49 protein-coding genes and 4 pseudogenes (1 of these 53 running past the window's edge) are annotated in these 57,671 nt (G+C 69.2%); 23 read left to right on the top strand and 30 right to left on the bottom strand.

All coding sequences use genetic code 11. The features are described from left to right. Nucleotides 1-146: 146 nt before the first annotated feature. Nucleotides 147-1,412 (bottom strand): transposase, encoded by a 1,266-nt coding sequence (locus ALI22I_RS04640; protein ID WP_202970668.1) that lies wholly within the window; start codon nt 1,410-1,412, stop codon nt 147-149. A 225-nt stretch (nt 1,413-1,637) separates the two neighbouring features. Here ALI22I_RS04640 and ALI22I_RS04645 point away from each other — a divergent pair, with 225 nt between their 5' ends. Continuing rightward, nucleotides 1,638-2,690 carry a hypothetical protein gene (locus ALI22I_RS04645; protein ID WP_143531959.1) on the top strand — a complete coding sequence of 351 codons (1,053 nt, stop codon included), beginning with the start codon at nt 1,638-1,640 and terminating at the stop codon, nt 2,688-2,690. Nucleotides 2,691-3,025: 335 nt separating this feature from the next. On the opposite strand, the gene ALI22I_RS50400 is transcribed toward ALI22I_RS04645, so the two are convergent. The 4 genes from ALI22I_RS50400 to ALI22I_RS04655 form a co-directional block, all read right to left on the bottom strand. Beyond that, on the bottom strand, nt 3,026-3,175 hold the full coding sequence (locus tag ALI22I_RS50400; RefSeq protein ID WP_179118091.1) for a hypothetical protein: 150 nt from the start codon (nt 3,173-3,175) through the stop codon (nt 3,026-3,028). A 15-nt stretch (nt 3,176-3,190) separates the two neighbouring features. Continuing rightward, nucleotides 3,191-3,331: a hypothetical protein gene (locus ALI22I_RS50405; protein ID WP_179118092.1), complete on the bottom strand. Its 141-nt coding sequence runs from the start codon at nt 3,329-3,331 to the stop codon at nt 3,191-3,193. Between the two features lie 55 nt (nt 3,332-3,386). After that, nucleotides 3,387-4,292 (bottom strand): class I SAM-dependent methyltransferase, encoded by a 906-nt coding sequence (locus tag ALI22I_RS04650; protein WP_202970670.1) that lies wholly within the window; start codon nt 4,290-4,292, stop codon nt 3,387-3,389. Nucleotides 4,293-4,612: 320 nt separating this feature from the next. After that, the gene (locus ALI22I_RS04655; RefSeq protein ID WP_077004305.1) at nt 4,613-5,179 is read right to left on the bottom strand and encodes a DUF402 domain-containing protein; all 567 of its coding nucleotides are present in this window, start codon (nt 5,177-5,179) and stop codon (nt 4,613-4,615) included. Nucleotides 5,180-5,645: 466 nt separating this feature from the next. Between ALI22I_RS04655 and ALI22I_RS04660 the strand changes: the two genes are divergently transcribed. Next, nucleotides 5,646-5,885 (top strand): hypothetical protein, encoded by a 240-nt coding sequence (locus tag ALI22I_RS04660; protein ID WP_179118093.1) that lies wholly within the window; start codon nt 5,646-5,648, stop codon nt 5,883-5,885. 566 nt (nt 5,886-6,451) lie between these two features. Next, nucleotides 6,452-6,568 (top strand): annotated as a pseudogene (locus tag ALI22I_RS55330) (hypothetical protein); the annotation flags it as partial. Nucleotides 6,569-6,572: 4 nt separating this feature from the next. On the opposite strand, the gene ALI22I_RS53035 reads toward ALI22I_RS55330, so the two are convergent. Then, nucleotides 6,573-6,986, bottom strand: coding sequence for a hypothetical protein (locus tag ALI22I_RS53035; RefSeq protein ID WP_083751416.1), 414 nt, complete (start codon nt 6,984-6,986; stop codon nt 6,573-6,575). Between the two features lie 439 nt (nt 6,987-7,425). Here ALI22I_RS53035 and ALI22I_RS04670 point away from each other — a divergent pair, with 439 nt between their 5' ends. The 4 genes and pseudogenes from ALI22I_RS04670 to ALI22I_RS04680 form a co-directional block, all read left to right on the top strand. Further along, nucleotides 7,426-10,575: a S8 family serine peptidase gene (locus ALI22I_RS04670; protein WP_238598099.1), complete on the top strand. Its 3,150-nt coding sequence runs from the start codon at nt 7,426-7,428 to the stop codon at nt 10,573-10,575. 380 nt (nt 10,576-10,955) lie between these two features. Next, entirely contained in the window at nt 10,956-11,195 is a 240-nt protein-coding gene (locus ALI22I_RS48605; RefSeq protein ID WP_143531962.1) for a hypothetical protein, read from the top strand. A 17-nt stretch (nt 11,196-11,212) separates the two neighbouring features. Then, on the top strand, nt 11,213-12,469 hold the full coding sequence (locus ALI22I_RS04675) for an MFS transporter (protein WP_238598102.1): 1,257 nt from the start codon (nt 11,213-11,215) through the stop codon (nt 12,467-12,469). 591 nt (nt 12,470-13,060) lie between these two features. Continuing rightward, nucleotides 13,061-13,429 (top strand): annotated as a pseudogene (locus tag ALI22I_RS04680) (DUF5995 family protein); the annotation flags it as partial. 41 nt (nt 13,430-13,470) lie between these two features. Here the strand turns inward: ALI22I_RS04680 and ALI22I_RS04685 are convergent. The 6 genes from ALI22I_RS04685 to ALI22I_RS04710 all read right to left on the bottom strand — a co-directional run bounded on the left by ALI22I_RS04685 (nt 13,471) and on the right by ALI22I_RS04710 (nt 20,568). Beyond that, nucleotides 13,471-14,526, bottom strand: a complete 1,056-nt coding sequence (locus ALI22I_RS04685; RefSeq protein ID WP_077004310.1) for a sugar phosphate isomerase/epimerase family protein — start codon at nt 14,524-14,526, stop codon at nt 13,471-13,473. 69 nt (nt 14,527-14,595) lie between these two features. Next, the gene (iolE, locus tag ALI22I_RS04690) at nt 14,596-15,519 is read right to left on the bottom strand and encodes a myo-inosose-2 dehydratase (protein ID WP_077004311.1); all 924 of its coding nucleotides are present in this window, start codon (nt 15,517-15,519) and stop codon (nt 14,596-14,598) included. Further along, on the bottom strand, nt 15,516-16,025 hold the full coding sequence (locus tag ALI22I_RS04695; protein WP_077004312.1) for a hypothetical protein: 510 nt from the start codon (nt 16,023-16,025) through the stop codon (nt 15,516-15,518). The genes iolE and ALI22I_RS04695 overlap by 4 nt, the downstream gene beginning before the upstream one ends. Beyond that, complete coding sequence (locus ALI22I_RS04700; protein ID WP_077004313.1) at nt 16,022-17,134, bottom strand: ferritin-like domain-containing protein; 1,113 nt, start codon at nt 17,132-17,134, stop codon at nt 16,022-16,024. The genes ALI22I_RS04695 and ALI22I_RS04700 overlap by 4 nt, the downstream gene beginning before the upstream one ends. Then, nucleotides 17,131-19,056, bottom strand: a complete 1,926-nt coding sequence (locus tag ALI22I_RS04705; protein ID WP_083751418.1) for a GMC family oxidoreductase — start codon at nt 19,054-19,056, stop codon at nt 17,131-17,133. The genes ALI22I_RS04700 and ALI22I_RS04705 overlap by 4 nt, the downstream gene beginning before the upstream one ends. 81 nt (nt 19,057-19,137) lie before the next feature. After that, the gene (locus ALI22I_RS04710; protein WP_202970672.1) at nt 19,138-20,568 is read right to left on the bottom strand and encodes a glycoside hydrolase family 15 protein; all 1,431 of its coding nucleotides are present in this window, start codon (nt 20,566-20,568) and stop codon (nt 19,138-19,140) included. Between the two features lie 511 nt (nt 20,569-21,079). Between ALI22I_RS04710 and ALI22I_RS04715 the strand changes: the two genes are divergently transcribed. Continuing rightward, nucleotides 21,080-21,313 (top strand): hypothetical protein, encoded by a 234-nt coding sequence (locus tag ALI22I_RS04715; protein ID WP_143531963.1) that lies wholly within the window; start codon nt 21,080-21,082, stop codon nt 21,311-21,313. Nucleotides 21,314-21,368: 55 nt separating this feature from the next. Here the strand turns inward: ALI22I_RS04715 and ALI22I_RS47305 are convergent, their stop codons facing one another. From ALI22I_RS47305 to ALI22I_RS53040, 4 genes are all read right to left on the bottom strand, one after another. After that, the gene (locus ALI22I_RS47305) at nt 21,369-22,547 is read right to left on the bottom strand and encodes an FAD-binding oxidoreductase (RefSeq protein WP_238598110.1); all 1,179 of its coding nucleotides are present in this window, start codon (nt 22,545-22,547) and stop codon (nt 21,369-21,371) included. After that, complete coding sequence (locus ALI22I_RS52020) at nt 22,484-23,035, bottom strand: integrase core domain-containing protein (protein ID WP_077004357.1); 552 nt, start codon at nt 23,033-23,035, stop codon at nt 22,484-22,486. The genes ALI22I_RS47305 and ALI22I_RS52020 overlap by 64 nt, the downstream gene beginning before the upstream one ends. A 997-nt stretch (nt 23,036-24,032) precedes the next feature. Further along, complete coding sequence (gene bglS / locus ALI22I_RS04740) at nt 24,033-24,788, bottom strand: beta-glucanase (RefSeq protein WP_077004315.1); 756 nt, start codon at nt 24,786-24,788, stop codon at nt 24,033-24,035. Between the two features lie 502 nt (nt 24,789-25,290). Then, on the bottom strand, nt 25,291-26,361 hold the full coding sequence (locus ALI22I_RS53040; RefSeq protein ID WP_077004316.1) for an integrase core domain-containing protein: 1,071 nt from the start codon (nt 26,359-26,361) through the stop codon (nt 25,291-25,293). A 309-nt stretch (nt 26,362-26,670) separates the two neighbouring features. Between ALI22I_RS53040 and ALI22I_RS04750 the strand changes: the two genes are divergently transcribed. Then, the gene (locus tag ALI22I_RS04750) at nt 26,671-27,339 is read left to right on the top strand and encodes an HAD family hydrolase (RefSeq protein WP_077004317.1); all 669 of its coding nucleotides are present in this window, start codon (nt 26,671-26,673) and stop codon (nt 27,337-27,339) included. A 1-nt stretch (nt 27,340) separates the two neighbouring features. Here ALI22I_RS04750 and ALI22I_RS54435 read toward each other — a convergent pair whose 3' ends face one another. The 5 genes from ALI22I_RS54435 to ALI22I_RS04775 all read right to left on the bottom strand — a co-directional run bounded on the left by ALI22I_RS54435 (nt 27,341) and on the right by ALI22I_RS04775 (nt 33,261). After that, entirely contained in the window at nt 27,341-28,330 is a 990-nt protein-coding gene (locus tag ALI22I_RS54435; RefSeq protein ID WP_077004318.1) for an alcohol dehydrogenase catalytic domain-containing protein, read from the bottom strand. Then, nucleotides 28,331-29,599, bottom strand: coding sequence for an aspartate aminotransferase family protein (locus ALI22I_RS04760; protein WP_077004319.1), 1,269 nt, complete (start codon nt 29,597-29,599; stop codon nt 28,331-28,333). It lies immediately after the preceding gene. After that, a complete protein-coding gene (locus ALI22I_RS04765; RefSeq protein WP_077004320.1) occupies nt 29,599-31,026 on the bottom strand; it encodes a trehalose-6-phosphate synthase in 1,428 nt (475 codons plus the stop codon). Before ALI22I_RS04765 ends, ALI22I_RS04760 begins: the two co-directional genes overlap by 1 nt. Then, a complete protein-coding gene (locus ALI22I_RS04770) occupies nt 31,023-31,937 on the bottom strand; it encodes an SDR family oxidoreductase (protein WP_238598103.1) in 915 nt (304 codons plus the stop codon). The genes ALI22I_RS04765 and ALI22I_RS04770 overlap by 4 nt, the downstream gene beginning before the upstream one ends. Nucleotides 31,938-32,097: 160 nt before the next feature. Then, nucleotides 32,098-33,261 carry an MFS transporter gene (locus tag ALI22I_RS04775; protein WP_143531964.1) on the bottom strand — a complete coding sequence of 388 codons (1,164 nt, stop codon included), beginning with the start codon at nt 33,259-33,261 and terminating at the stop codon, nt 32,098-32,100. A gap of 113 nt (nt 33,262-33,374) precedes the next feature. On the opposite strand from ALI22I_RS04775, the gene aroB reads away from it, so the two are divergent. From aroB to ALI22I_RS55335, 8 genes and pseudogenes are all read left to right on the top strand, one after another. Next, complete coding sequence (gene aroB / locus ALI22I_RS04780) at nt 33,375-34,532, top strand: 3-dehydroquinate synthase (RefSeq protein ID WP_077004322.1); 1,158 nt, start codon at nt 33,375-33,377, stop codon at nt 34,530-34,532. Next, nucleotides 34,529-36,667, top strand: a complete 2,139-nt coding sequence (locus ALI22I_RS47315) for a TIM barrel protein (RefSeq protein WP_083751421.1) — start codon at nt 34,529-34,531, stop codon at nt 36,665-36,667. The genes aroB and ALI22I_RS47315 overlap by 4 nt, the downstream gene beginning before the upstream one ends. A gap of 13 nt (nt 36,668-36,680) precedes the next feature. Then, the gene (locus tag ALI22I_RS04795) at nt 36,681-37,796 is read left to right on the top strand and encodes a sugar phosphate nucleotidyltransferase (RefSeq protein ID WP_238598104.1); all 1,116 of its coding nucleotides are present in this window, start codon (nt 36,681-36,683) and stop codon (nt 37,794-37,796) included. 183 nt (nt 37,797-37,979) lie between these two features. Further along, on the top strand, nt 37,980-39,074 hold the full coding sequence (locus ALI22I_RS04800; protein ID WP_202970674.1) for a glycoside hydrolase family 43 protein: 1,095 nt from the start codon (nt 37,980-37,982) through the stop codon (nt 39,072-39,074). 17 nt (nt 39,075-39,091) lie between these two features. Beyond that, a complete protein-coding gene (locus ALI22I_RS48615; RefSeq protein ID WP_143531965.1) occupies nt 39,092-39,283 on the top strand; it encodes a hypothetical protein in 192 nt (63 codons plus the stop codon). 21 nt (nt 39,284-39,304) lie between these two features. Next, nucleotides 39,305-39,880 (top strand): MGH1-like glycoside hydrolase domain-containing protein, encoded by a 576-nt coding sequence (locus tag ALI22I_RS47320; protein ID WP_083751422.1) that lies wholly within the window; start codon nt 39,305-39,307, stop codon nt 39,878-39,880. Continuing rightward, nucleotides 39,880-40,461, top strand: a pseudogene (locus ALI22I_RS04805) (discoidin domain-containing protein); the annotation flags it as partial. The gene ALI22I_RS47320 and the pseudogene ALI22I_RS04805, both read left to right, overlap by 1 nt. A gap of 104 nt (nt 40,462-40,565) precedes the next feature. Further along, on the top strand, nt 40,566-40,715 hold the full coding sequence (locus ALI22I_RS55335) for an RICIN domain-containing protein (RefSeq protein WP_443216893.1): 150 nt from the start codon (nt 40,566-40,568) through the stop codon (nt 40,713-40,715). Here the strand turns inward: ALI22I_RS55335 and ALI22I_RS04810 are convergent. The 6 genes and pseudogenes from ALI22I_RS04810 to ALI22I_RS55340 form a co-directional block, all read right to left on the bottom strand. Continuing rightward, nucleotides 40,712-41,710: a TerC/Alx family metal homeostasis membrane protein gene (locus tag ALI22I_RS04810; RefSeq protein WP_077004323.1), complete on the bottom strand. Its 999-nt coding sequence runs from the start codon at nt 41,708-41,710 to the stop codon at nt 40,712-40,714. The two genes, ALI22I_RS55335 and ALI22I_RS04810, sit on opposite strands and share 4 nt — an antisense overlap. 1,175 nt (nt 41,711-42,885) lie before the next feature. Then, entirely contained in the window at nt 42,886-44,004 is a 1,119-nt protein-coding gene (locus ALI22I_RS55015; RefSeq protein WP_083751423.1) for a lytic polysaccharide monooxygenase, read from the bottom strand. A 259-nt stretch (nt 44,005-44,263) separates the two neighbouring features. Further along, on the bottom strand, nt 44,264-45,802 hold the full coding sequence (locus tag ALI22I_RS04820; protein WP_143531966.1) for a cellulase family glycosylhydrolase: 1,539 nt from the start codon (nt 45,800-45,802) through the stop codon (nt 44,264-44,266). A 348-nt stretch (nt 45,803-46,150) separates the two neighbouring features. Further along, the gene (locus ALI22I_RS04825; protein ID WP_077004325.1) at nt 46,151-48,595 is read right to left on the bottom strand and encodes a glycoside hydrolase family 2 protein; all 2,445 of its coding nucleotides are present in this window, start codon (nt 48,593-48,595) and stop codon (nt 46,151-46,153) included. Nucleotides 48,596-49,015: 420 nt separating this feature from the next. After that, nucleotides 49,016-50,401, bottom strand: coding sequence for an ROK family transcriptional regulator (locus ALI22I_RS50410; RefSeq protein WP_179118095.1), 1,386 nt, complete (start codon nt 50,399-50,401; stop codon nt 49,016-49,018). 408 nt (nt 50,402-50,809) lie between these two features. Further along, nucleotides 50,810-50,866 (bottom strand): annotated as a pseudogene (locus ALI22I_RS55340) (hypothetical protein); the annotation flags it as partial. 68 nt (nt 50,867-50,934) lie between these two features. Here ALI22I_RS55340 and ALI22I_RS04840 point away from each other — a divergent pair. After that, on the top strand, nt 50,935-51,174 hold the full coding sequence (locus tag ALI22I_RS04840; RefSeq protein ID WP_202970684.1) for a hypothetical protein: 240 nt from the start codon (nt 50,935-50,937) through the stop codon (nt 51,172-51,174). Between the two features lie 15 nt (nt 51,175-51,189). Beyond that, on the top strand, nt 51,190-51,684 hold the full coding sequence (locus tag ALI22I_RS50415) for a hypothetical protein (protein ID WP_179118096.1): 495 nt from the start codon (nt 51,190-51,192) through the stop codon (nt 51,682-51,684). Here ALI22I_RS50415 and ALI22I_RS04850 read toward each other — a convergent pair. Then, nucleotides 51,645-52,814 carry an ROK family transcriptional regulator gene (locus ALI22I_RS04850; protein ID WP_077004327.1) on the bottom strand — a complete coding sequence of 390 codons (1,170 nt, stop codon included), beginning with the start codon at nt 52,812-52,814 and terminating at the stop codon, nt 51,645-51,647. The two genes, ALI22I_RS50415 and ALI22I_RS04850, sit on opposite strands and share 40 nt — an antisense overlap. A 238-nt stretch (nt 52,815-53,052) precedes the next feature. Continuing rightward, a complete protein-coding gene (locus ALI22I_RS04855) occupies nt 53,053-53,424 on the bottom strand; it encodes a hypothetical protein (RefSeq protein WP_179118097.1) in 372 nt (123 codons plus the stop codon). Nucleotides 53,425-53,821: 397 nt separating this feature from the next. Between ALI22I_RS04855 and ALI22I_RS50420 the strand changes: the two genes are divergently transcribed. Genes ALI22I_RS50420 through ALI22I_RS04865 form a run of 3 tightly spaced genes read left to right on the top strand, consistent with a single transcriptional unit; the run spans nt 53,822 to nt 55,259 of the window. Further along, entirely contained in the window at nt 53,822-53,977 is a 156-nt protein-coding gene (locus tag ALI22I_RS50420) for a hypothetical protein (RefSeq protein WP_179118098.1), read from the top strand. After that, complete coding sequence (locus tag ALI22I_RS04860; RefSeq protein ID WP_077004328.1) at nt 53,968-54,642, top strand: hypothetical protein; 675 nt, start codon at nt 53,968-53,970, stop codon at nt 54,640-54,642. Before ALI22I_RS50420 ends, ALI22I_RS04860 begins: the two co-directional genes overlap by 10 nt. After that, entirely contained in the window at nt 54,639-55,259 is a 621-nt protein-coding gene (locus tag ALI22I_RS04865) for a Fic family protein (RefSeq protein WP_077004329.1), read from the top strand. Before ALI22I_RS04860 ends, ALI22I_RS04865 begins: the two co-directional genes overlap by 4 nt. 32 nt (nt 55,260-55,291) lie before the next feature. Here ALI22I_RS04865 and ALI22I_RS55345 read toward each other — a convergent pair whose 3' ends face one another. Further along, nucleotides 55,292-55,549 carry an integrase core domain-containing protein gene (locus ALI22I_RS55345; RefSeq protein ID WP_143531967.1) on the bottom strand — a complete coding sequence of 86 codons (258 nt, stop codon included), beginning with the start codon at nt 55,547-55,549 and terminating at the stop codon, nt 55,292-55,294. A 344-nt stretch (nt 55,550-55,893) separates the two neighbouring features. Here ALI22I_RS55345 and ALI22I_RS04875 point away from each other — a divergent pair, with 344 nt between their 5' ends. Continuing rightward, nucleotides 55,894-57,671: the 5' portion of a hypothetical protein gene (locus tag ALI22I_RS04875; RefSeq protein WP_077004330.1), read on the top strand. It continues 388 nt past the right edge of the window; only the first 1,778 of its 2,166 coding nucleotides appear in the window; its start codon is at nt 55,894-55,896; its stop codon lies beyond the right edge, outside the window.

Raw genomic sequence — 57,671 nt, forward strand, 5'->3', positions numbered from 1 at the left:
CGTACCAATTCTACGCGGGCGAGTTGAAGCGCTGATTAAATCAGGTTACCGACCAGTGTTCCGCGGTGGACACTCAAATCAAGATTGATGCCAGTACATGAAAGGCCCGATGTTGTCCATCGCGTATGGCGCGTTACCGGCTTGGTTCAGGCGGGCCTGGCCCTCCAGTACGGCGAGGAGTGGACGAGGGTGCCGGCTTTCGGCCTGTGCTCGCTGCGTTTGGCTGCGCGTCGGCCATCGGGAGAGAGTGATCGGCTCTGTTGCGGGTCATGACGTTGGTGACGGCTGACAGGGCCTGAACGAGGGGACGGATCTTTCGGCGGCAGGATGAGAAATGCGGCCCCACGCGTCCGCCGAGCAGAAAGACCCATTCGTGCTCCACCGTAACGCTCCGCTGTCCGTCTGGTGTGGACGCCGGGCGGGACCTCGGCGTCCGGGCTGGTGGCCGGCATGGTGGCCACGTCCGTGATCACGTTGGGACTGTCACCCGAGCAGGTCTCGGTCACGTGCGCGAGGAACCCCTGCCAGCGGGTGACCTGTCCCCGACGCGCGTAGCGGGCCGTCGGGTCGTAGGGCGAGACGATCCGGTTCGCAGAAGGCGGCAGACCGCTGCCCTCGTCATCCTCGCGCCAACGCAGGCGGCCCGTGGAGTCCACGTGGTAGTTCTGCATCAGTACCTGGCGCAGGGCCTGCACCTGAGGCCCGTCCAGCAGGCCGGGATGGTGGTGGCTGAGGTGTTCGAGCAAGTGGCGGGCGTCCGTACCGGCGGTGTTGATCCTGGTCTTGGGCCGGGTCGGATTCTTGCCCAGGCGCACCGGTCGACCGTAGCGACGGCCCCAGTGCTCGTCGACCAGACCGTCGAGCGCATGGTCGGCGGTGCGGGCGAGTTCCTCCAGGGCCGCACGCACGGCCTCGGTGACCAACTCCAGGCGGGTCAGGTCGCGCACGGCGGCCAGGACGTGGGTGGAGTCGGTGCGCTGGGCGGTGCGCTCGCGGACCAGGCCGGCGTCCTTCAGGCGGGCCAGGGCGACATCGAGGAGGCGGTCCGCCCGGCCGGCCCGCAGGAGGCGGTCGCGGAAGTCACCGAGCACGCTGTGGTGGAAGCCGGGATCGTCGAGCTCCAGACCGAGCGCGTACTTGAAGTCGATACGGCAGCGCACGGCCTCGGCGGCCTCGCGGTCGGACAGGCCCAGCAGGAACTGCAACACGCTCACCGTGGCCAACTGGGCGGGCGAGAGCCCGGGGCGTCCGTTACGCGAGTAACAGTCGGCGAAGTCCTCGTCCCTCCACAGACCCCTGAGGCGGTCACGCACCCACATCGCCGTCGTACCACCGGGATTACTGGCTCGCGCCATCCGCGCGGTGAGCTCCGGGACCTCCACCGCGGACCGGCAACCAACCGGTAAGGACATCTGACCACCTCGGAGCGCGATATGACTTCACCGACCCATAAGCCTCGCTGTTACCGATCAGTCACCCTCCGCGACACGCTGGCTGTTTCAAGATCACTGACAGAGTCAAGCTAAGCTCAAGGCCGACGTGTCGCCATGGGCGGGACGGAAGCTGCCTAGCGGCACACGTGACTGTCGCGGGCCACCGCGTCTGTGAGGGCGGGTCCTCGGGGGAAGGGGCGCCTAGTGCCGGAAGAGACACCATCCGAGCGTCCTGGTGACTCTGGCGCTGATGAGCCGCTTTTAGCGGATCTTCCTGGCGCGGCCAGGAAGCTCAAAGACAAACTGCACTCGCTGGGCGCACTCGACAGCGCGATCCGCCAGGAAATCCTTAACGGTGACAACGCCGCCGCACAGCAGCTCTCCCGGATCGCGCGTATGCATGCGGTGGATGCCTTGGGGGTGATGCTGGAATGCGTGGCGCTGCCGGTGGCCGAACGCAGTCGGTTCTCCGTCAACGCCATCCGGCAGGCCGAGCAGTTCCTCGAAATCGAGCCGGACACCTTCGCCTCGTTCTTCGCCGTGGACATCGAGCCCGACAACCGGGAGAGGAAGAAGGCGCTGCGGGAACTGCTCGTCGAGGTTCGCGACAGCATCCAGGACGCTCCGGTCGATGCGATGTCCCCCACGAGACCGCTGTTCTGGGTGCCAGCGGTTCTCCGGATCGGCTCCGCTGTCCTCGTCGCCACGGTCGTGGGAGCCCCGCTGGCTGCGCTCGCCGTCGGTGAGTCCGTCGTCGTGGAAGTCACCAAGGCCGGGATCACCGTGACGGCGTGCGCCATAGCCGCCGAGTTGACCAACCGCGTGCTGGAACGATGGCTCACGCCTCCGGGACCCGCCGAGCCGATCGCGTCCTACAACTCGCACGATCACCCGAGACCACCTCACGAGCCGAACGACGATGGCGTCCACGACCTGAACTCACGGACTCCCGACGAGTTGGTGACGGAAGGGCCGGCGTCGCCAGCGTTCGACGAGCCGAGTGTGTTGCTGTCCGAGGACCTGGTGGTGAAAAGCCCGGACTGGCTGGACCTCAACGACCTGAGCCCATCGGTGCTCGACGAGCTGCTCCTTGAGGATCTGGAGCAACCAACAGTCGACGATCTGGCAGAACGGCAAGTCGAGCTGTTCGAGCCAGTCGACGAGGAGGGCCTGCAGCCCGATCCGCCAGCTCCGGTCGACCTCGACGAACCACTACGTTCGAAAATCGACGATCCTTACGACGACTTCGACCTTTGATCACCCGGCAAACCACCGCCGGCCCTGCCGGGCGTTGACACCTTCACGCAGGGCCTACGCGTCGGAGCAGAACTGCGCGTCACACAGCCACGCGTGCCACACCGTGCGCCAGGGAACGCACGCTCATCAGCGTAAGTCGTTTTGTGTCAAGGGGTTGGTCAGTGATCGGGGTTCGTCGTCATTCCCTGCATAGCGGCATGGTTGGTCCCGGCAGCGTGTAATCGGGTTGGGTGACGACGGGTGGGGCTGCCCGTGATGAGCGTCGAGATCACCGAGGGGTGTCTCCATGCCGCGTGGGGCTCGCCCCTGCCCTGCTCGTGGCGCGGTTGCGCGGTTCAGGCCGCGGTGAGCGCGGCGGCCGGTGTGGCGCCGTGGGTGGCGATGTCCGGGTCCCAGCTCCGACCTGTGGTGATGACGGCGTGCAGGTGCCGCAGGATCGCGGCGGCGATGACGGCCTGGGCCTGGGTGAGTGTGAGCTTGTCCACGGCGCGGATGCTGGATCAACCCCGGCGGGCGCGGCCCGGCGTGGACCACGGCCAGGGTGCGGCGCTGGAGGTCGGCCTCCAGCGCCGCCCGGGCGCGGCCTGGCTGGTGGTGGTCGGCAGCGCCATCACCTCGTCCAGCCCCATGTCCGCGCGCACCGCGCCCGCCCGTTGCGCGTTGGCCGGACGTCCCGGCCAGGACCGGGGCGACGGGTCACCGGGCGAGGGGCTTGTCCAGCACCAGCGCCGAGTAGCGGCAGGCGGCGCCCCAGACGAGGTGCGCGCGCACGCTCTCGTCCACGCGCCGCCAGTCGTCACGGGTCAGTTCGCGCAGTCCCGGCCAGCGCAGCCGCAACGCCCGGCGACCGGCCTCGGTGGACGTGACGCGCAGCGCCGGGCGGGCGAGCCGCATCGGGAGTCCGAGCACCGGACGCGTCCAGTCGTGCACGGCCCGGACGGTGAAACCGGCGTCGGCGGCCTTCCCGGTGTACCGGGCCAGGGGCTCGATCTGCTCGAAGTGCCACGCGGTCCGGACCACGCGGTCCGGGTCCACGGCGTCGATCGTGGTCGGGTCCGGGTCCCGCCAGGTGAAGTCGACCAGCACCAGCCGCCCGCCCGGCCGCAGCAGCCGGAAGCACTCGGCCAGGAACGCCCGCCGTCCGTCCGGCCCGAAGTGGAAGGCGGCCTCCAGGCAGTGCACCCGGTCGAACGTGCCGTCACCCAGCTCCACGCCGTCCGCGCTCGGCGGCGGCGTGGTGGCGTCGGCGACCGCGAACCGGGTGTTCGGCCTGCTCCCGAACCGTCGGCGGGCCTCGGCGACCTGCTCGGGCTGCACGTCCAGCCCCACCGCGTCGCAGCCGCGTTCGCCCAGCAGCGCGGTGGACAGGCCGCGCCCGCAGCACGCGTCGAGCACCCGGTGCCCCGGCTGTGCGTCCAGCAGCGCCAGCGACCGTCGCAGCAACCTGCGCTGGAACCACCCCACCCCGCCCACGAGCAGCGGCAACGTCGGCACGGTGAAGTGGCCGACGTTGACCAGGTCACCCCAGCCGACGTGCCGCAGCACGTGGAACAGCACGTTGGCGTCGCTGTAGGAGTCGGCGATGTGCCGCTCGTCGGTCATGGCGATGCGCTCCCTCCGGGGGTAACCCGTTTGACGGACATCCTGTCCACCGTTCGGGGTGAACCTCACTGCGTCAACCCGGCAGCCCGCATCTGACCTCTCCAGGGCGCCACACCGGCAAGCGACCCGATGGCCTGTTCCGGCTGTGTGCCCGCAGCCGCAAGACAGGTCCGAACAACCCGGCAGCCTGATGTCCGGACGTACTCGGCGGACCGCTGCCCTGTCCGGCCGAACCTTGCGGTGTCCGGACCTACATTGCGGTACTCGGGCACCTCAACCAGCAGGCCAACCACATTGGATGCGTGCGATTGGGCTGATGATCAGCCTGGTGCGGTGACGATCGGCCCCAGCGGGCTGGGGAGCGCCGCCAGGTCGCGCAGCCGCCGGGGTGGGAAGTCGGTCCACGTCTCGCTGGGGTCGCGGGCGGCGTGCAGGTGCCGGTCGAGGAAGCGTTGCCAGCGCCGCAGTCCGTCGACGGCGGTGGCGATGTCGAGTTGCCCTGCTTCGATCGCGTCGGCGAACTCGTCGAGATCGAGCAATCGCTGGTGGCGTCCGTCGGTGGGTACCAGGACGTCGGCGTAGAGGTCTCGTACGGTGATCGAGTCCTGTGTGGTCGAGACGTGCACGAGGTCCACGTACCAGGTGGTCGGTCCGGTCTGGGCGCGGTCGGTTCCGCGGGTGGACCGCCAGGCGGGAATGGACATGCTCACACCGAGGTCGAGCAGCACGAACACGCGTTCCAGCAGTGTGCCTCCAGGCCACGGCTCGAAGCTGTCCGGCAGTTGGAACTCGTAGGCGAGCGTGTCACCGAGGCGGATGCCGGGCAGCGGGCCGAACAACGGTGCCGGATCGCCGTGAGCGCCTCGCCAGACCTCAACCTGTTCCATGAACCATTCGTACCCGACGCGGCGGAAGCATGCGGCGGTTCCCTCCGGACGCGCACATCGTGGTCGACAACGTTGTCGGCAAGCCCATCGCTGGCCGCCCGATGTCGGATGTGCCGTGGCACCCGGATAGTCGGTGAGGTTCTCGGCTGCGGGCGCGCCCAGGACGGTGGTCACCTCAGTGCGCACCTCGTCGCAGGTCAGCGTGACCCGCTGATCGGCTGATCGGCTGTCCCCGCCCGTAGCCCACTCCAGCTCCGTGCTGTCACTGCCGGACCCTGGATGTGTAGTGGTCCGCTGCCGCACCGGCACCCGATACGACAGCGGATGTACGCAGGTCCGATGCCACGTCGGCTACCCAAACCCCTGAAGGTGTCACTCGATCGGGTGGTCACGACGGGTGGTACGGGCTTGGTGCGGAATCCTTGCTGGCGTGGATGTCGGAGTGGATTCCGGACCGGAATGCGACGTGTGTGACGATACCGGGTCGATCACCTGGCAGCAGCCCGTGCGCGATGCCGACGGGCTTGTGGTGTTGACGGAGATGAGCCATCCCTGTGTGCGGGGCTGTTCGGGGTGGCGGAAGATGCCCGCCGCCGAACAGGGCACCGTCGTGGACGACCCCGACGCGGCCCCGCTGCGGACGTCGAACGTGGCGCGGGCCAACCTGCACCACCGGACGGACTGGTCCCAGCCCCGACGGCTCTGAGCATCGGCGGCCCCTCAGGACGAACGCGCCGACCGTCGACCGAGCGGGCGGGGCGAGACGCCGTGATGCTCCCGCTCCGTTGGCCGCTGTCGCCGACGTCCAGGCCCGCACCGAGGTTCGGCTGACCGAGGAGCAGCAGGCCGTGTGGCGGTGCTCATCGGTGACACTTCCGCGTTGGCCCGCGCCCCTCCGACGGCGACAAGTCCGAAACCGTCGGCGGTTGCTCACGGGACACGGCCCACAGGGCGGCGCTCTACCTCACCGAGGACGAGTCGGAGCTGTTGTGTCCGTCCCCGGCTGCGGCATGGCGTGCTCCTCGTCTGGACTGTGTGACCACGATGCCCAGCAGCAGCGCAACCAGCAGGCAGGTCCCCGCCGTCCACCACGCCCCAGGACTTGACCCGCCCAGTGCGCCGCTTCGAGCACGGCCACCACGACGTTCGTCACCCTCGGCAGCCGTGACCCCGACCGCCGACAGCACCATCACCGTCTCGTGTTCGGCGGCTCCGCCCGGAGCTCCATGCGTCGCCGGTACCGGATGCAGGGTGGAAGTGGTCAAGGTCCCCATGGTTGCTGTCCCGGAGGCCGGGACACTCCATGACGAGGTCGGGACTTGGAAGGCAGTTGTCGACGCTGACACCGGCCAGATCCTCGGCGCGGCACTGCTGGGGTGCAACGCCGGCGGGGTCATCTCCGCCCTGCATATGGCAATGCTCGGCGGGCTGTGCTGCCAGCAGTTCCGCAGCCGCCGATGCCGCTCGGCCAGCGCGGAGGCATGCGCGCGCACCGCCTCGTCGTGCACCCGGTGCACCTCGGCGGGACACCCGCACCCCGAACGTCGTCCCACCACCAGAACAGTTCCTCGACCAGACGCTTCGTGGGCGTCCTCAGCACGTCCGCGGTGTAGTCGAGGGACCCCGGCGTCACCACCGGCGGCGGCAGCGCCAACCCCCGGTCGTCACCCAGGTGGATCTGCGCGGCCAGTCCGCACAGGTCCACCGGAGCGATACCGATCTCGATCGCCTGCCGCAGCACGCGGAACGGGCTGCGCGCGTACAGGTCGGGCCGGGCGATCCGCTGCAGGTGCGCGACGGCGCTCATCCCCTCACAGTGCCACTCCGGCCACGTCGCGCGACCCCCGTGGCAGGAACGTGCCCCCAGACCGGCTCAGCCGATCACGTCCGGCTCGCGCCGCACGCGGTCGGCGGCGTCGGGGGGGCAGAGAGCGGGCGGCGGTGCGGTCCTGCGGGCGCCCCCTCGGCGAGCAACGCCCGTTGGGCTACCCGGCCGCCCGCACGCACCACGTTGGGCCGCTGAATCCGCTCCTCCGACTGGATAGCGTCGAAGTGTCGGGGGCGACTTCACTTCGGTACTCCGCATGTCGTTGCGCCTCCCGGTAGTGCGTTTCCACAGCGCGCTCAACCAGATTCGGGAGGTATCTGCGTTGAATCCGAGGTCACGAAAGCGTGGGATCGCTTGGGGGGCGGCGTTACTGGCGGTCGGTCTGGCCGCCGGCACCGCGACAGCGACCGCGTCACCCGTGTCACCACCGAGCCGCGTCGGCGGCGAACGGCACACCGTCACCCTGATCACCGGTGACCGGGTCGTCGTCGCCGGGCAGTCGCTGCTCTCCGTCACACCGGGTCGGGACCGCGACGGCATCACGTTCTACCGGTTCCTGCGTGACGGCCGGCTGCACGTCATCCCGCGCGACGCGGCCCGACCGCTCGCCGAGGGCAAGCTGGACCTGCGCCTGTTCGACGTCACCGGGCTCGTGGACGCGGGCTACGACGACGCGAAGCGCGACACCGTGCCGCTGATCATCACCGGCGACCAGCCGCAAGCCGGCGGCGTCCAGGTCACCCGAGCGCTGCCCACCATCGGCTCGGTGGCCGCGCGGACCGCGAAATCCGAGACGGCAGGCACCTACCAGGCCCTGGTGAACGACCCGGGCGTCAAGAAGATCTGGTTGGACGGCATCCGCAAGCCCAGCCTGGACCGCTCCGTGGCGCAGATCGGCACGCCGACCGCCTGGCAGGCCGGATACACCGGCAAGGGCGTCAAGGTCGCCGTGCTCGACAGCGGCGTCGACCAGACGCACCCCGACCTGGCGGGCCGCGAAGTCCTCGAACGCAACTTCAGCGAGGACCCCGACACCAGTGATCTGGTCGGCCACGGCACGCACGTCGCCGCCACGGTCGCCAGCGCCGGGGTGAAGTACCGGGGTGTGGCGCCGGACGCGCAGATCCTCGACGGCAAGGTCTGCTCGTTGGACTGCGCGGAGTCCTGGATCGTCGACGGCATGCAGTGGGCCGCCGACCAGGGCGCGGACGTGATCAACATGAGTCTGGGCGGCACGGACACCCCGGAGGTCGACCCGCTGGAGCAGGCCATCGAGACGCTGTCGGCCCGGACGGGCACGCTGTTCGTGGTCGCGGCGGGCAACTCCGGCGCGCCGGAGACGTTGAGCTCGCCGGCCAGCGCGGACGCGGCGCTCGCCGTCGGCGCGGTCAACCGGGACGACAGCATCGCGGACTTCTCCAGCCGCGGGCCGCGCGTCGGCGACGGCGCGCCCAGACCGGACATCACCGCGCCCGGCGTGGACATCGTCGCGGCCAAGTCCAGCACCGGTCGGATCGGCACCCCGGTGGGTGACAAGTACGTGGCGGTGTCCGGCACGTCCATGGCCACTCCGCACGTCGCGGGCGCGGCGGCGTTGATCGCTCAACAGCACCCGGACTGGAACGGCGCGCAGATCAAGGCCACGCTCATGGCGTCGGCCAAGAACAACCCGGCCCTGACGGCGTTCGACCAGGGCACCGGCCGCGTCGACCTGACCAAGGCCATCACCACCACGGTCACCGCCGACCCGCCGTCGCTCGCGCTCGGCCTGCACAAGTGGCCGCACGACGACGACACCCCGAGCGGCAAGGAGTTCGCGATCCGCAACGCGGGCGCCGCGCCGGTCACGCTCGACCTCACCATCGACGCCAAGGGCCCCGGCAGCGCGCCCGTGCCGGCCGGCGTGTTCACCGTCAGCCCCGCCACGGTCACCGTGCCCGCAGGTGGTGAGGCCAAGGCCACCGTCACTGCCGACCCCAGGGCCGCGACCGCGGACGGCGCGTACAGCGGCACGGTCGTCGCGTCCGGCGGCGACGTGCGGCTGCGCGTGCCGGTGGGCCTGAACCGCGAGGTCGAGAGCTACGACGTCACGTTCGAGTTCGTGGACGCGGCGGGTCGGCCCGCGGTCGACTACTTCGCGCTCGTCATCGGTCTGGACGACGGCAGGTCCGTGATCCTGAGCGGTGACGTCGGCAAGGCCACCACCCGGCTGCCCATCGGCGAGTACATGGTCGTGACCGAGGTGCTGACCGACGGGACGAAGAGCGCCGTGCTGCCGATGCCGAGCCTGCGCGTCGGCCGCGACACCACCTCGGTCGTGGCGGACGCCCGGAAGGCGAAACCGATCTCCATCACCTTCCCGGACCCGAAGGCCGAACCCGCGTTCGGTGACCTGCTGCTCGGCCGCAGCCGCAACGGCACGCTCGTGGCCGGCATCGGCGGGCTGTACGCGGGCAGCTTCGGCAACGTCTCCATCGGGCACCTCGGCCCCGAGCTGCCCGCCGAGGACTTCTCCATGATGGTGAACACGCACGCCACCGGCACACCGGTCGGCACGACCCCGGTGACCTACCGGTTCGCGTGGGCGGAACACGGCAAGGTGCCCACCGGCTTCGTCCGCGCGCCCGCCAAGCGCGAGCTCGCCGAGGTGCGGTCGGAGTTCGCCCCCGGGCCTGACGGCAAGCGGTACGCCTTCGCCGGCTACCCGATGCTGGCCTTCCCGTCCGGCGGCGGCCTGGGCGGTTTCAGCCTGGACACCGCGGTGACCGCGCCGGGTCGGTCCCTCGACTACACCACCGCCGCGCCCGACGTGCGGTGGGCGTGGTCGCTCGGGCAGTTCCGGGGCGAAGCGATCGAGGCCCAGCTCGACACACCGATGCGCACACACCAGCCGGGGCGCACGTACCGGGAGCGGTTCAACCGCCCGGTGTTCGGCCCGGGGCTGCCCGCGAGCCCGTACCCGTACCTGAGCAGGACCGGTGACCTGGTCGACTTCTTCGTGCCCCTGTTCGGCGACCGGGACGGCCACCTCGGCAGGTCGGTGACGTCGTCGGCGCGGACGAGGTTGCTGCGCAACGGAACCGTGGTCGGCGAGACGGCCGAGCCGGCCGGCGGCCAGTTCGCCGTGCCACCCGGCGCGGCCGAGTTCCGCGTCGAGACCGAGACCGTGCGCGCGCCGGGTGTCTCGGAGTTCTCCACGGCGGTCAGCGGCGCGTGGACGTTCCGCTCGGACACCGTGCCGGGTGACCGGTACGCGCCGCTGCCGCTGACCGCGGTCCGGTTCACCCCGGCACTCGACGCGAACGGCGCCGCGCCCGCGGGCCGGGTGCTGCGGGTGCCGCTCGTGGTCGAACAGCAGCAGGGCGCGGCCAACGGCCGGGTCGACCGGGTCCGGGTCGAGGTGTCCTTCGACGACGGCAAGACGTGGTCGACGGTGCCGGTGATCGGGCGCACCGCGTTCGTGCGCAACCCCGCCACCACCGGATACGCCTCGCTGCGCGTCAAGGGCTCCGACCGCAACGGCAACACGTTCGAGCAGACCGTGATCCGCGCCTACAAGATCGGCTGAACGGGAAGGGGGCATTCGCGCACGCGAGTGCCCCCTTTCGGATGGCTTCGAAGTCGTTGAGGGCTTCGACTATTCGGGCTCACGGCGCCGCCGCGAGTCAGCGGTGCCTTCCGAGTGCGCGTTCTGTCACCGCGCACGACCCGATTCGGTAGGTGTCTGTGTTGACCGCGAGATTACGACGAGTCGCCTTGGCCGTGGCCGGCTCGTCGCTACCACGGCCACGGGGGTGGCCAGCGCGACGCCGGACCCGGCGCGCCGCGACGCCGTCGGATCGACCCTCATCCTGATCACGGGCGACCGTGTAGGTGCCAGAACTCTGCGCTGGGTCGCTGAGCTGCGGTGATCGTGCACCATGGACCGCAGGGGCATGATCGTGAAGCGTGGCGTTGCGACACGCAGGTCAGAGCATCAATACAGACTTCTGGCACCTCACACGGTCGCGACCGTGGTGGGCTGATCTCGCCCAGGGAGGAGTGGAGACCTACTCGATCGACTGTGAGCACGAGGAGATGATGAACGTGGAACCGGTTTTGAGCATCGGCAAAATCGTCTCGGACGTGTTCGCGCGGTACGGTTCGGTGCGGGAATCCGTGCTGGAGTCTTCTGTTGTGAAAGTCTAGCCGGAGGAATTCTCGAAGTGTCCACGAAGGAATCTGGCGACGCCAAGGTGAGGCTGGGAAGCCGCTTCCACAGACTCTTCGGCGCCACGTTTGTGTCGGCCATCGGCACCGGCATGCACGCCGCCGCGTTGCCCCTGCTGGCCCTGCAGAGCACCAGCAGCCCGATGGCGTTGAGCTTCGTCGTCATGGCCGCCGAGATTCCCTGGGTGCTGCTCTCGCTACACGCCGGTGTCGTGGTGGACCGGCTGGACCGCCGACGGGTGATGGTGTGGGCGGACCTGGGCCGGTTCGCCGTCCTGGTCGGTCTCGCGGTGCTGATCCTGACCGCGCAGGTGAACCTGCTGTGGCTGGTGGTCGCGGCGTTCCTGCTGGGCGTCGGCCAGGTCTTCTTCGACCTCGCCGCCCAGTCGGCCATTCCCGACTTCGTGTCGCGGGATCCGCGGAGCCTGGCAACGGCGAACGGGCGGATCGTCGCGGCGGAGAGCAACGGTGAGGACTTCGTGGGGCCTCCGGTCGGCTCCGCGCTGTTCGGCGTGTGGAACTTCCTGCCGTTCGCCGGCAACGCTCTCTCGTTCGCCGCCAGCGGCCTGTTGATCTTCTCGATCCGGACGGACGCCAAGCCGAAGGAGACGTCCGACGCTCCGCGCAAGAGCGTGCGGAGCGAAATCGTCGAGGGCATTCGGTGGTTGTTCGGGAACCGGACCCTGCGGGCGCTGGCCACGGTTTCCTGCCTCGGCAACGTCGCCGCCACCGCTCAGTTCGCGATGCTCGCGCTGCTGGCCAAGGAGGTCCTCGGACTTCCGGATTTCGGTTTCGGTCTGTTGCTGACGGCCACCGCGGTCGGCGCGACGGCCGGGGGACTGGCCGCCGCGGCCGCCAGCAAGCGATTCGGCCCAGGCACAGTGATGCTCGCGGGCAAAGCCGGCGTGGGCGCGGCCATTCTGGTTCTGGGACTTGTCGCCAATTCGTGGGTTGCGGCCGCGATGATGATGGTGACCGGTGCGTTGATGACCGCGGAGAAAGTCGTTGTGAGCACATTGCGCCAGCGGATCGTGCCCGACGAACTCTTGGGGAGGGTGCTCTCGTCGAGTAGGCTGGTGGTAATGGCTGGGGGGCCGGTCGGTGCGGCACTCGGCGGCGTTCTCGCCAGCTTGTTCGCCGTCCAGGTCTCGTATGTCGCCGGTGGTGTTTTTCTCATCCTGGTGGCGCTGGTCTTCTATCCCGTGCTGAACAACCGCGCCCTGGCAAGCGCTACGGACGAGTCGGCCGGGTAAGCGAGAAATCCGCGGCCGCGCGGGAGGTGCCGCTCCGCACTTCGCGCTCGGGATATGTCATCCCACAACACGGGGAGACGATTTGTCGTGATCATCTGCGGAATCAAGGCATCGCACGACGGTGCGGTCGCGGTCGTCGAGGACGGCCGCCTCTGACCCGATTCCGCGAGTAGTGGGCTGAGGTGATCTACATGTGCGGATGTGGATCTTTGGATGCGTGTTCCGGTGGCCGGGCATGTTTGTGGCCCGGTAGTCGCACCGGATTCGTGTTCGGGGTCCTTGGTCGGGGCCGGGTGGGCCGGGGTGGTCAGGGCATCGCGGGAAGCGTCCGGAGTCGGGCGAGGATCTTCGCGAGTAGGTCGTGGCCGGGCGGTAGCCGCAGGATTGGTTGTCCTGCATGAGAAACGAGACGTGCGGGGGTGGTGATGAGACGGTGGCGCAGGGTGGTGATCATGGCTTTGCCGTCGCGGGTGCCCCACCCGGCGAGCCGCCCGGTCGGTCCTTCGGTTGCGGTGAGTTGGTGCAGCCAGGCGGCCATGGTGGCGGCGAGGAGCGCACCCCACGTCCAGGCGGTGTGACCTCGGCCGCAAGTTCGACCACGACCAGGTCAACAACATCCTGGTCCGCTCGATCCCGCAGATCGCCGAGACGCTCACCCGCGACTACGGCGGCGGGATAACCCCGCTGCGCAACACCCTGCACGGCCTGGACATCGTGCTCACCGGCACCGGCCTGAAGCACTACCGGGAGCGGGTGTGGTGGTCGGCGGTCTCGTACCTGACCACCACGGACGAGGAAGAGGTCGAACTGGTCCACCAGAAGCTCGACTGGGAGTCCGCCCAGCTGGCCAAGCTGATCGCCGACCAGAGCGCGTGGAGCCTGCCCGTGCGCACAATCGGCCGCGCGATCCGCAAGGACGACTACAGCCGCATCACCCTGGAGAGCCCGGCAGCCGCGTGAGGGGCCTTCCTGAGATGGTGGAGAGATGTGGCCCGCGTCCGTCAGGCGCCTCCGGCGTGGGCGGCGGCCAGGTGCGGCGGATCGGACCGGACTCGGGCGGAGAGGGCGATCTGCTCTCGCAGTTCCTCCAACCCGGCCATGGCGACGTCGTAGGCGCTGTCCACGCCGGGCTCCGGGTCGTCCTCGCCGGGCCGCCAGAACCGCCGGCGTGCCATGCGCATGGAGTTGGCGAACGGCGGGATCGCGTTGAACACCTCGACCAGGTACGGTCCGCGATAGACGGGTTCGATCTCGTTCAGGATGATGTCCCACGGGATCCAGCTGTCGTGCACCGCGCCACGGTCTGGTGCGGATATGTGGACGTAGTGGAGCCGATCCTGCCGTGTGGCTCGAGCGACGTTGTCCTTGAAGATCGAGGGACCTTGGCTTTCCATCACGACTTGCGCGGTGTCGATCGTTGCGCCGCACTGCGCGTGCCCGAGGTCGTCGAGGAAATCCAGAACCTGCGAGACCATGTTGGGTGGAGGCGTCTCCCAGCTCTTGACGGGCTCGATGGCGAGCTTCACTTCTCGCGCTGCGGCGTACGTCGCCAGTTCCTCGAAGACGGGACGCGCCGCGTGATAGCGCGGCTTCATCCAGGCCAGGAGGGCGTCGCTCCATATCGGCTCGTTGTCGTCCGTGAGCGGGAAGACGCCGTAGGGGTAGAGGAACGGTCCTGACATGATCGAGTCGCCGCCCAGGACCTGGGTGATGTCGACGCGTGACTTGAGGTAGGAGAGCGCCTGGCTGCGCTGCTCCTCGTAGGGTGAAGTCGGGTCGAAGGTCCGTGTGGTCCCGACGTTGGTGGTGAACTTCACGTCGTTCAGCCCGGCCTCGTCGAATGCTTTCTTGAGGCGGACGTAGCTTTCGACTTCGAGTTGGTGGTCGACCGTCGCGGGCTGGGAGGCGATGTGCAGGTCGAAGCCGTCGTAGCCCATGTCGGTGAGGGCTTTCAGATGATCGATCAGGATTTTGGTGTAACGCGCGTCCTGTGGCCTCAGATCGGCCGTGAACATGAAGAAGCTGAAGAATATGTCTCGCTTGACTGGCGCGTTCATTCCTGGTGTCCTCTGCGTGAGGTGAGATCCGGTGTCGGCGGGCTGCGCAATTCGGGGGTCCCGAATTCACTACCAACCCAGGACACCGGTGAGGTAGTGGCGGGCCTTCTTTGCGTACTCGAGCGGGTTGGCCTTGTTCGGGTCCTGCTCGGCTTCCACGACCAGCCACCCCTGGTAGTCGGCGTCGGCCAGCACCTCGAGGATGGGCTGGAAGTCGATCGCGCCGTCTCCGGGCACGGTGAAGACGCCGAGCTCGATGCCGTCCTGGAACGACAGGCCTTCTTCGCTCACCTGGCTCACGAACTCCGGCCGGATGCTCTTCATGTGGACGTGGCCGATGCGGTGGGCATGAGCCTTGGCCAGCTCCAGCGGAGTCAGCGGGTCGCCGGTGGCGAAGGCGATGTGGCCGGTGTCGAGCAGCAGGTGGACCAGGGCCGGATCGGTACAAGCCATCAGCCGGTCGACGTCGGCGCGGTACATGACGCCGGTGCCCATGTGGTGGTGATAGCTGAGCCTCATCCCGGCCGAGTTGGCGATCTTGCCGAGTTCCTGCAAGCCCGACGTCAAGGCGTCCCACTGGGCATCGGTGAAGACAGGGCGGTTGGCGAACACGTCGATGGGGAGCAGGTGCGACGAAGCTCCGAACTCGGCCACGACCACCTCGGTCCCGCCCAGTGCCTTGATGCGGGTCAGCGTGTCCTCGAAGGCGGATATCGTCTTCTGCCGCATGTTGTTGATCGTGAAGTACGTGCTCGTCCATGGCTCGGACACCCGCAGGCCGCGGAGATCGAGAGCGGCCTTGAGCACGTTGTTGTCGGAGGGGTATTTGTGCCCGATGCTGCAGCCCTGGAAGCCTGCGAGCGCCATCTCGCTCACGGCTTGGCCGAAGGGGATGCCGGCGTCGATGGTGGGGAAGTCGTCGTTCCACCACAGGGTGCAGCAGACGCCCAGCTTCACCTTGTCCGGGCTGAGGCGGTTACCTAGTTCTGTCATTGTGTTGCCTCTTTCAAGTATCGGGCCTCGATGCGGGGTGGTTGGGCCCAGGAGCCGTAGCCGGGAGCCTTGGCACCGGGGGGATTGGCCGCGATGGCCCGCCACAGCAGCCCTTCCTGGTAGGAGGCAGCGGTGACGGTGGAGGTTTCGGCCGCCGTGCGGGCCTCGTAGCAGTCGGTCCACTCGGGTGGCAGCCCGTACCACATCCCGGCGTACCAGAGCTTGATCACGTTGCGGGCCACCGGGCCGAGCCGGTCGTCGCTGAAGATCCGGTGGCGCAGGGCCCGGTCGAGCAGCGTCCGGTCAGGGCTTTCGGCATCACCGGCCGCGTCGGCTCGGGCGGCCCGGTGGGCGCCCAGGAGGGCGGTGACGACTCCTTCGCCGCAGGCGTCCCGCACCTTGGCCAGGTACTGGTGGGCCAGGCCGGTGCCGAGCAGGTCGGTCTCCTCGAAGGCGGTGAGGTCGACCGAGAGGAGGAGGAACTCCTTGAACGAGTGGGCGGTCATCCCGTCACCGCCTGGGCTACCTCGCCGGCGGTCCGGGAGGCGCCCGGATCGTGGCCGACCGCGGTCGGGATCTCGAAGGTAGGAGCGGCGTGCAGACCGTCGCTGCCCGGCAGGGGGTTGCGCACCAGCCGGTTGATCCCGTCGCGCAGGCGGAACATGTGCCAGATGGCGTCCTGCAACAGGCTTGGTTGCCCGTTGAACGCCTTCGTGAGCAGGGCGAGGAAGACTCCGTAGTCGGCGTTGAAGTCCCGGGCGGCACGGGCGAGTTCCGATCCCGCCGGGTAGTCGGCCAGCCGGGCGCTCACCTTCACCTGGTACACGTCGTTCCAGGAGATGTTGAGCGGCGGCCCCGAGGGTTCGTCGGGGTGGTCGCCGACCTGGTAGTAGTGGCCGAGCTGCAGCTGGCGGAACCGGTAGTAGTGGGCCAGTTCCCCGTCTTCGCCGTAGATGCCGGCATCGAGGCCCTCGCCCTGATCGGCGATGAACTGGAGCGCCTGCCGGGCCGAGTCCAGGTCGGTGACGGGAATCACTGCCCCGCCGCCGGAGTAGAAGTACTCGGGCCCGACCTGCCGGGTCGGATCGCCTTGGAAGAGATCGGGCTCGCGGTCCGCCACCTTCTCGAGCCCTTCGATGATCTCTGCGTAGAACTCGCCGATGCTGTAGAAGCGCAGGCTCTCGTCCGTCGGGCTGGAAACCGGCGTCGGCCGGTGGCTGTCCGATGCGGGCACCAGCCGTGAGCTGTCACGGGGAGCCTTGCCCGGCCGCTCGATCTTGCAGAACGTCTCCACCGCCTCGGGGGAGAAGGGCCGTAGGTCGACGGTGAAGTCGCACTCCCCGTCGGGCAGGTAGGTCGGGTAGGACGGCACGAAGCCGCGGCGGCTCAGGTCGGGCGTCCCGCCGATGGCGTTCAGGACGTTGGCGGCGAGGGTGAGGTGCAGCATCTCCTCCACCGCGACCACCCGGATGATGTGGGCGGCGTCGGAGTTGGTGGTGGGATGTATGGAGTAGTACGCGGTCAGGTAGGGGGGAATGGTCGCGTGCTCGAGCACCATCGCCCTGTGCAGGTACTTGATCAGGTCGTCACGGTTGTGGATGGTCGACGCGGTCACCGGGCCACCTCCTGGGGGCGGCTCTGGGCGGCGGCCTTCGAGGTGATGTTGATCGCTGCGGACTCGGCGTCGAGCTGGGTCAGCATGGCCTGGGCACTGCGCAGGCACAGGGCGGCGACGGTGAGCGTCACGTTCGACGTGCTCACGGTGGGCATGCTTCCCCCGCCGACCAGGTAGAGGTTCTGGTAGTCCCAGCACCGCTGATCCGCGTCCACTACCGAGGTCGACGGGTCACGGCCCATCATGTGGGTGCCGGCGAGGTGGTTGCCGCCTCGGATCTCGTACCCCTCGCCGGCGTAGACGGCGTAGCCCCAGAAGTTCGGGTCGTACTCGGTGTGGTCCTCGGCCCCGAGGCGGGCGAAGATCCGTTTCGACAACTGCCGGGCGTACGCCACGCCCCGCATCGTGTAGTCGGGGATGTCGTAGGTGAGGATGGGCCGCATGTTCCCCAGGTGGTCGGTGAAGGCCGGGTCCACGGTGATCCGGTTGCTCGGGTTGGCGGGGACTTCGACCATGAACGCCAACTGCAGCTGGCGGGACACCCGGTCCACCAGGCCTTGGCGGAGGGCCTCGCCGTAGCGACCACCGGCGTCCACCAGGTCGATCAGGTCGGTCATCGGCGCACCCCGGGCCCAGCCCCAGCCGTCGTTGTGGATGTCGACGCTGAACGCCGCCTGGTGGCGGCGGAAGCGGCCGCCGCGCAGGTCGGTGATGCCGCCGGTGCAGTTCGTGCCCCGGAAGGTGCCGGCCACCTCCGGTAGCAGGGCCCACGCCAGCAGGTAGGCGTGGTCCATGAAGTTGCGCCCCATGAGGCCGCTCGATCCGTGCAGGCCGGAGGCCAGCATCAGCCGGGGGTTTTCCACCGCGTTGGCGGCCAGGATGAACAGCCGACCCCGGGCGCGCAGGGTGGTGAAGCCGGGACTGTCGGGCTGGTCGTAGTGGCGGTACTCGATCTCCGTCACTCGGCGGGTGTGTTCGTCGATGTGCACGTTGTAGGCCACCGCTTGGGCCACCAGGTGGACCAGGTCGCTCTGGAGGGCCGCGGCGAGGGTCTTGCCGGCGTTGTACTTGGCCTGCACCGGGCAGATGGGCACGCAGTTGTTGTTGCCCTGGCACCGCCCGCCGACCTCGACCTGGTACGTGCTCACCGCCCCTTGCGGCACGTAGCCCTTCCCGCCGTTGTAGGCCGGGTTCGGTATCCCGTTCCGCCCCTGTGGCCATGGCCGGACCCGCAGCTCCCGCGTCACCCCGTCGAGCTCGACCGGCATCCCGTTGACGTCCTTGGCGACCATCTGGTCCAGGTACGACAGGGGCAGCCCTTTCATGGGGAACACGTAGCCCTCGTCGAACTCGACCCCGAGGTAGGTCTGGTCCTCCACGTCGGCGGAGACGCCGATCTCGCGTTCGGCCTCGTTGTAGTACGGGGCGAGATCGTCGTAGGTGAGCGGCCAGTCGGCGCCCTCGCCGTAGAGCGTGCGCATCCGGAAGTCCTCGGGCAGCATCCGCGGCGTCTTGGCCTCCCAGTGCATGGTGGTGCCGCCGAGGACCCTCGTGTAGGTCGTGTCGGTGGCGAAGGGTCCGCTCTGGACGATGTAGGCCGAGGCGTCCGGCGAACCGGGGAAGATGCGCCGTGCGTCGGTGCCGCGGGGCATCGGGGCGTTGGGGACGACCGGGTAGGGGGACTGGTTGTCCTTGCTGGTCGCCGAGTAGAAGCGGTCGAGGTAGCCTTCGTAGCCCTTCAACGTGAGGTCCTCGCCCGGGCCCGCTTCGAGTATCAGCACGCTCTTGCCGGCGGCGCTCAGCCGCGAGGCGATGATGGCTCCGGCGATCCCGCCGCCGACGATGACGGCGTCGTAGAGGACGTCGGTCGTCGCTGCGGGGTCGGTGCGCTTCGCCGCCCCCTCGGGGAATCTCACGTACATGGGGCAGTCACTCCTCTGCCCGGCCCCTGGCGCAGCCGGGCCGGCGTGGTGTGCGGGATCGGTGTCGGCCTGCCACCGCGGTCACACGGCCTCGGCACGGGCTCGCATAGCGGACAGGTAGGCGGCGTAGCTCCAGGTCAGGTTGTGGACACTGCGCTCGTAGCCGGTGGTGCCGTCGAACTGCTCGGAGAGCTCCAAGTTGTCACTGTGGTAGACGACGGCCCGCACCATGGCGTCACCGGTCGCCGTCAAGGCTGCTGCTGCCGCCGCCGGGGCCGTCGACGCGTCGATGCCGGACGGGGCGAAGAAGGGTGCGGACAGGTCGTCCACGGGTACCTTGCCGCTGGACTTGATCTCGGCGGCCAGCTTGTAGTGCAGCTCGGCAACGTTGCACGTGGACAGGGCCCAGGGGTGACCGCCGAGCACCGGGTCGGATGTGTCACCGTCGTAGACGTCGCCGGGGTAGCGGCCGAACAGCGGCCCGATACCGAAGTTTTCCCTGTCCGCCTTGTTGATCGGGTAGAAGGCGATGCCGCCCTCCTCCCATTGCGAGCGCAGCTGGGCCGCCGTGGCCAGCAGCTTGGTGTCGGTGACGGGAACGGCGCCGTAGACGGCCGACTGGACGATGTCGATGTTCGGGTCGTAACCGCTGACGACCGGATCGTGGGGTGATGGCTGGGCCCCGTTGCCGGGGTCGGCCATCACGCTCACGTACTTGCTCCCGTCCCAGTGGCCCGCGAGGGCCTGGCGTAGCCAGTCGACGGCGGGCCGCAGCCCGGCCGGCTTTTCGATGCCGGCGATGGTCGAGGCCTGGATCTCCTGGAAGCAGCGCAGCTGGGCGGATCGGGCGAAGAAGCTATAGCCGCTGTGCTCCTCCCACAGGTTCGTGGTGGGGTCCTCGTAGACGCCGAGGAGGAAGGCCACGTTCGAGTTCACCAGGTCGACCGCCCGCTTCCGGGTGTCGGGATCGAGCTGGTCGTAGGCGGCCAGGATGGTGATGGACTGCAAGGCCGGACCGTCGTTCTGCTCGGTCCACGGGCGGACGTCGCCGGCGATGGTGAAGCAGGCGTGACCCTTGGTCCACGGCGGCTGGGTGTTGGAGTGGCAGAGGTCGGCGAACGTCACGTAGTCGTTGAGTGTCTGCACCGCGCCGCTCGGGCCGGTGGGCATGTCTGCCTTGGCCACCTCCATGGCCGTGATGGCCCCGTCGCGCACCCAGTTGAAGACGTAGTCCTGGTCGATGCCTGGCGTGTCGGCAGGGAAGGACGGGGCGGCGATGATGCACCCAGGCTTCGAATCCCGGGAAATGTCGTCCGGCGACTGTGGATCGCTGTAGACGAAGCCGTCACTGGCGATGTTCCGGAACATGAAGGTGTACATGATCGGCACGAGCGACGCCAGATCGACCGCTCCTGGAGCGAAGGAGTTTCGGACGTTCGCCCGAGCCAGGGGTGTGCCGGCGGATCGGTTCGTGCGGGCGGGCATGTCGAGCGTGGTGGTGGACTCGAACATTGCTGGACTCCGTTGTATTTCGAGCGGATTCGTCGGATCGGGCGGATTCGTCGGATCGGGAAGCGGTGAGTTCTTCGGCCGGTCCAAGCCGGTAGCAGGCTCCTGTCCATGTGATGACCGTGACGTCGGGGCGAAGCCTGCAGATACGTCAGGAAATTTTTAGGCGCGAGCCCGAGCTGGCTCGCCGCCGAGCCAGGAGCGACCGTCAACTAGGCAGCCCCGTTATCCCGCCCCGCCGACGCCTCCAACTGATCCAATGCTCGGCCTCGGCCCAAAAGAACGTCAAGACTCGGAATCCAACTCCACCCAATGGTGTTGACGCCGGGTCGGAAGCAGGGCCGCTGTACCCGGCGAGCCGCGCGGCGTTCTGGCGCCGGCGCCCAACCGGGCCGTTGCGTGGCTGGTCCACTTCCCGTCGGTGTCCGGACGGCTGATGGTGCGGGCGTTGCTGGCCGAGTGCAGACATGCCGCTTGACCTGCGGCAAAGACTTTCGAGCGGCACAGGATGAGGTTGTCGGCAGGCACAGGGTTCCAGTCCGGCGAGGTGACCGGGATCAACGACTCGTCCATCTCGGTGACGAGCACCGACGGCTACACCAAGACCTACACGATCGACGGTGACATCGTGAGCCGGTTGACCGACATCGCCCAAGGCGACACGGTGACCGTCGTCTCCGAGGACGGCACGGCGCAGTCGATCACCGAGGCGGGCGCGATGCCCGGCAGTCAACCTCCGACGCAGTGAGGGCGGGCAAGAAGGCGGACTCGCCCGACCACAGCGGCGAGTTCGCCTCGTCATGTCAGTCCGTTGTGGTCTGTGGGTGGATGTTCTTGTTGAGGTGGAAGAGGTTGGTGGGGTCGAGTTCGCGTTTGAGGGCGGCGAGGCGGGCCATCTTCTGTTCGCCGTAGGCGTCGGCGACCCGGCTGGCGGGCTCGTCGGCGTCGAGGAAACCGGGGTGGGTGCGGCCGTCGGAGAACGGCCGGATGGCATCCCAGCCGTCCCGCGTCCAACCGGTGTGGGATGCGGCGTTGCCTGGGTCGTTCCACGTGGATTGGAACATGCAGAAGAACCGGGCGTCCCGGCTGGGGAACGCGGTGCCGCCTTCCGCGACGTGACCGATGGCGCCTTCGAGGTGGATCAGCTCGATCAGGCACTGCGGCGACACGGCGGCGTCGGCGTGCCGGGTGAGGGTCGCGATCGCCTCGTCGCCGAGTTCCGGGAGGTAGCCGGTGCGGATGCTCTGGTGGTAGCCGTAGTCGCCGGCGGGCATGCCGTCGAACATGCTTTGCAGCGCCAGGTAGGGCATCGGCGCGATCATGTCGGCCGCCGGCGGCCCGAACTCGCGCAGCGGGCGGAGCGCGTCGTCGGCCTCCTCGGGCGGGCCGCTGAAGCACACGCCGATCGCTACCGCGGGCGCGCCGTGCAGCGATTCGGGCAGCTCAGGCATCGGTGGCGCGGTGAGGAAGATGACCGTGGAGGTGATGGAGTCGGGCTCGGTCGCGGCGAACTCGCGGTAGAAGGCGAGCACGTCGGCCAGCCGGTCGCCCGGGTGGATCAGCAGCCCGGCCACGACCTGGTCGACCGGGTGCAGCCGAAGCTCCAGCTCGGTGACGATGCCGAAGTTGCCGCCGCCACCACGCAGGCCCCAGAACAATTCCGGGTTCTCGTGCTCGCTCGCGGTGAGCAGCCGCCCGTCGGCGGTGACCACGTCGACCGACAGCAGGTTGTCGACGGTCAACCCACGGCGGCGCATCAGCCAGCCGAGGCCGCCGCCGAGCGTGACACCGGCCACCCCCGTCGTCGAACACTGCCCACCCGTCGTCGCCAGGCCGAACGCCTGCGTCTCCCGGTCCAGCTCCGCCCACGTGAGGCCTGCGGGGTGCCAGAAGTCAGCCGTGTGGCCTGACCTGCGCGTTAAGCTGCGGCGGGTTCGTACTCGTTGATCAGGCCGCCGAGGACTGGTCGGCGGTGTACCGATGTGCGGCTCGGTTGCGGAATCGGATGGTCCGGTCGTGGTGGTAGGAGTTCGTGGGCTCGGTGTGGGCGGCGGTGGTTGTAGTGAGCCGCGTATCGGTTGAGCACTGATTTGAGGTGGTGCTCGTTGATGATGAGCAGTCGGTCGGTGGCTTCGCGTCGGACGGTGCCGTCGAACCGTTCGGCATAGCAGTTCGCCCGCGGGCAGCGTGGCGGAATCTTCACGACCTCGATGCCGGAGTCGGTGAGGACGGCGTCGAACGAGACGGTGAACTGGCCGGCCCGATCCCGGATGAGGAACCGGAAGCGATCGGCCCTGTCGTCGAGGTCCATGAGCAGGTTGCGGGCTTGTTGGGTGGTCCAGGGTCCGTCGGGGTTGGTGGTGGTGCCGAGGATGTGGACGTAGCGGGTGGCCACTTCGAGCACGAAGAACACGTAGACCCTTTTGAGGGTGACGGCGCAGTCGACGTGGAAGAAGTCGCAGGCCAACATGCTCGTGGCCCTGGGTACGCAGGAACCGTCGCCACGAGGGGTCGGTGTCACGCTTGGGCGCGGAGGGTATGCGTAGGCGCTTGAGCACACGGCGAACCGTGGACGCGGCTACCCGGTGCCCTGGTTTGAGCAGCTCGCCCTGGATCCTGCGGTAGCCCCAGCCGGTGTTCTCCCGCGCCATCCGCTCGACCAACGCCACCACGGTGTCGTCGACCGGTGCGATTCGGGTGGGTCCCCTTCTTCGCGATCAGGCGCCGATGCCATCGCAGGACGGTGTCCGGTGTCGCCAACCGGCGCTGGCGCAGCAGCCGAGGGAGTTGCCGCACGAGCGCGGCGAGCACCGCGCGATCGGCCCACTCCAGCCGGGGGCGAGGATTGGTCCGGCGCAGCACGGGGACCTCGTGCCGCAGCACCAACAGCTCGGCGTCCTTCGCTGCGGAGGACCGGCCGAGCAGAACCAGCCAACCGACGAGCCGAACGAAGATCAGGTACAGCAGTCGTAACGCCACGTCTCACGATCATGCTCCTGCGGTTCGTGGTGCGCGATCCCCGCAGCTCAGCGGTCCAGCGCAGAGTTCTGACACCCCACAGGCCACACCTACGGGGCAGCCATGACCCTCCGGGAACTTGGCAACGCTCAACACGAGATCGGCCGGCTAGACCAAGCCCGCGCATCGTGGCACAGGGCACTCGCCATCCTGGACCGGCTCCACTCACCCCGGGCCGCCGAACTCCACACCCGGCTCGCCACCCTCGACAACCCAAGCCCACCAGCACCATGATCAGCCACAGCATCCCGGGCACGCCTCGGTGGGTGGTACTGCGCACGATGGCCCGAAGGCTTTGTCCGGGGCGGCGAAGGTCGCCCCGGACAGTGCCTCCAGACGATTTGGCTCTCCTGCTGGTTTCGTGGGTGGCTCTGGACTGCTGTCGGCCGGCGAACGCGTACCGCCAGGTTCGCTGGCCGGCGCTGATGTCGGGGTGACGGACCTCGAACTCAGTACTTCGTGTAGCTGACCGAGTCGTATCGGGCGGTCAGGGGTGTGCCGGGGTATACGAAGGGGCCGAGCCAGTCGTCGACGCCGATGCCGGGCCAGAGGTTTGCCATGATGCGCTGCGGGCGGGTGGGGAGCGGGCCGCGTGACCCGGTCTCCTGGTGGACGAGGCGGCCGTCGACGAACCAGTTGATCGTGCCCCTGTTCCACCACTCGATGGCGTAGGTGTGGTAGCCGGTGGAGGCGTCGAATCCGAGGTTGATGATCGTTTCGTGTCCGCCGACGCCGTTGGTGAAGTAGTTGGTCTGCATCTGGGTGGTGTTCTTGCCGAGGATCTCGACGTCGATCTCGTCCCAGGGCTGGTTGTCGCTCGGTCCGGTGTAGGTGAAGAACGACGTCACTGTGCCGGGGCGTTTGACGGCCATCATCCGCACCTCGAACCGGCCGTACGAGTACAGGTCGTTGGAACGGAACTCGCCGGAGGCGTAGGGCTTGCCGGAACAGCCGCCGGGGCACGTGGCCTTGTCCAGGTTGATGCCCGTGACGCCGCCGTTGGACCAGACGTGGTCCGCGCGCCAGCCGACGTTGAACATGCTGCCGTTGCTCCAGCCGTCGGCCTTGTGCCAGCGACTGGTGTCGAACCAGTTGAAGTGGTCGACGAAGCTGCCACCGATGGCGGCGTGGGCGGTGGGAGAGAGGTGGACGGCGGCGAGAGCCATTGTCGCGGTGAGGACGAGCGTTCGGATGAGGCGTTTCATTGGCTGCTCCGGTTTCTGGAGGCGACTGCCGGCGGCGGTACATCGTGGGCGGGGATTGCGGGCGCTATATGAGAGCGCTCTCACATTTGTGATTAACGGTCCGCGCTGTCAACCCTGAAAGAACCGATCGACACCGTTCCGTAACTTGTCGGGTACTTTCCGCATTGGAGGCGTGACGGTGTCGCCCGGCGGCGCAGACGCCGATATCAGGGGCGCCCGACCGGATCGATCCGACGGTCCCGCGCCGTCGCCCGGCCGAGCGTCGCGGCAGGACTCGGCGATCCGCGAACCTCCGTGCGGCGCAAGGGTTCCGCGGACCGTTGCGCTGTCCGGCCGCCGCCGCCGCGGGCGCGCGGAGGTTACCGTTGATCGATCCAGTACCACTTCAGGACATACTCGCAACGGAGCAATCATGCCCGACTTACGCGCGTCGCTGGCCGTGTTGGCGCTCGCGACAGCCCTGTGGGGCGCCAAAAGTCGGCCATATGGTCTGACCTGCGGGTTAGGCGGCTGTGGGTTCGTACTCGTTGATCAGGCCGCCGAGGACTGGTCGGCGGCGTATCGATGTGCAGCCCTGTTCTGCGCTCGGGTGGTCGCGTCGGGGTGGGGTGAGTTGTCGGGCTTGGTGGGGTCGGCGGTGGTTGTAGTGGGCCACATAGCGCTGCAGCACCGCCCGCAGGTGGTGTTCGTTGATGATGGGCAGGCGGTCGGTGGCTTCGCGTCTGACGGTGCCGACGAACCGTTCGGCGTAACAGTTTGCCCAGGGGCATCGTGGCGGGATTTTCACGACCTGGATGCCGGTGTCGGCGAGGACGGCGTCGAACGAGGTGGTGAACTGGCCGGCCCGGTCGCGGACGAGGAACTGGAAGTCGTCAGCTCGGTCACCCAGGTCCATGAGTAGGTTGCGGGCCTGTTGGGTGGTCCATGCCCCGTCGGGGTTGGTGGTGGCGCCGAGGATGTGGACGTAGCGTGTGGCGATCTCGATCACGAAGAAGACGTAGACCCGCTTGAGGGTGAAGGCACAGTCAACGTGGAAGAAGTCGCAGGCCGACATGCCGGCGGCTTGGACGCGCAGGAATCGCCGCCAGGAGGTGTCGCTATCACGCCTGGGTGCGGGCGGGATGCGCAGGCGCTTGAGCACGCGGCGGACGGTTGACGCGGCTACCCGGTGGCCGAGCTTGAGCAGCTCGCCCTGGATCCGGCTGTAGCCCCAGCCGGCGTTCTCCCGGGCCATTCGCTCGATCAACGCCACGATGGTGTGGCCGATCGGGGGTCGGCCGGTGCGGTTCGGGTAGGTCCACTTCTTCGCCACCAGGCGACGGTGCCATCGCAGTACGGTGCCCGGCGTCACCAACCGGTGTTGCCGTAACCAGTCGGGTAGGCGTCGCACCAACACGGCGAGCACAGCGCGGTCGGCCCAGTCCAACCGCGGGCGAGAGTTGGTCCGGCGCAGCACGGCGACCTCGTGCCGCAGCACCAGCAACTCCACGTCCTTGGCCGCCGATGACCGGCCGAGCAGCACCAACCAGCCGACGAGCCGAACCAAGATCAGATACAGCAGTCGTAACGCCACGTCCCACGATCATGCCTCTACCACCCATGATGCGCGATCGCTGCAGCTCAGCGTCCCAATGCAGAGTTCTGGCACCCCACAGGCGGTGTCTACCGGCGGGACTACTACACCTATGCTCTCGTCAAGGATCGATGACGTCCTCCGGCAGCAGCCACAACGCGCCGACCGGTGCGCGAGTCACAGCACCCCGACCGATCCGACGAGGTCGCCGGGCTCGTACTCGACCGGATCACCCCGCCGCGACCGTGAGCCGCGATGTGCTGCTGGTCGGACGGCCGCGCCGCGCCGGAAATTGCTAGCGTCGGAGGGGTGGATCACGACAGCACTTTCGGCGCCGTCCTGTTCGACTTCTCCGGCACGCTGTTCGACGACACCTCCGTCCTCGACCCCGCCGCCATCGCCGCGACCGGCGTCGATCTCGGCGGGTCGACCGCCGTCGAGGTGGTCCGGCGGGTGCTGACGCACGTCGACTCGCCTGCCTCCCTGGAAGCACGCCGGGGTTGCGACGTGTCGCAGGAGGCCCACCGCGCGGTGTGGACGCGGCTGATCGCCGAATCCGGGCCGTTCGCGCCGGATCTGGTCGACGCCGTCTACGCCGCGTTGACCGATCCGGCCGCGTGGACCCCGTACCCCGACACCGCGGTTGTGCTGGGGGCGTTGCACGAGCGGGGCGTCCGAATCGGTGTGCTGAGCAACATCGGCTGGGACATCCGGCCCGCGCTCGCCGACGCCGGCGTGCTGGATCTGCTCGACGCGGTGGTGTTGTCGTGCGAGCACGGCGTGGAGAAGCCCGATCCGGCGTTGTTCGCGTTGGCGTGTGAGCAGATCGGTGTGGCTTCCGGTCGGGTGTTGTACGTGGGCGACGACCCGGTCAAGGACGGCGCCGCGGTGCGGGCGGGTCTGCCGGTGTACCTGTTGCCCGCCGAGCGTTCGGTGGACCGTGAACGAGGGTTGGGCACGGTGCTGCGGCTGGCGTGATTCACGGCCGTACCAGCACCTTGCCCAGGTACCGGGTCGCCGTCAACTCCCGCAGTACATCCGGGAGGTCGACCAGGTCGACCTCCCGCGTCACCAGGCGCTCCACCCCCACCCGGTCGTGCGCCAAAGCCTCCAACGCCAGTGCGAAATCGGTCGGACTGGTGCCGTAACTGCCGCCCACGACCACCGGCTTGCCCCGCCACCGCACCGGAACGGCCAGCTCGCCGCGTCGCACCCCGTCCAGGTCGCAGTCCAGCCCCGACAACCGGTCCCCGGCACGGGTGCCGCCGTAGAGCAGCACCAACCCACCGGGACGGACCAGGCGCAACGCCTCCTCCAACAGCTCCGGGAACACGAAACTGGCCGCCACCACGACCACGTCCTGGCTGTCGGGGGCGACCCGGCGCGCCACCTCGTCCGGCAGGATTCCGTTGTCCCGCAGGAACCGCAGCCGGTCGGGACTGCGGTTGCGCAGCGCCGCCACCGCGCCCGCCCGCCGTGCCAGCGCCGTGATCAGCACCCCGGCCACACCCGCGCCCAGCACGCACACCGCCGTGCCGCGCAGGTCCGTGCCGCGGTGCCGGGCGGCGGTGGTCAGGCAGTGCGCCGCGCACGCCGCGGGCTCGGCGAACACCAGGCGCCGAGCGGACACGCCCGACGGGGCGACCGGCAGCGCCCGCGCCACGGCGTCCTCCTCACCGCACACCCACAGCGCACGGGCGAACCCGGTCCCACGTCGCACCGGCGGGTTCGGGTCCAGGCACACCCGGGTGCCCGGCGGCAGCCGCGCCGTGGAACTGTCCACCACCTCGCCCACCAGTTCGTGCCCGAACTGGCCAGGGCCGCCGCGGGTGCCCGCGACCTCCTTCAGGTCGGAGCGGCACACGCCCATCAGCTCGGTGCGCACGAGCACCCCGTGCGCACCCTCGTGCCGCACGGGCGGTTCGGCGGACAGCACCGGTCCCGCCGCCGACAGCTGCACCGCGCGCACCTACAGCATCTCCAACGCCTCGCCGAACCGGTCGGCGATCAGGTGGGCGTCCTCGACGGTCAGCACCAGCGGCGGGCGCAGCTCGATCACGTTGCCCTCGCCGTGCTCGGACACCCTGGTGATCACCCCGCGCGCGGACAGCGCCTTGTTCAGCGCGGCGGCCAGGCGCGGCGAGCGCGACCCGTCCGGCTCGGCCAGCTCCACGCCCAGCATCAGGCCGACGCCGCGCACCTCGTCCAGGCACGGGTGGTCGGCGCGCAGCGCGGTCAGCCGCTCCAGCAGCACCGCGCCGGTGGTCCGCACGGTGGCCAGGAACTCCGGCTGCCGCACGATCTCCAGCGCCACGGTCGCCGCGGCGGCGGACAAGGTGTGGCCGCCGTAGGTGAAGCCGTGCATGGACCTTGGCATCCCCACCAGGTGTTCCTCGGTGAGGATCGCGGCCAGCGGCAGGCCGCTGCCGGTCAGCCCCTTGGCGGTGGTCAGGATGTGCGGGCTGACCCCGAAGTGCTCGGCGGCGAAGAGCCTGCCGGTGCGGCCCATGCCGGTCTGGTTCTCGTCGAAGATCAGCACGATCTCCCGCGCCTCGCAGAAGTCCTTGAGCCGCTGCAAGTAGCCCGGTGGAGGCACGACGTTGCCGCCTACGCCGCTGATCGGCTCGATGATCATCGCGGCGACGCTGCCGGAGGAGGCGTAAGCGATGAAGTCCTCGATGCGGTCGACGCACCACAGCCCGCACGAGTCCGGTGTCTGGCGGTAGAAGCAGCGGTGGCAGTACGGTTCGGGTACCCGCACCGCGCCGGGCATGTGGTAGGGGAACGGAGCGCGCATCCGCGACGTGCCGTTGTAGCTGGCGGTGGCGATGCTCTGGCCGACGTGCCCGCGGAACGGCACGATCACGTCGCGCTTGCCGGTGTGCCACTGGGCGATCTTGATCGCGCCCTCGTTCGCGGTGGAGCCGCTCGCGCTGCGCAGGTTGACCCGCGTCAGGTTCGCCGGGCTCAGCTCCACCAGCTGCCTCATCACCTCGTTGGTCGGACCGGTCTGGAACGACGAACTGGCGAACACCAGGTCGTCCGCCTGCTCCTTGACCGCCGCGACCACGGCCGGGTGGTTGTGCCCCAGCACCAGGTTGAACGTGCCGGACACGCAGTCGAGGTACTCGCGGCCGGTGGAATCCCACACCCGCACGCCCTCACCGCGCACCAGCAGCGCGTCACCCAGCTCGTAGTACGCGTGGTCGCGTGGGTCGATGCCGGTGAGCGGGTTCATCAGCGCAGCCCCAGGCTCTCCAACTGGTTGTCCACCCACCGCTCCAGCGTCCAGGGCCGTGCGGTGTCGCGGCGCGCCCGCGCGGCCTCGGCGCGCCGCTCCGGCGGTGCGAGCAGCCCGGCGGCGATGGCCTCGGCCTGCTCCACGACGTCCTGCGGGTTCACCGTGCGGCACACCGGGCCCAGGATCTCCGCCGCGCCCGCCATCTCCGACAGCACCACGTCCGCGTCGCGCCGGTTGACCAGCGGGGCCTCGAATACGCTGAGGTTCTGACCATCCACGGTGGAGTTGAACACGAGCAGGTCGGCCCGTTCGAAGCAGCCGAAGGTGTGGTTCACGTCGTTGTCGCAGTGCGTGCGCACGGAGTCCTCGCCCAGTTCCGCGTTGGCCGCGGTGACCTCCTCCTCGACTCGTCGCACGTAGTCGGCGTTGGCCTGGACGTAGAGCCGGTTGGGGTTCATGCGCACCAGCATCCGCGTGCCGCGCAGCTCCGGGTTGTCCTGCACCGCTTTGACGAACGCCCGCACCGCGCGCCAGGCGTTCTTGATCGGATCGGTCCGTCCTGAGTGGACGACCAGTCGGTGCTGACCTGCCCACTCGGCGATGCCCTCGGGCAGCTTGGAGTCGCGTCGCGTCAACGTCTCCGGGCTGTAGCCGAGGGGCTGGGTGCGCACCCTCGTGGTGCGCCCGCGCAGGCGGACCACCGCGGCGGAGTGGTCGACCTCGGCGTCGGGCAGCAGGTCGGCCACGCAGGACAGGAAGTTCGCCGTCCACCGGCTGGTGAAGAACCCGATGACGTCGGCGGCCAGCATTCCCTCCAGCACCTCGACGCGGATGGGCTTGGGCAGGATGCGCCAGTAGTCGGCCGACGGCCACGGGATGTGCACGAACAGCAGGATCGGCGCGTCCGGCCGGTGTGCCCTGATCCGCGCGGGCACGCACACGAGCTGGTAGTCGTGCACCAGGTACACCGGGTCGGGGTCGTCGGCGGACCGGGTGACCATCTCGTCCGCGAAGTCGGCGGTGAACTCGGCGAACCGCTCCCACGCGCCCCGCGTCGCCGGGCCGAAGGTCGGGGTGGTCCAGCGGTCCCAGCCGTAGTTGTTGCCGGCCCACATCAGCTCGGCGGTGAGGAAGTCCTGCACCACGCGGAACGTCTCGCGGTCGTGACGCAGGTGGTGGACCCGGATGGTGCGGCCCGACGGCAGCTCCACGACCGTGCCGTCGGGGTGCTGCTCGGCCGCGCGGTGGTCGTCGTCGGTGTCGGCGCTGACGATCCACGACACGTCCAGGTACCCGGCCTGCTCGGCGACGACGTTGCCGGTGCCGCCGGGAGCCAGCCACGCCCGCAGCTCACCGGTGTCCTCGTCCGGCGCGTAGGTGACGACGGCCCGCTTGCTTGCCAGGAACAGGTGCTTGTCGGTCAACGGTCCTCCACTGCTCGGTGCGTCTGGTCCAGTGCTTCGGACAACCTCCGCGCGTTCTCGTCCACCCCCAGGGGCTCCAGCCCGACCAACTCCGGCAGCCGGGCTGCCCGTTCGCTGTGCAGGCAGGCGTTCTCCGGGCGGCAGGAGTAGGGGCCGTCGGCGCGCTTGGAGGGCCGCAACAGGCTCGCGTCCAGGTCGAGCACGGCGGCGATGCGCAGCGCCCACTCGTGCCGCGTCAGCCGATCCGGCCCACCCAGGTGCAGCAGTCCCGTGCGCCCGGCGGCCAGCAGCGCCGCTGTCCAGGCGGCCACGTCGTCCACGTGCACCGGGGTGTTCCAGTGGTCGTCCGGTACCCGGAGCTCGCGGCCGGCACGGAGGGTGCGGACACAGGTCGTGGCGAAGTTGGGCCGCAGCCCGTCGGGATCCCAGCCGTACACCAGGCTCACCCGCAGCACCAGCGCCGCGCCGGTGTCGAGCAACGTGCGCTCGGCGGCGAGTTTGGCCGTGCCGTAAGCGTTGGCGGGACTGGTCGGGTCGGACTCGCCGCAACTGGGCCGGGTGCCGTCGAAGACGTTGTCGGTGGAGATCAGCAGGACCGGGCGGCCGTCCGCGGCGTCGGCGAGGTTGCGAGCCCCACCCGCGTGTGCGGCCCTCGCGGCTTCGGGGTTGGCCTCGCACCAGGTGATGTCGGAAGGACCGTGCACCACGACCACGGAGTCGGGGGAGTGTTCGCGCACCGCGACCCGGCAGGCGTCGGCATCCCGCACGTCCAGCGGATACCAGGGCAGCCCGGCCGCGGACGCGGCGGCGGGACGTCGTCGTGAGCAGACCACCGCGTGGTCGCCCCGCCCGAGCAGGTGCGCGGCGATCGTGCCGCCGAGGTAGCCGCTGCCGACCACGAGCGCCTTCACCACACCGCTCCCCGCCCCGGCCCGCCTCGGCCGTCGGTGTCGGGGCGTACCGGGCGTCGCGGCGGTCGGTACGCCTGCTGGTCGGCGCTGAGGTTCTGGGAGGAGCGGAGGTTGCCGCAGACGCACCAACGACCGCGGTGCCGCTCGGCGCAGCGCCCCCTCACCGTGCCACCGCCGCGGGTGCGCGCACCACCGCGGACGCGACGGCCACCACCAAGCCGCCGCACGCCACGGCGGTCAGCGCCGTGGTCAACCCCCACGCCCCGGCCAGCACGCCGACCACCGGCGGGCTGACCAGGAAACCCAGGTACGACAACGTGGTGACGGCGGCAATGGCACCCGGACGGCGCGCGTCGTCGACCGCCGCGCCTGCCAAACCCAGCAGCGTCGGCAAGGCCGGGGCCAGTCCCACGCCCGCGACCGCGAAGCCGGCCAGCGCGAGCACCGACGGCAGCCCGGCCGCGGCGGACAGCGCCGCCGTGCCGACGCCGACCGCGCCCAACACGCCCCCGGCCAGCAGCAGCACCCGGCCGGAGACCCGGTCGCCCCGCCACTGGGCCAGCAGCCGACCCGCGAACAGGCCGGACATGTAGCACGCGGGGGCGGCGCTGCCCAGCAGCGGACCGGCACCCAGGCTCTCCTCCAAGTGCAGCGCACCCCACTGCTCGACGGCGTTCTCCAGGAACAGCACTACCGCGGCGAGCAGCCCGAACGCGATCAGTAGCGGCGCGGTCGAGCGGTGTGCCCCCGGTTCGGCGGCCGGAGCGCGCCACCCGGAGCGGTCCACCGCCAGGAGCGCGCTGAGCAGTACCAGGGCGGCGATCACCAGCAACACCGGCAACGGTCCCGCGCCGCCTTGCCGGGCCAGGCCGACGGCGGGCGCGGCCAGCACCATGGCCAGCGGGGTCGCGGCGTGGACCTTGTTGAACAGCCGCACACCGTGGCGCGCTTCGTGGGCGGCGGTGGTGGTGTTGAGGGCGACCTCGATCGCCCCGGAGGTGGCGCCCACCAGCAGCAACGCCCCGGCGAAGGTCAGCGGCGAGGTCGCCAGGCCCGGCAGCGCGCAGGCCACCGCGAACGCCGTCAGCACCACCGGCAGCGTCCACGCCCGCAGCGCGCGGACCAAGGGCGCGGTCGCGACCATGGCCGGCAGCGCACCCGCCGGGATGCCGAACAGGGCGAGGCCGAGCTGGGTGTCGGTCGCGCCGACCTGATCCTTGAGCCCCGGCAGCAGTGCGGCCCAGCTGCCCCAGAACAGGCCCCAGCTCGCCGCTGCGGCGATCAACCCCACGTGCAGGGGACGTCCGGCTGGGATGACCGGCACGAATGACCCTCCCATCAGTCACGATCCGTGCAACGGTTGTCTACTGAAAGTTACTCTGGCACGGTTGGAATGACAACACGTGCCCTTTTCGGGTGATCCCCGAGAGGAGAACGATGGACCGTCCCGGCTATCAGATCCGTGACAACATCTCCCTCCCCGACAGCCTCGGCCCTGTGCGCGTCGACGTCACACGCGACGACTCGTACCGCATTCACGTGCTGGCCGACGTGGACAGCGCGGTCCGAACGCTCCTGGCCGAACTCGACGACCGCCACGCCGTGGTGATCACCGACCAGGTGGTGGCCGACCTGCACGCGGGGCGCTTCACGTCGGCGCTGGCCGACCGGGGCCTGCTGCTGGGCGTCCACGCGATGCCCGCGGGTGAGAAGAGCAAGTCGCTCACCACCGCCTTCGAGCTCATCGACTGGCTGGCCGAGGTCGACTTCGCCCGCCGCGACGTGGTGGTGGCGCTCGGCGGTGGCGTGGTGGTCGACACCGCCGGCTTCGTCGCCAGCGCCTACATGCGCGGCGTGCCGTACGTGAACGTGCCGACCACGTTGCTGGCCCAGGTCGACGCGGGCATCGGGGGCAAGGTCGCGGTGGACCACAGCGAGGCCAAGAACCTCGTGGGCGCCTTCTACCAGCCCAGAGCGGTGATCTCCTGCCTGGAGCACCTGAGCACGCTGGACGCCCGTCAGGTCCGCTCCGGGCTGGCCGAGGTGGTCAAGAAGGCCGTGATCGCCTCACCGCAGCTGTTCGAGTTCATCGAGGAGCGCGTTGACGAACTGGTGGCGTGCGCGTCTCCGGCGATCGGCGTGCTGGTGCACGCCGCCGGCGCGATCAAGACCGAACTGGTCAGCCGCGACCCCTATGAGGCAGACCTGCGCCGATCGCTGAACTTCGGGCACACCACGGGTCATGCCGTCGAGACCGTCACCGGTTACGGCCCTGTGCTGCACGGCGAGGCCGTCGCGTTCGGCATGGCGGTGGCCGTGGACGTGGCCCGCGACCGCGGGCTGGTCGTGCCCGGGGTGGCCGACCGGATCATCGGGCTGATCCGGCGGCTGGGCCTGCCCGTGACGCTGCGCGAGCTCGCCGGCCAACCGGCCGTCGACGACGTGCTGGCCGCGATGACCAAGATCCGGCAGATCCGCGACGGCAGCCTGCGTTTCGTGCTGCCCGTGGAGCCGGGCACCACGATCATCGCCGAGGACGTCACCGAGGACGAGGTTCGCCGGGCACTGCTGCGCGACCGGACGGCCGCGCCGTGAGCCCGCTGTGGACGTTGGACGCCGGTGGCACCACCACCACCGCCACCGGGCCCGGCGGGCGGCTGCGCAGCGGGTCGGTCAACCCGGCCTCGGTCGGCGACGAGCGGGCGGGCAGCACGCTGCGGTCGTTGTTCGCCGACCTCGGGGCCCGGCTGCGCGGCGAGCCCGCCTTGGGCTGGATCGCCACGGCCACGCTCGACCCGGTCGCTCCCCGGCCCGAGCTGGACCGGCTGCGCGCGCTGGCCGTCGACGCGGGGCTGCGCGGACGGGCGGTGGTGTCCAACGACGCGGTGCCCTGGCTGGTCGCGCCGCCGCTGTCGGGCCGGGGAGCGGTCGTCGTGTGCGGGACCGGGTCGGGGTTCCTGGCCTGCGACGGTGTGAGCGCGCCGACGCGGGTGGGCGGCTGCGAGTACCTGGGCAGCGACGAAGGCAGCGCGTTCGACATCGGGTTGGCCGGACTGCGCGCCGCGGTGCGCGCGGGGGACGGTCGGGGCCCGGCGACCGCGCTCGCGGCGGCGTTCCGGCCGACGCCCGCGCTGTTGGCGCGCGATCTGGCGGCGCGGGCGTTCCCCAAGGCCGATGTCGCCGCCCTGGCTCCGGTGGTGTGCCGGACGTGGCTGGAGGGCGATGACGTGGCGGCGTCCGTGGTGGCGCGTGCGGTGGACGAGCTGGTGGTCGGTGTCGCCGCCGCGGCGCGGTCCGCGGGTTTGGTGGACGGGTACCGGGTCGCGGCGGGCGGGGGTGTGCTGCGGGGCAGTCCCGACCTGCTGGCGGAGTTGGACCGGGCGCTGCGCGCGGCGCTGCCGGTGATCGAGGTCGTGCCGGTGTTCGACCCGGACGACGCGGTGCTGGGCGCGCTCACCGCTTGCGCCCGCGACGGCGACCTCGTCCTGCCGCCCGGCGCCGAGGGGTCCTGCGCCTGGCTGCTGGACCTCGCGCCCGACCGGGTCGTCCCGGCGTCGAGGTCGGGCGATCCCGCACCGGAGGTGTCCGGGCCGGGGGATTCCAGCGCGGAGCCCCGGGTAGCGGAGCCCCGGGTAGCGGTGGTCCCGGAACAACACGCTTCGAGCACATCGACTGCCGGACCGGCGGCTTCCGGGCCGGTGGCGGCTGAACCGGCGGTTTCCGGACCGGCGGAACCGAGGCCGAGCACGCAACGGCCGGCGGTCACCGCGCCCGTGGCGGTGGGGTTGTGCCTGGCCGCGTGGGGTGGCGCGGGGCTGGACGCCGCGATCACCGCCGCCGCCGAGTCCGGTGTGGACGCCGTGGACCTGCCGACCGACACCACTTCCGGGTTGGTCGACGCCGATCGCTGGGCCGACGACGCGGACTACCGGGCCGACCTGCGCGCCGCGCTGCGCCCGGTCGTCGTCACCTGCGTCAGCAACAGCCGCGACGCCCAACTCCTGCTCGGCCCGCACGGCCCGCACACCGATCCCGTGCTGCGCGGCAGCCCGGACGAGAAGCGGGCGCACGCGTTGCGGCACGCCTCGCACGCCGTGCGGATCGCCGCGGACCTCGGCGCCGGGCAGGTCCGGCTCATGCTGGGCGTGCCCGACCTGGCGCGTTGGCTGTCCTGGTGGCACAGCGACGTCGGGTGGGACGACAATATCGCCGCCTGGCGCGAGGCCGCCGATCCCTTGCTCGACCTGGCTGCCGAGCACGGCGTGGAGCTGCTCGTGGAACCCCATCCCAAGCAGGTCGCCCACGACCCGCCGAGTACGCGAACCCTGCTCGACGCCGTCGCCGGGCACCGCGCGTCGGTGCGAGTGTGCCTGGACATCGCCAACATCGCCGCCACCGGGCACGACCCGCTGGCCTGCGTGCGCGGCTGGGGCGCCGACCTGGGCGCCGCGCACGCCAAGGATTTGCAGCGCTGGACCGGCGCGGACGTCCCGACCGGTGCGGGCTGGTCCCGCTACGGGCCCGGACCCGCGATCAGGTTCCGCGCCCTGGGCAGCGGCGACCTGCCGTGGCCCGCGCTGATCGCCGCGCTGCTCGACGAGGACTTCACCGGGGTGCTCTACGTCGAGCACGAGGACGCCCTGCTGCCGCGGCGGCAGGGCGTCGCCAACTCGGTGCGGCTGCTGCGCGCGCTGCTGCCCGACCGCCAACCGCAAGGGAGGACGTGGTGACACCGTGCACGACGTGAGGGCTGCCCTGCTCGCCGGAGGGCTCGGCGAGCGGATGGGCAGGTTGACCGACGACACCTGCAAACCGCTGGTGCCCTACGCGGCTTCGTGCCGCCTGATCGACTTCAGCGTCGACAACGCGGCGCGCTCGGGCATCGACGAGGTGGTGCTGATGTCCCTGCACCGCGAACGCGACCTCATCGACCACATGGTGCGGCACTGGGATGGTTCCGGCATCAAAGTCCACTTCGGACCGCACGACGAGCTGGTCCGTTCAGGCGCGACCGGACGACTGCCCGAGCGACCGCCCGAACGCGGAACCGCGGACGCGCTCCTCGCCAACGCCGAGTACGTGTTCGCCCCCGGAGCTCGCGACGTCCTGGTGCAGCACGCCGATCACGTCTACTCCTTCGACTACGGGCCGATGGTCGCCGCGCACCGGCGCAGTGGCGCGGACGCCACGATCGGCGTGCAGCGCATCGAGCGCCGTTATGTGCGGTTGTTCGGCATGGTGGAGGTCGATGACGACCTGGTGGTGCGCCGGTTGGTGGAGAAGCCCTCCGAGCCGACATCGGACCTGGTGTTCACCGCGTTCTGCTTGTTCCGCGCCGACGTGCTGCGCCACGTGCTGGACGAGCTGGCCGCGTTGGGCGAGGACGGCTGGCAGCACGACATCAGCCGTGACGTGCTGCCGGCGATGATCGCCTCCGGGCGGCGCGTGCTGGCCCACCCGATCAGCGGCTACTGGGCCGACATCGGCACCGTGGAGCGCTACCACGCCGAGCACCTGAAGCTGTTGGGTCGGCCGCACCCGCTGCCGCCGCACGCGCTGCCCACGACACTGGCGGGCCTCACACCGCGCTACGACCCGGAGCTCGACAGCCTGCTGCCGGGCGAACCGCCGCGCGGCGCGGACGTCCGGTCCAGCGTGCTGTTCCCCGGCGCGGTCGTGGAGCCGGGCGCCGTGGTGCACCGGTCGGTGGTGCTGCCGGGCGCGGTGGTGGGCACGGGTGTAGTGGCCCTGGAGACGGTGGTGGGAGCGGGGGAGCACCTGACCGGCTCCCGCACGGGTTTGACTGAACTGGCGCCGGTGCGGCGGCGCAGGCCCAGACGGCCGACGCAGCCTACGTGATGGGGTACTTCAAGGAATCGCTGAACGGTTCGGGCGGCGTCAACGCCGTCCACCTCGCCGTCAGCAACGACGGTCTGGAGTGGACCCCGCTCAACGACAACAACGCCATCCTCACCCCCGACCGCAGGCACCAAGGGCATCCGCGACCCGTTCATCACCCGGCTCAACAACGGCACGTGGGTCGTGCTGGCGACCGACATCCCGGTGGGCGGCTCGTTCACCAAGCCCAACCAGAACATCCACGTCTGGACCTCGCCCGATCTGGTGAACTGGTCGGCCGACCGGCTGCTCAACGTCAACAGCACCAACACGACGTCGTTCAGCTGGGCGCCCGCGGTGCACTGGGACCCGTCGCGCAACGCCTACGGCGTCACGTTCTCGACCATCCCCCCGGGCGGCTCGCACGCGGTGATCTCGGTGTCCTACACCACCGATTTCGTCACCGCGACCGCGCCGGTCGTGTTCTTCGACCCCGGGTCGGCCGTCATCGACTCCCACGTGATCACAGGCGTGAACGGGCTGAACTACCTGTACTACCGCAACGACGCGACCACCGGGATCCTCGGGGCGCGGTCGACGTCACTGCAGCCGGGCAGCTTCACCCGCTACAGCGGCGCGATCGGTGACAACCGGTGCACCGAGGCGCCGACGCTGGTCAAGTCGCTGACCGCGAACAAGTGGTGGCTGTGGGCCGACACCTACTGCCCCAACGCGAAGTTCGACCTGTGGGAGGGCGACCTCGCCGCGCCGACGTGGACCAAGGTCGGCCGGCAGTCCTACACCGCGCCGCTGAACGGCAAGCACAACACCGTCCACCCGATCACCGCCGCCGACCGCGACCGCCTGCTCGCCCGCTACGGCGGCACGAGCTGGAACCGGGTCAAGTCGCTCAACTTCCCGGGCCACTACGTCCGGCACGCGAGCTCGATCGGCCGCATCGACGAGCAGCCGTTCGAGCCGCACCAGGACTCGCAGTGGCGGCTGCGGGCCGGCCTGTCCGACCCGAACGCCGTGTCGTTCGAGTCGGTCAACAGGCCCGGCTACTTCCTGCGGCACCAGGGCTTCGAGGTCAAGCTCATGCAGAACGACGGCACGTCGACCTTCGCCGCCGACGCCACGTTCACCCGGGTCGCCGGTCTCGCGGATTCCTCCTGGTCGTCGTTCCGCTCGGTCAACTACCCGACCCGCTACCTGCGGCACTCGGCCTTCGTGCTGCGCATCGACGAGATCACGAGCGCGACCGGCCGCGCCGACGCGACCTTCCGCGTCGTCTACTGACCCCTGGGGACAGGCAGATGTTCCGCTCACCACGAGCGCCGCGTTGGCGCCGCCGCCGTCCGGCGGCGGCGCTGATGGGGTCCGTGCTCGCGCTCGGCCTCGTCGCGGCCGGCGTCACCACCACGATCTCCCAGGCGCAGTCCTCCGGTCCTGCGGTGTTGGACAAGGCCGCGATCCTGAGCGCCAACGGGCTCGACGAGCCGGAGTGATACACGAACAACATCCCGTTCGTGGACACGCCGGACGACACGATCGACCGCGTCTACTACTACCGGTGGAGCACGTACAAGCGCGCGCTGCGCTACACCGTGCCCGGAACCGGGTACATCTCCACCGAGTACGACAACCCGGTCTGGTACTCGGGCGGCAACACCGCCGGCAGCAACGAGGCGCACTCGGCGCTGGTGGACGCGGCGGGCTACCACATCCAGGACGGGCGCTGGCTGCGCAACCGGGACTTCGCGGGCGACTACCTGGACTTCTGGCTGCGCGGTGGCGGAAACTTCTCCGCGCGCAACTTCAGCGAGTGGATCGCGAGCGCCGCCTACCAGCGGTGCCTGGTCACCGGTGACGACACGCAGCTCAAGGTGTACCTGCCGCAGTTCATCGCGCTGTACAAGAAGTGGGACTCGAACTTCACCAACGACACATCGGTGGGCTGTCGGAGCCGTGGCTCGGTGATGCGATCTTCTTCGAGGAGCCGCTGGGCGTGTCGGCCCCGGCGGGCAACACGTATGCGGGGATGCAGGGGCAGACGATCAGCAAGGGCTGGTTCTGGCACCCTTCAACGCCGACCGAGGGGTTGATGAGCAGGGCGGACATCCTGAACCACCTCGCCGACCTGGAACCGAAGTACACCTCGTTCATCCTCAACTGCCCGCCCAACCGCAACGGTCGCCTGGACACCAACATCGTCAACCGCCTGGCCGAGGTCGGCGCGGCCTGGAACCCGAACACCTCGCGCCCGCCGCTGCCCGTGCAACAGGCGCGTTGCGAGTTCCCGATCACCCCGGTCAACGCCTACGCCACGGGCGCGCGCACGGGCGAGGGGCCGCTCAACGCGATCGACGGGCTCAGCGACGTCCGGTTCGAGACGTGCTGGTCGACGTGGGGCCTGCCGTCGCCGTTGCCCCAGACGATCACGGTCGACCTGGGGGCGGTGTGGAGCAACGTCTCCACCCTCGAATACCTGCCCAAGCAGTGGAACCGTTCCAACTCCACCGACGGCGACATCACCTCGGCGACCATCTCCACCAGCACCGACGGCGTCACGTTCAGCACCGTGGCCACCGCGAACTGGGCCGGCGACCGCAAGACGAAGATCGTCGAGTGGCCGGGTCGCGACGTCCGCCTCGTCCGGGTCCTGGTCACCGCGGCGACCGGTGGCTACGCGAACATCAGCGGCCTGGCCGTCCCTCCGTGGTGTCGCGGTTCCCCGCCGAGAACACCGTGTACCGCCTGCAGGCGCGGCACAGCGGGAAGGTCGTCGACGTGTACCAGGCCCGCACCGCGAACGGGACGGACGTCCTGCAGTGGCCGTGGCTGGGCAACGCCAACCAGAAGTGGACTTTCATCCCGACCGGGACAGCGGTGAACGGGATCCCGTCTTGCGTCGGGGACGACGACATGCGGAACGGCTAGCTCTGGTCGGTGGGGTGGTGTGCGCGTAGCGAGCCGGCGTGGGCTTTCGCCGACGGGTCGTGCTTGGTCTTGATCAGGCTGGCGACGGTCACGATCACCAGCACGACGAGGATCACGCCCAGGCTGACCGGGGTGGGGATCTCCGGCACGCTCTGGTCGATGTCCACGTGCGCCCAGTGCAGGATCAGCTTGACGCCGATGAACGCCAGGATGATCGCCAGGCCGGCGGAGAGGTAGACCAGCCGGTCGAGCAGGCCTTTCACCAGGAAGAACAACGCGCGCAGGCCGAGCAGGGCGAACGCGTTGGCCACGAAGACGATGTAGGGCTCCTCGGTGACGCCGAACACCGCCGGGATGGAGTCCAGGGCGAACAGCAGGTCGATGCCGCCGATCGCGATCAGCACCACGAACAGCGGTGTGAACACCCGTCGGCCGTCGATCCGTGTGACCAGCTTGCCGCCGACGTACTCGTCGGTGATCGGCAGGACCCGGCGGACGGACTTGACCAGGAAGTTGTTCTCGACGTCGGGGTCCTCGTCACGGTGCCGGAACAGTTGCACGGCGGTGAATATCAGCAGGAGCCCGAACAGCAGGAACATGAACGAGAACAGCGCCAGCAGCGTGGCGCCGAGCGCGATGAAGACCGCCCGCATGACCAGTGCCAGCACGATGCCGAAGGTGAGCACCTTGTGCTGGTGCTCGGCCGGCACCGCGAACGTGGTCATGATGATCACGAACACGAACAGGTTGTCGACCGAGAGGCTCTTCTCGACGATGTAGCCGGCGAAGTACTCGGTTCCGTACTGCCCACCGTGCTCGGCCGCGAACCACACCCCGAAGCCGATCGCGACCAGCACGTAGAACACCGACCAGGCGGTCGCCTCGGGGAACCCGACCTGGTGCGGCCGGAGCCAGCCCAGCGCCAAGTCCACGGCGAGCAGCACGAGAACGAGGCCGATGGTGATCGCCCACGTCCAGAAACCGATATCCAGCACGGCAACTCCCGAGTTCCTCGTCCGTCTACAGTGGACGTACTGTACCGGTCCTGGACAAGCCTGTCACCGTTCGGAGGCTCACCTTTACCGGGTCAGGCCTTACACGCTTTCGGTGCTGGTGAGCACCCGCTTCGGCCCGTACCACACGGTTTCCGACCTCGCTGGAGGGTCACGTGAAGGCGTGGACTCATCAGCACGCCGACGAAACGAGACGGAAAGGTCTCATGTGGATGGTTGCCGGAGCGGCATTCGCTGCCCCACTGACGTGCGGGTCAAAGATCTAGTGGTGCACCGTCGTTACGGCACGTTGACCCACCGGTTGGTCCAGTTCCCGGTCAGTTCCCGCGTGGCGTTGGTCCTGTGCGAACTACACGTTGAACCGCTGTGCGACGCCACGATGACGTAGCCGCCAGTCACGTACTTCCCAGTGGATGTGTCCCGCCCGGATTGCGCCCCGAAGCAGCCGAGACGTTCACCGGTCCAGCTGTCCTTCCAAGAGATAGACGCTGCCGATTCCGGCAGGCACGCTCGTCAGCAGGATGTTCTTGGAGACAGCTGCTTGTGCGGGGCGGCGGCGAAGACCAGGCTGCCCACGGCGCAGGCGGCAACGGCAGTCGCAGCGATGCGACCTCGCCTGAATGTTCCTGTACTCATTGTTCCTACCTTGATTCTTGATTGCCGTACGGAGGGCAATGCGAGTCAGGTCTTGGTGCTTGCCCCTCCACTGGAGGGGGGTAAGCACACTCTCGCCGGGAGCCGGTAAGCGCCCGTACAGCAGACGTACAAGGCAGAGCCAACACTGGGACAAAATGTGGTTGGAGTCGCACTGGGTGCACGGGCGTGCGGGTTATCGGTGCTCAGGGAGATGGTGTTGCTGGCCGGGCGTCATGGGCTTCGGGTGTGGATGCCCGAGGCGGGTGGTCTCGTCCCGGTGGACGGTCCGGGGTTTCCGGCGTTGTTGACCGTGTTGCAGTCGGTTGTCCACTCGCCCGCCGTGCGGGGAGCCGGGGCGGGGCGGCGTCGATCGGGTGGACGAGGTGGCGTCCGAGTTCGGCCTTGGGCGCTGGTCGAGGATGCCCATCACCGACGTCCAGTTGTCGGAGATGTCGCCGGTGGTCCGCCACAGGGGTTGCCCGCAGCCCTGCGGCGGCGGGCAACCTCGTGTGGGGCGTGGGTCAGGATGTGGTGCAGGTGAGGGTGGGTGTGCCGGCGGTTCCGGAGGCGACGAACCCAAAGCTCGTGCTCGTGCCCGCGCCCAGTGAGCCGTTGTAGGCGACGTTGCGTGCGCTGATCGTGGATCCGCTGGTGGTCACGGCCGCGCTCCACGAGGAGTCGATCCGTTCGCCGTTGCCGAAGGTCCAGTTCACCGCCCAGCCGGTGATCGCCGTGGTGCCGGCGGTGACGCGTACTTCGGCCTGGAAGCCGCCGGACCACTGGGACGCGATCCGCAGCGTGGCGGAGCAACCCGCCGAGGGATTGCCGGTCGTGGTGGTCGTCGTGGTGGTGGTCGTGGTGGTGGTAGTTGGCGTGGTCGTGGTCGTGGTCGGGCCGGTGCCGCCGTCGGTGAAGTTCACGTCGCTACAGGCGTAGTAGCTCTGGTCGGCGTGACTGGCCTTCCACACCGTGAAGAGGACGTGGTGGCCGGTGCGGCCGGGTGCGTTCACCTCGACCGGTGTCCTGGTGCCGGTGGGGATCCTGCCGGTCTGGCCGACCAGGTCCAGGTCGCTCCACCGCAGTGCCCGGGTCTTGGGGTCGAAGCCCTGTTTGGTGGAGTAGACGCGGATGTAGTCGGCGCCGTGCGAGGAGGTGTCGTTGAGGTTGAGGGTGAACCGGCTGGGGCGGTTCGGGGCGATCCAGGCACCGGGCTTGTCCATGGCGGCGTAGCGACCGTTGAAGGTCAGGCCGCCGCTGCACAGCGTCCCGTCGGGGACGGCGGCCTGGTGGTCGCTGCCACCGCCGTCGCGCAGCAGGCCGTTCCAGTTGTACATGGCGGAGGGATCGGCCTGCCACGCCTGGTAGCACATGGGGTCTTCGGTGGCCATCTGCTGCGAGGGGCCGTTGGGCCAGCGGTGGTAGCAGCCGTAGTGGCGTGACGGCGGGTCGCTCACCGCGCCGTGGGCCGAGGCGCTGCCTGCGCCGAGGACCACCAACAGGGTCGTCAGCAGCGTCAGACAGGCACCGAGGACCGCTGCCGCTCGCCAGACCGTGGTGTTGGCCGGGCGTGAGGCGTCGGTCTTCAAGGTGTCCGGCGGCTGGTGACGTTTGTTGGGGGTGTTGTCCGAGAAGCGATGCATGGGTTTCACCAAATCTCCATTGATCGATGACGTGGGCTTCGCGGTCACGCCGGTAACCCGACGTCCACGGCCAGATCTGGTCCCGCCGCCGCTACCGCCACACCTGCGGCGACGACGGCCGACGCGACGATCACCGGCACCGGGACGGCACCCAAGGGCGCTTCGCATGCACTGCGCTGGGCATGCCTCGTGCTCCTGTAGATGTGCGGGGACCGCCCAGAGGACGCTGCGACTCTCCGGGAGCTCCCAGAGTGATCGGTTACGGGGTGACGTAGGGGTCTTGGCTGAGCAGGTGGGCCTTGAGGCCCTCGCCGACGCCGGGCTCGGGCGTGCCGTTCCAGTCCTTGATGAGCACGGCACCTGTGCTGCAGCCCCACGGGTTCCAGGTCCACGCGAGGTAACCCATGTGGTGCGCGTCGGCCCAGTCCACCAACCGCTGCATGTACTCGAAGCCGCAGTCGTCCTGGCCGAACTCGCCGAGCACGACCGGGACCTGCTGTGCGAGCGGGGCGATCTGGCTGTCCCAGCAGGATTCGGTGACGCAGGCGTTGAAGCTGTAGGCGTGCCAGGACGCGGCGATGTTGTTCAACGGGTCGGTCGGCTTGTGGGCCAGCCACTCCCGCGTGTCGTTGGCCCACTCCAGGCCGCCCAGCATGAGGATGTTGGTCGCGCCGGTGGCCCGCACCGCGTCGACCAGGTCCTGCATGCCGGCGGTTTCATAGGGAAGGCCGGTGCAGGTGCCCCCATCCCGCCAGCACTGCCAGCCCAAGGTCTTGTTCCAGTCGCTGGCGATCTCCGGGTACGGCTCGTTGAACAGGTCGAAGACGACGGCGTTGTTGCCCTTGAACGCATTGGCGACACCGGTCCAGAACTGCGGGGCGTACCGCGCGTCCGGCATCGGTTTCTGGCACGTCGCGTGCTCGTCCTTGCAGTGCCAGTCCGGCCCGTTCGTGTAGGCGCCCCAGGTCCAGTGCAGGTCGAGGATCACGTTGATGCCGTTCGCCACCAGCAGATCCACGTAGTCCTTGACGTTCTGCTGGTAGGTGGCGCCGCCGGGCGAGCCGTTGACGTCCAGCCAGCACTCCTCGTTCAACGGGATCCGCACCGCGTGGATGTTCCAGGTCTTCATCGCGTCCACCGACGCCTGGTCCACCGGACCGCCGTCCCACATGCCCTTGCCCTGTACGCAGGCGAACTCGCCGCTGGAGCGGTTCACCCCCAGCAACCGGTACGGCTTGCCGTCCGCGGTGACGATCTTGTTGCCGGAGACGCGCAGCGCCGGTGCGGGACCGTCGACCGGCGGAGTGGTCGTCGTCGTGGTCGTGGTCGTGGTGGTGGTCGTCGTCGTCGGGTCGGTGCCGGTGCACGCGGCACCGTTGACGGCGAAGTCCGTCGGCTTGGCGTTGCTGCCGCTGTAGGAGAAGTTCGCCCCGGTACTGACGCTGCGACCCGCCGGGATGGTGCCGTTCCAGCTCATGTTGGTCACGGTGACCTGCTTGCCCGTCTGGGACCAGTTGCCGCTCCAGCCGTGTTGCAGGGTCTGGTTGCCGGCGTAGGTGTAGGTCAGCGTCCAGCCGCTGACCTCCGATGAACCGAGGTTGGAGACGGTCACATTGGCGCCGAACCCACTGCCCCAGTCGTTGGTCGTGTAGTCGACCCGGCACGCGAACGCGGCCGCCGCGCTCGCGTCACTCGCCCACGATCCGCCCGCCGCTGCCATCAGAACCGTGGAAGCGATGGACCCCGCAGCAGCCAACGCGGCGAGCGCGGTGCGGCGTTTCCTGACTCTTCCCAACATCAGCACTCCTTTGTGCAGGTGACGTTCAGCCCGCCGCCGTGTCTTCCGGAAGCGTTCAACAGGTAGGCAGGGCCGCTGAATTGGGGGTGTGCCGCTCCGGGATAAGTACCTACACCTACCTGGGAGCGCTCCCAGAAAGACCGTAGCGAAGATGTTGCAAAACTTGAAGACCCTCGGCACGGAAACATCCCGGGCGTTCCGTTGCGCCAACCCGACTTGCCGGATCGGCATTCGTAAAATCGGTCGTCAAATCCCGGAGTCGTGGCCGAACGAATCAACTGCGTTTATCGGCTCCGAACTCCGGGCGCACGGGTATGAACTTCTCGGCTCACTCCGGTTGCGCGTGGTTCACGAGACGCCCGACGCTGACGTGTTGGCGCAGCGAAGCACGCGCGGATGCAGCAAAGCTGCCGGTTCGTGCAACTTCTCCGACGTGCGCACGATGAAGTGGTGTGCTTCGCCGGCGGTCAGCGAGATGAGCATGTCGTCGACGACCGCGTCGGCGGCCACCTTGTCGGCCAGCAGGCTGAGGTCACGGACGTACGAGGTGGCCCGCACGTCGACGCGGTACCCACCGGCTGCGGGTGTGACGGCGGCGGTGAATGGCTCCGGGTGGTAGCGGAGGTCGAGGTCTTCGCCGAACAGGTGGTGGGTGCGGACGCCGCCGGCGGTCGCGACCAGCACTTCGCTCTTCGGGTCGGTGGGTTCGAGGAGGTCATCGGCCAGGTCCAGCAGCGCGGTGGATCGAGGCGGCACGCTGAGCCGCAGTTCGGCGGTGGCCAACACCTCGCCGGCGAAATCCTGTCGGGTCACGTGCACCGCGCCCGCCCAGGGTTCGTCGTGGTCGTTGATCGCGACCAGGGTGGGCCTTTCGCCGCGGAGCTGGACGGTCAGCAGCCGTGGCGCGAACGCGTGCTTGAGGGCGTAGTAGAGGGGCTTGGGGCGCTCGTCGCTGTCGACGGCGGACCACGAGGTGACCGGCCAGCAGTCGTTGAGCTGCCAGACCAGGGCTCCCGCGGTCCGCGGCCACCAGGAGCGGTAGTGCTCGATGCCGAAGGCCACCGCGCGGGCCTGGTTGAGCTGGGTCGCCCAGTGCCACTGCTCGAAGTCGGTCGGCACCGGCAGGTGGGGTGCGAGGCCGCGGTCCAGTTTGCCGTTGCCGTCTTCGGCTTTCTGGTGGAGCAGGAACGCGGGCGAGGTGGGCGTCAACGGTTCGTCGTGGACCCATCGGGTGAGGGTGGCCCAGGTGGGTGGCCCCTGAAAGCCGAACTCGGCGCAGAACCGCGGGACGTGGTCGCGGTAGTGCGTGTAGTCCAGGGCGTTCCAGACGTCCCAGTCGTGGCGGGTGCCGTGGTCGGCGCCGTTGGGTGGCAGGTCACCGGGGCTGTACGGGCTGCCCGGTGCGTACGGGCGGGTGGGGTCGAGTTCCTCGATGATCTTGGGCAACAGTTCGTGGTAGTAGCCGCCACCCCAGGTTCGTCCCTCCAGGCCGTCTTGCCAGCCCCAGTCCGTGTAGGCGGGGAGGTTCTCGTTGTTGCCGTTCCACAGCACGAGGGACGGGTGGGCGACCAGGCGGGTGATGTTCTCCCGGGCCTCGGCCTCGACCTCCCCGAGCAGTGGCTCCTCTTCGGAGTAGTAGGCGCACGCGAACGGGAAGTCCTGCCACACCATCACGCCGCGTTCGTCGCAGGCGTCGTAGAAGTCGTCGGTTTCGTAGATGCCGCCGCCCCAGACCCGCAGCATGTTCATGTTCGCGTCGACGGCCTGGTCGATCCGGCGGGCGAGCCGCTCGCGGGTGATCCGGGTGAGGAAGTGGTCGTCCGGGATCCAGTTGGCGCCCTTGGCGAAGACGCGCTTGCCGTTGACGACGAAGACGAACGGGGTGCCGGACTCGTCCGGTTCGGTATCCACGGTGACGGTGCGGAACCCGATCCGGCGCCGGACGGTGTCCACCTGCCGGCCATCGGCCAGCAGCGCGACGGTCAGGTCGTAGAGCGGCTGGTCGCCGTAACCGACCGGCCACCACAACCGGGCGTCCGGCACGAGCACGGTGACGTGCGCGATGTCGCCGGTGATCGTCATTCGTTCCGTGCGGTCGCCGACCGTGACCAGCGCGGTGTAGTCGCGATCCGCGGCGCGGTCCAGTTCCAGGTGCACGTCGACGCGGCCGGTGCCGTCGGCGTCGACGGTGACGAGCGGGCGCACCCGGGCCAGACGGGCGGTGTCCCAGCGTTCCAGCCGTACGGGTTTCCACAGGCCGGCGGTCTGCAGGTCGGGTCCCCAGTCCCAGCCGAAGGAGCAGGCCATCTTGCGGATCGCGTTGTAGGGGTGTGGGTACGCCCGTTGGCGCCAGCCGAGTTCGGCCTCCGCCTGCTCGGCGTGGGTGAGCGCGGACCGCAGCGTCACGGTCAGGTCGTTGCCGCCGTCGCGCAGCGATCGCCCGACGTCGAAGCGGTAGCCGCGGTGCATGTTGGCGGTGCGGCCGAGCACATCGCCGTTCAACTCGACGGTGGCGACGGTGTCGATGCCATCGAAGACCAGTTCCACTCGCTCACCGACCTGCGGCGCCTCCGCCTGGAACGTCGTCGAGTACTGCCAGTCGACGCGGTGCAACCAGGTCAGCGCCGCCTCGTTGCGGTCCAGGTACGGGTCCGGGATGAGGTCCGCGGCCATCAGGTCGAGGTGGGTGCTGCCGGGTACCCGGGCGGGCACGTCCCGGTCGGCGAGGACCTCCGGCACCGGGCCTCCCACGGCGCGCAGGCGCCAGCCGTCGTGCAAGTCCGAGCGCGTCATGGCAGCCCTCTTCCTCGTTGGTCGACGCAGGGTCGGAGATCACAGAGATAGTTACTCAGGCAGGTGAAGTAAGTCAATAACCTGGGCAGACGAGCATGAGGTTCGCCGTGCCCTCGCTGGCCGGTCGGCGGCCATCCGCTGGTGACGGCTTATTGAGGCAACTTAATAATCTCGCAGGCAACTGTCATGGCACGCCTGGTGCAACACGTCAAGGAGGACGTAGTGATACGTGTCGAGGAGTCCCGGCGCGGGTGACACCGGAGGGCGGTCACCACCCGGCACTTCGCCGACGACACCCGCCCTCTACCGCGGCGGATCGTCCAGCGCGGTCCGGCCGACGAGATCATCCCCGACCCCCGACACCCGCACACCGGACTGCTCGCCGCGCCGCCGCACCGCACGAGCACCGAAGGCGAATGGTCAGGGTGCCTCGCCCGCGCCGGCGGGCACCGGCCGCGCCCCGTCCTCGGAGCGGCCGTGGCCGAGTGTCAGCTCGCTCTGCAGGACGAGAACCGCCCCGCCGATCGCCGCCGCGTCCGACCCGTTGACCGACGGCACCACCCGCACCGGATGCGCCCGCCGAGCGAACAACCGGCGGTCCAACTGCTGTTGGATCACCGCCTGGTAGATCGAGCCCGCCACCGCGAAGCTCTGTCCGGCCAGGACGATCACATCCAGGTCGAACAGGGTCGCCACGGTGACCGCGGCATGACCGAGGTAGCGCGCCGACCGCTCGACGAGTTCACGGGCCTCGGGATCGCCGGCGTTCGCGGCTGCCGCGATCCGCGCGAACTCGGTCAGGACGTCATCGCCGGCCGGATCGAGCGCCAGCCGTCGGGCGAGTCCCGGTGTCGCCAACGCCTGCCGGACCAGAGCCGACGGGCCGGCGTAGTTCTCCAGGCACCCGACGTTGCCACACGGGCATTCGTCGCCGTGGACGTCGATCGAGATGTGGCCGATCTCCGCAGTGTTCGACGAACTGCCCCGATACACCTCACCGGCGACCACCACCCCGCCGCCGATCCCGGTGGCCATGTAGATGCAGCCATAGGTGCTGTGCGGGTCCACCGCACCCATCCAGTACTCGCCGATGGCGGCCGCCGCGGCGTCGTTGTCGAGCACCACGGGCAGGCCGAGGCTCTCCGCGAGGCGCCGCGCGACGGGGTAGTCGCACCACTCCTCGGTGGGCTGCGGCGTCAACAGCACACCCGCACGCCGGTCCTGCGGACCGTAACTGACCAGGCCGACCCCGAGCACCTTCTCGCGGTCGACAGCCGCCGTCGCCAGCAGGGCGTCCACCTGCGACGCCACCAGCGGCAGCGCACGCTCCGGCGGCATCGACGCCACGCCTTGGAACGAAGTCCGGGCCACCGGTCGTCCAGCCAGGTCGACGACCACGATGACGCACGTGTTGCGCTCCAGTTGGACTCCCACGCCGTAGCGGGCCGGCGGGTTGAGCTGGACCAGCGTGCGCGGCTTGCCGCCCGTCGGCGCACCACGACCGGCCTCGACGACCAGACCGTCGCCCAGGAGTTCGCGAACGACCTCGGAAATCGTCGCCCCGGTCAGACCGGTTGCCGTCGCGAGCTCCACCCGGCTGATCGAGCGCGCAGCCCTGATCACGTCCAGAACCAGGCCGCGCGTCTTCGGTCGGCTTGCCCAGACCGGGCTCCTCGCCACGGATTCCTCCTCCACCCCGCTACTTTTCCAGGCTACTTTACTTACGCCTTCTTCCTGCTCATTCGCGCCGTCGATGGCGGGCCGGCGGCACGGCGGCGCTGGCGTCGACAGGACCGGGCGGATCATCCTGCCGCCTGGACGACACCAGCCATGCCCGAACCACAACCAGGGCCAAATGACTTTGCCGGACCCTGCCTCGAATGGGCGAATGTCCCTCTCAGGCGATCTTTCACGGAGCGGCCCCCGAAGTGATCGGGCGGACATCCAGAGGGCGATCAGCCCGTCGCTGAACAGGAACTCCCATTGCGGACCGGACCCCGGCGGCTTTTTCCGGCTCCGGCTGCGTTCGGCGGGGGCAAGGCAGTCTTCGGGCATTCGGTCCGCGCGGCTTGGGCGGTGACCGTGCGCAGCAGTGACCTGCTCAGGGTGATCGCGCCGAAGAGGATCGCGGCGCCGACGGCGAGGCAACCTTTTGGTGCCGGACAGACTGGCATTGCTGAGATCCGCGCGGGTGAGGTCGGCCTTGTGCAGGAGCGCCTCGTCGAAATTGCAGCCGATGAGGAGGGTATGGGAGAGGTCGGCCTTGGTCAGGTCCGCTCCGGCGAAGTTCGTTCCGCTGAGCTTCTGCCACGCCGGCGCTGACCGAGTTGGCCGCCGGGGTGGACCTGCTGCTGGCTGAGGCGACCCTGGCGCAGACCGACGTCACCGGGCACGGTCACCTGTCCGGCGCGGACGCCGGGTGCGCGGCGGCGCAGGCCGGGGTGGGGCGGCTGGTTTTGACACACTTCGCCTCGATCGAGCCGGAGTGGCTGCGCGGCCTGGTGAAGGCGGCATCGGGTGAATTCACCGGTCCGGTGACGCTCGCCGAGCCCGGCCTCACCATTGAGGTGAGGGACTGAGCCGCCGTGGATCACTTGGGTTTCGAGATCGGTCAACCTCGGCACGACGGCCCGGTCGAAGAGCCGGAAGACCTCTTGGGCCAGCCGGCGGTGCGCGGAGTTCGGCGTGTGCGCGACGAGTCTCGCCAGGTGCTGGAAGTGCTGGACGTCCCACACCAGCACCCGCCGGTCGGCAGGATGCGTGAATCCCGCGAGCGCCACGTCGATCCGGCCCAGCATCTCCCCTGCCTGGCCGAGCTGGTTCGCGTCCGGGTCCGCCCCCGCCCAGACCGGGCCTTCCACGAAGTCGAACACCCGCAGGATTCGAGTTCCACCGTGGTTCTTCTCGACGACCAGGCTGTCGTTTCCGTCGACGGTCGGCTTCACCCGCTGGACCGGCAGCTCGGGCGCCGCGCCTTCGAGAAAGCGCATCGCGGCGGTCTGCAGGGCGACGACGGTCTCTTCCTCGGCGCACGTCGGTGGCGGCGGACTCAGAAAGCGGGGGAGGGCTGCTCCGTGTGCTGCCCCTGACGACGCGCGTCCAGCACCGCGTCTCGCAGCCGGCACTGGGCGATCGTCAGGCACGCGTACACCGCGCCACGTGCTGTCGACAGGCCGAGCACCTGCGTCGCGACCGTCAGCTTCGGGACCGCCGGAAGGCTCTCGCCGAGACGTTTGCGCACCTCGGGAAGGACTTCGTCGACGAGCGGGCGCAAGCGGCCCACGAAGTAGACCGAGTCCGGGTCCAGTGTCACGACGGCGGCGCTGACGGCGGTCACGATCGCCGTGGTGAACGCTTCCAGGATCTCGGCGCGGGGCGTGTCGTCGTGTGGTTGCAGCCAGAGGTCTTCGATGTGTTCCAGGTCGAGTCCCCGGTCGCGGCAGAACCGGAGCAGGCCCCTCGTGCTCATCAGGCCGTCGAGGGTCTCGTCGTCCACTCCGGAGGGCAGCACGCCGATGTTGCCGAAGGCGGGCGTGCGCCCGTGGGCGATCTCGTGGTCCGTGCAGGCTGCGAAGTTCAGGATGCTGCTGACGCTGAAGAGCGCGGCGTCCCTGACGGTGACGTCATCGGTGAGGATGTCCAGCAAGGACGCGTTGGCGTCGCCGTCGAGGAGCACGGGAACGCCGAGCAGATCCTCCAGGGCGCGCTGGAGAGCGGAGCCTTCGACGAACTTCATCGACTCCGCCGGCCCGAAGATCTCGGCGCCGTCGCGGACCCGGCCGGGTACCGCGACGACGATCTGACGCAGCGGTCCCTCGGCCGGTTCGCTGACCCCGGCGATCAGGCCGGCCAGCCACTCGGCCGCCTCGCCGATGTTGTCGAGGCCCGCGGTGGGAACGATCACGTGCTCGATCTCGCGACCCCTCAGGTCGGTCGCCAGGGCACCGGTGGTCTGCGCGCCGAAGCTGATGCCGACGACGTGCCCGGTCGTGCCGGGTATGTCCAGATAGGTCGGCGGACGGCCGCGACCTGCGACCGCGTCGACTCCGCGGTCCACGACGAAGCCGTCTGCCCGCAGCGCCTCCACCGCTCTGGACACCGTCGCCTTGCTCAAGCCGGTCAGCTCGATGAGCTTGTTCCGCGTCAACGGAGCCTGCGCGAGGACCACGTCGAGGACAGAGGCCTTGTTGTAGTCACGTGCTGTCGGATTGATCGTCACGGTATGACGATATCAAACGTTTCAGTTTGGAACTGGAACGAAAGGTCCGACCAGTCGCGAGGAACTCCGACGAAGCAGGACTGAAGCTACCTGCGGATGGCGTCGACGCCCAGTCGGCACTCGTCCTCACGCAATGGCAGGAGAGCTGCACCGGACGTGCCGGCGGTTCGTAACCCAACCGCTTCAGGTTGGCGAGTACGGAAACCGTCCGTGCGGTGAGGAGGGCATCGTCGTGTTCTTAGGCCTGGGCCTGCTCGGCGGTGTAGACCGCGTGGAACGGCGCACCGAGCTTCTCCACGTTGCTCATCACCTGACTGTCGGCCGCGTTGCTCAGGATGACCAGGGGGTAGCGGGAGGCCAGAGCCCGCAGCGCGTCCGGAACCTCGGGGTACGGCCCCCACGTGGGGACCGCGTCCACGATGGCCTGGCCGTCGGCCTCCCGGTACGGGAGCTCGAAGCGCTCCAGGGTCTTCCGCAGCGAATCGTGGATCACCTCGGAGAAAGGCTTCCAGGGGCCCAGGACCTCGTCGAGGCGCTGCCACTTGAAGCTCTTGATGAAGTCGTCCATCTGGTCAGCCGGAACGACGTCTGCGAGCAAAGTGCGGGTCATGGCCGCAAGCTGCCAACGGATCAGTGTCCCGTGCATGTCGAACGTGATGTATTTCGGCTCGAAGTCGATCATTAGCGTTTCTCTCTCTTCTCTTTCTTGGCAGGACGCTCCGGCGGAAGGGGGTGCAAAGTCGTCACCCCTCGGATGCGAGGACGACACGCGCATTCACGCTGTGTGATCAGTACCGTCGGCGTGGCGCAAGGAGCCGGTGGAGTTCGGCTCCGGTCACGGGGTCATCTGGTCGACCGTGACGGCAACGATCACCTGTGGACCCGCGCGACTCGCCCGTTGACGGTCCGTAGCGGACGGCCTAGCGTCTGTCACCGTCACTGGTCGAGCCGGGAGACGGCCGTGTTGATCACCCGTGCCGAGGGTGTGTCGGGTTTCGCATCAATATTTGGCGACGTTGTGGCGCGACAACGGGTTGGGGTCGCACCGGCAGGGTCCGTTCGCGCTCGGCAAGGACCCCGAGTTCGCGGACAAGGTGGCCGACGGAGCCGGCGGGATTCGACTTCCTCCCCTGACGTTGGGCACACTGCGCTGGTGGACCTGACTTGGGACGAGGTCGATCCCCGGAGGCATCCGTTCGACAGTTCCTCCGCACTCGCGGTGATCTCCCGACTCGAACCCGACGGTGACAGGCCCACCCGCCCGGCGGGCAGCGTCGTCTCCGCGCCCGACCTCCGCTGGGAGGGTGCTGAAGGCGGCCGCTGGCTCGGCGCGATGGCCGAGGCCATCACGGCGCGGTTCGGACGCTGGGCCGTCGGCTGGCAGTGGACCCGCGTGGACGGTGGGCCGGTGGTGCGCGGCTGGTGCTGCTCAACCCACTCCCTGACCACCCCTGCCGAGACCCTGCCCCGGATCGCCGACGCCCTGTGCGACTGGCGGGCGTGGCTGGAGGACCTGGCCGAGCGCTTCGACCGCTTCCCGCTGGGCGATCTGCCGGACGAGGAGCGCGAGGGCGCCTGGGAACGCGCCACCGTTCACCTGGTCACCCATGTCGTGGCCCGCGTGGAGGCCCACGACGCCTGGTACGACCACTGCGAGCAGGTGCTCACCTGGTTCCTGACCCGCTGGGGTGTGCCGGCGGACCGTGCGCGGACCCTCGTCGAAGAAGCGATCGGCGGCCGGTTCGGCAGCTGGGTCGAGCCAGACGGCAAACTCGTTCAGGACGTCGCGGAACACCTCGCCGTCACGATCGAGATCGACCGGCTGTGACCGTGCCCGACCACCTGCGGACCTGGCTCGCGGTAAGGGAATCCGTGTCGTGGTACGAGGTCCGCCCGTGCGACGAGAGCCCGTCGACCTCGGCCCGCGACGGCGCCGTGCACGACATCCGCACGTACGACCACGCCCGCTCCCCCGAACGTGCCGCGCGTCTGCTGGCGGCACTCGATCAGGCCCGTACCGATGCCGCGGCCGGCACACCGCTCAGTTTCGCCCTGCTCAGTGCCTGGCAGCGCCGGGTGCTGGGCGTGCCGCACGCGCCGTTCCGGGTTCATCCAGCGTTCGCCAGGAAGGGTCGTGAGCGCTACGGCCTCGTCGACTCTCGACGGTTCGAGACCTGTCTCGGCGAGTGCGGTGACCCAGTCATCCCACTCGCCGCCCGAGCCGCACGCGTGTACCTCGACATCTGCTTCTTCCACCCGTTCGACGACGGCAACGCCCGGTCGGCGTTCCTGGCGCTGGACTTCGTGCTGACCCGCGCCGGTATCACCATCGGCCAGGTCGGTCCCCTCCGCAGGTTCCCCCGCCGCGCCGATGACGCCGGCGGTGCGCTCGTGTTCGCGGATCTGGTTTCCGTACTGATAACCGCGAAACCGGCGGACCTCTGACCTGTCAATCCCCTTGAATCGTGGAGACGATGTTATGCCACTTCGGCCCTGACCTGGGCCGTTGATGCCGACCGTGCTCGTGCCATCTGGTGCTCGAACGGGATCGGGACCGGCCCGTCGTTGGCGCTGTGTCTCCGGGTGGTGTTGTAGAAGTCCGCGATCCAGGTCGAGATCTTGATCCGGGCCTCGGCGCGGGTCCGGAAGTGCTGTCGGTGCACGAACTCGACCTTGAGCGTGCTGTTGAACGCCTCGGCGGCGGCGTTGTCCAGGGCACATCCGACCCGGCCCATCGACTGCACGCGTGGCCCGGCATCCGGCGGGAGAACAGGTCCTCGAGGGTCGTGCGCTCCGGCGGGCGCTGAAGGGGGATCGTGGCTCGGTCGGCGCGGAGTTGGTGATCGCAGTCCCAGAGCCGACGTCGTGTCGTGCCGCTGAGCGCTCGGTTCAGTCGGCTTCTGCCCTGTTCCTGCGGCCTCATGTATCAGTCCACTGTGGATTGTTCTGCTCTGCTCTGCGCTGGAGCGAGACCGGGGCACGGCCAGGAATGCACCACCTGCCTACTGCCCGGATGGGAAGTCGATCCTGCCCATGAGGGCAGGCCTCATCACGGTATCCACCGATAGCGTGATGTGCCATGCGGGATCAGGTGCCGAAGGTGCGGCCGCGGCTCCAGGCGGATGCCGGCGGTCGGCGGGCGGTGTCCGGACGCGCACCGCGGATCCTTCAACTGCAGCGGACGGCCGGCAACGTCGCGACTACGACGCTGCTGTCCGTCCAACGCCAGGATCACTCCGGTGGCGAGCTCTCCGCCGAGCAGCAACGCCAACTGCTCCACGCGTCCACCACCCTCCGCCAGGTGCAACCGCTCTCGGCCGGTGACAGCCAGACGCTGCAGCAGGCCGTGCCTGCGGCGCCACTACTGGAGTCGATCCGCGAACGGGACGCCAAGCGCGGTCAGCTCGCCGACCGCACCGCCGAGCTCGAACGGATGCGGGACCAGCAGGCCCACCCGCCCGAGCACGGTGCTCCACCCAACCGTGAGATGGTCGACGAGGTCGCCCGTGCGGTCGACGGGCTCACCGCTGACGTGACCCGGCTGGAACAGTTCGTCCAGGCCGGAATCGGCGCGCTCGGGATCTCCTCGGAGCACGAGCTCGCGAGCCTGATCACCGACCGCTTCCCACGGATGTTCCTGGAACGCGGCAAGCAGATCGCGCTGACCGAACTGGAGCACAACCGCCGCATCGTGGAGGCCGAGACACACCGCTACGGCCTCGACGCCTGCATCGACCCGTCCGCCCGGCAGGCCCTGGTGACGGCGGCGCAGGACCTGCTGGCCCACGACCAGCGGATCGACGAGCTGCAACAGCGGCTCGGTCTGGCACGCTCCGACGTCGACATGCCCTCCGGCGGTCCGCCTGATCCGGCCAGGATGAGCTCGTCCTACCACGACATGACGGCGCTCCAACAGCAGGTCGAACAAGCCGGCGCCGAACGCGAGGAACGGCGCCGGCGGTACGCCCTCCAACACCCGATCCTCTTACGCGGCAACATCGACCTGCGGGCCATCGCGTCCGGCGACACCGCGCGCTTCGACACGGTCGTCGGCGGTGAGCTGCGACAGATCAGCGAGAACATCGACGCCACCCGGGACAACATCGACAGCGGCCGGCTCAAGGTCTGGAACCTGACCGACATCGCCCGAATGACCAGCCAGGACTTGGGCGTTGCCAATAACGAGCTGCTGCAAACAGCCATCCGGGAATACGTGGGACGCGAGCAGGCCGACGACACGATCGTGCGCGCCGCGGTGGCCGCGCTGGCCATCACCGCGGCCATCGTCGCCACGATGGCCACCGGTGGCGTGGCGGTGGTCGCCGGTGCGGTCGCACTGGGCGTCGGCGGCTACCAGGCCACCCAATCGGTGCGCGACTTCCTCGCCGAGGGCGCCGCCGGCAACGTCGCCCTGGATCCGGCGGTGCAGGACATCTCGCGCCAGGAGCCGGAACTCGGCTGGCTGATCCTGGACCTGATATCGGTCGGGTTGGACGCGATCCAGGTCGTCCGCGCGGTGCAGGCACTTCGCACGGTGGTTCGGACCGTGTCCACGACGGGTCAGGTGGTGGAGTTCGCCGCGCAGGCCCGTCGTGTCCTGCCCGCCGCCGCGGCGGAACGCGTGGTGGCCAGTGTGACGCGGCAGGCGGGTACCCGAGCGGCGATCGGGCGGACGGTGGAGGCGATCGGCGCCCAATTCCGCCGGGCCGACCTGGCCGAAGTCGTCCGGCACCTGGAGGAGGTGGCGGACCGCGGCTACCAGGTGATGGCCGGCAACCTCCGGGCGCAGGGGCGGATCCGGCCCTTGACCAGGGAAGGCCTGGAGGCCGTGTACCACGGTGACGAGCTGGCCACCAA

Origin of the sequence: Saccharothrix sp. ALI-22-I, assembly GCF_001984175.1 — a bacterium.
In the GTDB taxonomy this organism is placed as follows: domain Bacteria; phylum Actinomycetota; class Actinomycetes; order Mycobacteriales; family Pseudonocardiaceae; genus Actinosynnema.

Excerpts from the sequence above, each read along its gene's own strand:
- ALI22I_RS04685 (WP_077004310.1), bottom strand. The coding sequence starts at position 14,526 with ATGAACGCGCCAGTCAAGCGAGACATATTCTTCAGCTTCTTCATGTTC.
- ALI22I_RS55345 (WP_143531967.1), bottom strand. The coding sequence starts at position 55,549 with ATGGGCCGGGTCGGATGTGCCCTGGACAACGCCGCCGCCGAGGCGTTC.
- ALI22I_RS48615 (WP_143531965.1), top strand. The coding sequence starts at position 39,092 with ATGTTCCGCTCACCACGAGCGCCGCGTTGGCGCCGCCGCCGTCCGGCG.
- ALI22I_RS04760 (WP_077004319.1), bottom strand. The coding sequence starts at position 29,599 with ATGAACCCGCTCACCGGCATCGACCCACGCGACCACGCGTACTACGAG.
- bglS (WP_077004315.1), bottom strand. The coding sequence starts at position 24,788 with ATGAAACGCCTCATCCGAACGCTCGTCCTCACCGCGACAATGGCTCTC.
- ALI22I_RS50410 (WP_179118095.1), bottom strand. The coding sequence starts at position 50,401 with ATGATCCGCCCGGTCCTGTCGACGCCAGCGCCGCCGTGCCGCCGGCCC.
- ALI22I_RS04640 (WP_202970668.1), bottom strand. The coding sequence starts at position 1,412 with ATGTCCTTACCGGTTGGTTGCCGGTCCGCGGTGGAGGTCCCGGAGCTC.
- iolE (WP_077004311.1), bottom strand. The coding sequence starts at position 15,519 with ATGACAGAACTAGGTAACCGCCTCAGCCCGGACAAGGTGAAGCTGGGC.
- aroB (WP_077004322.1), top strand. The coding sequence starts at position 33,375 with ATGGACCGTCCCGGCTATCAGATCCGTGACAACATCTCCCTCCCCGAC.
- ALI22I_RS04655 (WP_077004305.1), bottom strand. The coding sequence starts at position 5,179 with ATGGAACAGGTTGAGGTCTGGCGAGGCGCTCACGGCGATCCGGCACCG.
- ALI22I_RS04650 (WP_202970670.1), bottom strand. The coding sequence starts at position 4,292 with ATGACCGACGAGCGGCACATCGCCGACTCCTACAGCGACGCCAACGTG.
- ALI22I_RS04820 (WP_143531966.1), bottom strand. The coding sequence starts at position 45,802 with ATGTTGGGAAGAGTCAGGAAACGCCGCACCGCGCTCGCCGCGTTGGCT.
- ALI22I_RS04695 (WP_077004312.1), bottom strand. The coding sequence starts at position 16,025 with ATGACCGCCCACTCGTTCAAGGAGTTCCTCCTCCTCTCGGTCGACCTC.
- ALI22I_RS04825 (WP_077004325.1), bottom strand. The coding sequence starts at position 48,595 with ATGACGCGCTCGGACTTGCACGACGGCTGGCGCCTGCGCGCCGTGGGA.
- ALI22I_RS52020 (WP_077004357.1), bottom strand. The coding sequence starts at position 23,035 with ATGTTGGCCTGCGACTTCTTCCACGTCGACTGCGCCGTCACCCTCAAA.
- ALI22I_RS55015 (WP_083751423.1), bottom strand. The coding sequence starts at position 44,004 with ATGCATCGCTTCTCGGACAACACCCCCAACAAACGTCACCAGCCGCCG.
- ALI22I_RS53035 (WP_083751416.1), bottom strand. The coding sequence starts at position 6,986 with ATGAGCGCCGTCGCGCACCTGCAGCGGATCGCCCGGCCCGACCTGTAC.
- ALI22I_RS04705 (WP_083751418.1), bottom strand. The coding sequence starts at position 19,056 with ATGTACGTGAGATTCCCCGAGGGGGCGGCGAAGCGCACCGACCCCGCA.
- ALI22I_RS04855 (WP_179118097.1), bottom strand. The coding sequence starts at position 53,424 with ATGACCCGCACTTTGCTCGCAGACGTCGTTCCGGCTGACCAGATGGAC.
- ALI22I_RS04710 (WP_202970672.1), bottom strand. The coding sequence starts at position 20,568 with ATGTTCGAGTCCACCACCACGCTCGACATGCCCGCCCGCACGAACCGA.